49 protein-coding genes (1 of these 49 running past the window's edge) are annotated in these 57,671 nt (G+C 63.7%); 23 read left to right on the top strand and 26 right to left on the bottom strand.

All coding sequences use genetic code 11. The features are described 5' to 3' along the window. Window positions 1-1,777 carry the 5' portion of a PAS domain S-box protein gene (locus tag HYR72_26200; protein MBI1818491.1) on the bottom strand. The gene continues 821 nt to the left of window position 1, outside the view, so 1,777 of the gene's 2,598 nt are visible here — the first part of the coding sequence; the start codon lies at window positions 1,775-1,777; the stop codon falls past the left edge of the window. Window positions 1,778-2,102: 325 nt separating this feature from the next. Here HYR72_26200 and HYR72_26195 point away from each other — a divergent pair, with 325 nt between their 5' ends. The 8 genes from HYR72_26195 to HYR72_26160 all read left to right on the top strand — a co-directional run bounded on the left by HYR72_26195 (window position 2,103) and on the right by HYR72_26160 (window position 13,615). Next, a complete protein-coding gene (locus tag HYR72_26195; protein MBI1818490.1) occupies window positions 2,103-3,221 on the top strand; it encodes an efflux RND transporter periplasmic adaptor subunit in 1,119 nt (372 codons plus the stop codon). Between the two features lie 13 nt (window positions 3,222-3,234). Continuing rightward, a complete protein-coding gene (locus HYR72_26190) occupies window positions 3,235-6,414 on the top strand; it encodes a multidrug efflux RND transporter permease subunit (GenBank protein ID MBI1818489.1) in 3,180 nt (1,059 codons plus the stop codon). A gap of 76 nt (window positions 6,415-6,490) precedes the next feature. Then, window positions 6,491-8,044 carry an efflux transporter outer membrane subunit gene (locus HYR72_26185; protein ID MBI1818488.1) on the top strand — a complete coding sequence of 518 codons (1,554 nt, stop codon included), beginning with the start codon at window positions 6,491-6,493 and terminating at the stop codon, window positions 8,042-8,044. A 25-nt stretch (window positions 8,045-8,069) separates the two neighbouring features. Further along, a complete protein-coding gene (locus HYR72_26180; protein MBI1818487.1) occupies window positions 8,070-8,759 on the top strand; it encodes a two pore domain potassium channel family protein in 690 nt (229 codons plus the stop codon). Then, a complete protein-coding gene (locus HYR72_26175) occupies window positions 8,756-10,087 on the top strand; it encodes a DUF4056 domain-containing protein (protein MBI1818486.1) in 1,332 nt (443 codons plus the stop codon). The genes HYR72_26180 and HYR72_26175 overlap by 4 nt, the downstream gene beginning before the upstream one ends. 271 nt (window positions 10,088-10,358) lie before the next feature. Then, a complete protein-coding gene (locus HYR72_26170) occupies window positions 10,359-11,408 on the top strand; it encodes a hypothetical protein (GenBank protein ID MBI1818485.1) in 1,050 nt (349 codons plus the stop codon). Between the two features lie 6 nt (window positions 11,409-11,414). Then, window positions 11,415-12,515 carry an AI-2E family transporter YdiK gene (gene ydiK / locus HYR72_26165; GenBank protein ID MBI1818484.1) on the top strand — a complete coding sequence of 367 codons (1,101 nt, stop codon included), beginning with the start codon at window positions 11,415-11,417 and terminating at the stop codon, window positions 12,513-12,515. Between the two features lie 194 nt (window positions 12,516-12,709). Further along, window positions 12,710-13,615: a polyphosphate kinase 2 family protein gene (locus HYR72_26160; GenBank protein MBI1818483.1), complete on the top strand. Its 906-nt coding sequence runs from the start codon at window positions 12,710-12,712 to the stop codon at window positions 13,613-13,615. A gap of 166 nt (window positions 13,616-13,781) precedes the next feature. Here HYR72_26160 and HYR72_26155 read toward each other — a convergent pair whose 3' ends face one another. From HYR72_26155 to HYR72_26140, 4 genes are all read right to left on the bottom strand, one after another. Beyond that, entirely contained in the window at window positions 13,782-15,311 is a 1,530-nt protein-coding gene (locus HYR72_26155; protein ID MBI1818482.1) for a DegQ family serine endoprotease, read from the bottom strand. Window positions 15,312-15,405: 94 nt separating this feature from the next. Then, window positions 15,406-16,803, bottom strand: coding sequence for a HAMP domain-containing protein (locus HYR72_26150; protein ID MBI1818481.1), 1,398 nt, complete (start codon window positions 16,801-16,803; stop codon window positions 15,406-15,408). A 2-nt stretch (window positions 16,804-16,805) separates the two neighbouring features. After that, on the bottom strand, window positions 16,806-17,483 hold the full coding sequence (locus HYR72_26145) for a response regulator transcription factor (GenBank protein ID MBI1818480.1): 678 nt from the start codon (window positions 17,481-17,483) through the stop codon (window positions 16,806-16,808). A gap of 104 nt (window positions 17,484-17,587) precedes the next feature. After that, window positions 17,588-18,598, bottom strand: coding sequence for a methyltransferase domain-containing protein (locus HYR72_26140; protein MBI1818479.1), 1,011 nt, complete (start codon window positions 18,596-18,598; stop codon window positions 17,588-17,590). Window positions 18,599-18,706: 108 nt separating this feature from the next. Here HYR72_26140 and HYR72_26135 point away from each other — a divergent pair, with 108 nt between their 5' ends. After that, the gene (locus tag HYR72_26135; protein MBI1818478.1) at window positions 18,707-20,080 is read left to right on the top strand and encodes an alpha-L-fucosidase; all 1,374 of its coding nucleotides are present in this window, start codon (window positions 18,707-18,709) and stop codon (window positions 20,078-20,080) included. Window positions 20,081-20,112: 32 nt separating this feature from the next. On the opposite strand, the gene HYR72_26130 is transcribed toward HYR72_26135, so the two are convergent. After that, a complete protein-coding gene (locus tag HYR72_26130) occupies window positions 20,113-20,547 on the bottom strand; it encodes a cytochrome c (protein MBI1818477.1) in 435 nt (144 codons plus the stop codon). A 178-nt stretch (window positions 20,548-20,725) separates the two neighbouring features. Here HYR72_26130 and HYR72_26125 point away from each other — a divergent pair, with 178 nt between their 5' ends. The 6 genes from HYR72_26125 (at window position 20,726) to HYR72_26100 (ending at window position 28,461) form a co-directional block, all read left to right on the top strand. Beyond that, a complete protein-coding gene (locus HYR72_26125) occupies window positions 20,726-21,820 on the top strand; it encodes a DUF481 domain-containing protein (GenBank protein MBI1818476.1) in 1,095 nt (364 codons plus the stop codon). An 8-nt stretch (window positions 21,821-21,828) separates the two neighbouring features. Continuing rightward, window positions 21,829-22,602 carry a DUF4239 domain-containing protein gene (locus tag HYR72_26120; GenBank protein ID MBI1818475.1) on the top strand — a complete coding sequence of 258 codons (774 nt, stop codon included), beginning with the start codon at window positions 21,829-21,831 and terminating at the stop codon, window positions 22,600-22,602. Between the two features lie 24 nt (window positions 22,603-22,626). Further along, window positions 22,627-25,023 (top strand): arylsulfatase, encoded by a 2,397-nt coding sequence (locus HYR72_26115; GenBank protein MBI1818474.1) that lies wholly within the window; start codon window positions 22,627-22,629, stop codon window positions 25,021-25,023. A 164-nt stretch (window positions 25,024-25,187) separates the two neighbouring features. Beyond that, on the top strand, window positions 25,188-25,583 hold the full coding sequence (locus HYR72_26110) for a hypothetical protein (protein ID MBI1818473.1): 396 nt from the start codon (window positions 25,188-25,190) through the stop codon (window positions 25,581-25,583). 159 nt (window positions 25,584-25,742) lie between these two features. Further along, window positions 25,743-26,441, top strand: a complete 699-nt coding sequence (locus tag HYR72_26105; GenBank protein MBI1818472.1) for a carbonic anhydrase — start codon at window positions 25,743-25,745, stop codon at window positions 26,439-26,441. Window positions 26,442-26,703: 262 nt separating this feature from the next. Then, a complete protein-coding gene (locus HYR72_26100; protein MBI1818471.1) occupies window positions 26,704-28,461 on the top strand; it encodes an alpha/beta fold hydrolase in 1,758 nt (585 codons plus the stop codon). Between the two features lie 45 nt (window positions 28,462-28,506). Here the strand turns inward: HYR72_26100 and HYR72_26095 are convergent, their stop codons facing one another. From HYR72_26095 to HYR72_26075, 5 genes are all read right to left on the bottom strand, one after another. Further along, window positions 28,507-29,472 carry an OmpA family protein gene (locus HYR72_26095; GenBank protein ID MBI1818470.1) on the bottom strand — a complete coding sequence of 322 codons (966 nt, stop codon included), beginning with the start codon at window positions 29,470-29,472 and terminating at the stop codon, window positions 28,507-28,509. A 113-nt stretch (window positions 29,473-29,585) separates the two neighbouring features. After that, a complete protein-coding gene (gene aceE, locus HYR72_26090; protein ID MBI1818469.1) occupies window positions 29,586-32,255 on the bottom strand; it encodes a pyruvate dehydrogenase (acetyl-transferring), homodimeric type in 2,670 nt (889 codons plus the stop codon). Window positions 32,256-32,510: 255 nt separating this feature from the next. Beyond that, on the bottom strand, window positions 32,511-34,397 hold the full coding sequence (ilvB, locus tag HYR72_26085; GenBank protein MBI1818468.1) for a biosynthetic-type acetolactate synthase large subunit: 1,887 nt from the start codon (window positions 34,395-34,397) through the stop codon (window positions 32,511-32,513). A 244-nt stretch (window positions 34,398-34,641) separates the two neighbouring features. Next, a complete protein-coding gene (locus HYR72_26080; GenBank protein MBI1818467.1) occupies window positions 34,642-35,070 on the bottom strand; it encodes a DUF4326 domain-containing protein in 429 nt (142 codons plus the stop codon). Window positions 35,071-35,478: 408 nt separating this feature from the next. Then, window positions 35,479-36,501, bottom strand: a complete 1,023-nt coding sequence (locus HYR72_26075; GenBank protein MBI1818466.1) for a ferritin-like domain-containing protein — start codon at window positions 36,499-36,501, stop codon at window positions 35,479-35,481. A 145-nt stretch (window positions 36,502-36,646) separates the two neighbouring features. Here HYR72_26075 and HYR72_26070 point away from each other — a divergent pair, with 145 nt between their 5' ends. After that, the gene (locus HYR72_26070) at window positions 36,647-37,285 is read left to right on the top strand and encodes a TetR/AcrR family transcriptional regulator (protein ID MBI1818465.1); all 639 of its coding nucleotides are present in this window, start codon (window positions 36,647-36,649) and stop codon (window positions 37,283-37,285) included. 57 nt (window positions 37,286-37,342) lie between these two features. Beyond that, complete coding sequence (locus HYR72_26065) at window positions 37,343-37,927, top strand: class I SAM-dependent methyltransferase (GenBank protein ID MBI1818464.1); 585 nt, start codon at window positions 37,343-37,345, stop codon at window positions 37,925-37,927. A 4-nt stretch (window positions 37,928-37,931) separates the two neighbouring features. Here HYR72_26065 and HYR72_26060 read toward each other — a convergent pair whose 3' ends face one another. From HYR72_26060 to lpdA, 3 genes are read right to left on the bottom strand one after another with little or no spacing between them, the layout of a single operon-like run. After that, window positions 37,932-38,699, bottom strand: a complete 768-nt coding sequence (locus tag HYR72_26060) for an ABC transporter permease (protein MBI1818463.1) — start codon at window positions 38,697-38,699, stop codon at window positions 37,932-37,934. Further along, the gene (locus HYR72_26055) at window positions 38,696-39,619 is read right to left on the bottom strand and encodes an ABC transporter ATP-binding protein (protein MBI1818462.1); all 924 of its coding nucleotides are present in this window, start codon (window positions 39,617-39,619) and stop codon (window positions 38,696-38,698) included. Before HYR72_26055 ends, HYR72_26060 begins: the two co-directional genes overlap by 4 nt. 24 nt (window positions 39,620-39,643) lie before the next feature. Next, the gene (gene lpdA / locus HYR72_26050; protein ID MBI1818461.1) at window positions 39,644-41,059 is read right to left on the bottom strand and encodes a dihydrolipoyl dehydrogenase; all 1,416 of its coding nucleotides are present in this window, start codon (window positions 41,057-41,059) and stop codon (window positions 39,644-39,646) included. Between the two features lie 118 nt (window positions 41,060-41,177). Between lpdA and HYR72_26045 the strand changes: the two genes are divergently transcribed. The 6 genes from HYR72_26045 to HYR72_26020 all read left to right on the top strand — a co-directional run bounded on the left by HYR72_26045 (window position 41,178) and on the right by HYR72_26020 (window position 46,887). Then, complete coding sequence (locus tag HYR72_26045) at window positions 41,178-42,059, top strand: MoxR family ATPase (GenBank protein MBI1818460.1); 882 nt, start codon at window positions 41,178-41,180, stop codon at window positions 42,057-42,059. Window positions 42,060-42,315: 256 nt separating this feature from the next. Further along, window positions 42,316-43,044, top strand: coding sequence for a DUF3313 domain-containing protein (locus HYR72_26040; protein ID MBI1818459.1), 729 nt, complete (start codon window positions 42,316-42,318; stop codon window positions 43,042-43,044). A gap of 104 nt (window positions 43,045-43,148) precedes the next feature. Next, on the top strand, window positions 43,149-43,637 hold the full coding sequence (locus HYR72_26035; protein ID MBI1818458.1) for a hypothetical protein: 489 nt from the start codon (window positions 43,149-43,151) through the stop codon (window positions 43,635-43,637). A gap of 27 nt (window positions 43,638-43,664) precedes the next feature. Next, window positions 43,665-44,069: a hypothetical protein gene (locus HYR72_26030; GenBank protein MBI1818457.1), complete on the top strand. Its 405-nt coding sequence runs from the start codon at window positions 43,665-43,667 to the stop codon at window positions 44,067-44,069. Window positions 44,070-44,107: 38 nt separating this feature from the next. Then, the gene (locus HYR72_26025) at window positions 44,108-44,560 is read left to right on the top strand and encodes an OmpA family protein (GenBank protein MBI1818456.1); all 453 of its coding nucleotides are present in this window, start codon (window positions 44,108-44,110) and stop codon (window positions 44,558-44,560) included. Window positions 44,561-44,586: 26 nt separating this feature from the next. Next, window positions 44,587-46,887, top strand: a complete 2,301-nt coding sequence (locus HYR72_26020) for a tetratricopeptide repeat protein (protein MBI1818455.1) — start codon at window positions 44,587-44,589, stop codon at window positions 46,885-46,887. 22 nt (window positions 46,888-46,909) lie between these two features. On the opposite strand, the gene HYR72_26015 is transcribed toward HYR72_26020, so the two are convergent. The 12 genes from HYR72_26015 to HYR72_25960 form a co-directional block, all read right to left on the bottom strand. Further along, entirely contained in the window at window positions 46,910-47,941 is a 1,032-nt protein-coding gene (locus tag HYR72_26015) for a YncE family protein (protein ID MBI1818454.1), read from the bottom strand. Window positions 47,942-48,109: 168 nt separating this feature from the next. Next, window positions 48,110-48,457: a hypothetical protein gene (locus tag HYR72_26010; GenBank protein MBI1818453.1), complete on the bottom strand. Its 348-nt coding sequence runs from the start codon at window positions 48,455-48,457 to the stop codon at window positions 48,110-48,112. 34 nt (window positions 48,458-48,491) lie between these two features. After that, window positions 48,492-49,217: a two pore domain potassium channel family protein gene (locus HYR72_26005; protein MBI1818452.1), complete on the bottom strand. Its 726-nt coding sequence runs from the start codon at window positions 49,215-49,217 to the stop codon at window positions 48,492-48,494. A gap of 40 nt (window positions 49,218-49,257) precedes the next feature. Further along, complete coding sequence (locus HYR72_26000) at window positions 49,258-50,043, bottom strand: hypothetical protein (protein MBI1818451.1); 786 nt, start codon at window positions 50,041-50,043, stop codon at window positions 49,258-49,260. Between the two features lie 128 nt (window positions 50,044-50,171). Continuing rightward, complete coding sequence (locus HYR72_25995) at window positions 50,172-51,641, bottom strand: efflux transporter outer membrane subunit (GenBank protein ID MBI1818450.1); 1,470 nt, start codon at window positions 51,639-51,641, stop codon at window positions 50,172-50,174. 29 nt (window positions 51,642-51,670) lie between these two features. Further along, entirely contained in the window at window positions 51,671-52,822 is a 1,152-nt protein-coding gene (locus HYR72_25990) for an HlyD family secretion protein (protein MBI1818449.1), read from the bottom strand. Window positions 52,823-53,165: 343 nt separating this feature from the next. After that, window positions 53,166-53,549 carry a DUF3302 domain-containing protein gene (locus HYR72_25985; GenBank protein MBI1818448.1) on the bottom strand — a complete coding sequence of 128 codons (384 nt, stop codon included), beginning with the start codon at window positions 53,547-53,549 and terminating at the stop codon, window positions 53,166-53,168. A 129-nt stretch (window positions 53,550-53,678) separates the two neighbouring features. Then, entirely contained in the window at window positions 53,679-53,984 is a 306-nt protein-coding gene (locus tag HYR72_25980; GenBank protein MBI1818447.1) for a hypothetical protein, read from the bottom strand. Window positions 53,985-54,235: 251 nt separating this feature from the next. Further along, the gene (locus HYR72_25975; GenBank protein MBI1818446.1) at window positions 54,236-54,643 is read right to left on the bottom strand and encodes a hypothetical protein; all 408 of its coding nucleotides are present in this window, start codon (window positions 54,641-54,643) and stop codon (window positions 54,236-54,238) included. 324 nt (window positions 54,644-54,967) lie between these two features. After that, window positions 54,968-55,699: a hypothetical protein gene (locus HYR72_25970; protein MBI1818445.1), complete on the bottom strand. Its 732-nt coding sequence runs from the start codon at window positions 55,697-55,699 to the stop codon at window positions 54,968-54,970. 42 nt (window positions 55,700-55,741) lie between these two features. Then, window positions 55,742-56,761, bottom strand: coding sequence for a haloacid dehalogenase-like hydrolase (locus HYR72_25965; GenBank protein ID MBI1818444.1), 1,020 nt, complete (start codon window positions 56,759-56,761; stop codon window positions 55,742-55,744). A 66-nt stretch (window positions 56,762-56,827) separates the two neighbouring features. Next, on the bottom strand, window positions 56,828-57,671 hold an 844-nt coding region (locus HYR72_25960; protein ID MBI1818443.1), incomplete at its 5' end, for a DUF1254 domain-containing protein.

Here is a 57,671-nt window from a genome sequence, read left to right as displayed (position 1 = left end):
CGAGCAGATTGACGAGCACCTGTCGCAAGCGTCCGCAATCGCCCACCAGAGAGTCGGGGATCTCGGGCGCCACCGTGGCAGTGAGCGCCAATCCCTTTTGGCGCACGCCGAAGGTCTTGATCACTTCGGCGAGCATCGCACGCAGCGAGAAGTCGATCGGATCGAGGACGAGTTTACCGGCTTCGATCTTGGAGAAGTCGAGAATGTCGTTGATCACGGTCAGGAGCGACTCGGCGGAGGACCGCGCCAGTTCCAGGTCCTCACGCACCTCGTGGTTGATCGGGAGATCGAGGGCGAGCCCGATCATCCCAAGGATGCCGTTCATCGGCGTCCGGATCTCGTGACTCATGTTGGCGAGGAACTCACCCTTCGCCCGGTTCGCTGCTTCCGCCACCTGCCGGGCGTGCTCGAGTTCAAGTTCCACGCGCTTGCGATCGGTGATGTCGCGTGAGTTGAAGATCCCGAGCGCATGCTCGGCATCGAGCATCTGGCCGACCGACTCCAGATAGCGCCACGAGCCATCTTTGTGTCGTATGCGAAACTCGGCCCCGCTGCTCGTGCCGGGGTGCGTCGTGCCTCGCGCAAACGCCACCAGCACCGTTGGACGGTCGTCTGGATGCACAAGCGTGAACACATTCCTCCCGATCAATTCTTCCGGACGATAGCCGAGGATGCGTTCATGGGACGGACTCGCATAGTGGTAGCGTCCATCGGTATCCAGGACCGAAATCAAATCGAGGCCGTTCTGGATCAGGGAGCGAAAGTGCTCCTCGCTCCGTTGCAAGGCGTCCTCGGCTTGCTTGCGCCGACTCACATCCTGCTTGATGGCGATGAAGTTCACGATCTCGCCGTCGGCGTGGCGCACCGGCGTAATCGTCATCTCTTCATTGTAGAAGCTGCCGTCCTTGCGCCGGTTGATGATCTCACCACGCCAGACCCGGCCGGACGTGATCGTCTGCCACAAGTCTCGATAGAATCCAGGTTCCTGCTTTCCTGATTTCAAAATGCGCGGGTTGTGCCCGATCACCTCGGCGGAAGTGTACCCGGTGAGATCGCTGAAGGCGGGGTTGGTCCACACAATGTCTCCGGCCAGATCGGTGATGACGATGCCGTTGGCCGCCGACTCCAACGCCGCCGAACGCCAACGCAGCGCAGCGTTCTGACGCTCGACAGTGATGTGAAAGCCTTCGAGCTGCGCCGCGACGTAGATCGACGCACCCAAGGCGACCGCCAGCACCGCGGCCGGATAGCCCACCATCGGAGCGAGTGACCCGCTCACGGCGTGGACGTTCCAGAGAATCGCCGCGGTCGCGCTGACGACCGCACCGAATTGCCAGTAGGCACCCCACGGAAACGTGATCGCGTGGACCACGAGAAACACGGCCGCCAGCATTGGCAGCACGACGACCTCGTGTCGCAGGATGCCCGATTCCGCCATCGTGACAAACAGAATGGCGCTGCCGATCGCGGCCAACAGTCGCACGTGCCGAGCCCAATTCGCGCGTTCGAGGGCCAGCAGCAGAACCACGACCGCGGCAATCTGCCCAAGTTTGATCAGCAGCAGTTCGCGCATCGCGGGAACCTGGCGCCACACGTCGCCGATCGCGAACAACATCAGGCCGTACAGGATGATCCATGATCCGGAACGGAAGCGATCGATCAGCAAGGACTCGTGACGACCTCGCCACTCATCGCGCCCGCCATCCTCACCCAGAGTGCTGATCGATTTCGACAGCGTCGCGGTCTCATGCGGTCTGGACGACAAAACAGCGGACATTCGAGTGCTCCCCATTATCCTATGAGGCAAACGGCATGCCACTCGGTGCACGAGGGTGAACCATGTCGACGCCGCGCGTTGAGTATCTCGCGGATGACGCCACCGTGGCGGAAGCGGCAAGCGCGTCCCGCTGCGTCGGACCGGCGTTGTGCGTTCATCGCGCGACGATCCGCGCTGAGGCCCAGCCGTGAGGCGCCAGGCGCGGCAAAAGGTTGTGCTCGATTGCACCGCCGTGCTACGGGCTTGCCGACGTTGCGTGCCCCCAACTTACTTTCATCTTGCGTCCAGTGTGACAGAAGGAGAATCACGCGGGTGATTGTGACCTATGAAACGCGCTGAGGTCGGCTTATCGCTCTTCCTGGCCATTGCGTGGTGTCAGCTCTGCGCCTGCGAACAAAAGTCCGAGCCGCCCGCCGCACCCCCGCCCGAAGTAGTGGTGACCGACGTCATCCAGAAGGACGTCCCGATATACCAAGAATGGGTCGGTTCCGCGGACGGCAACATCAACGCGCAGATCCGGGCCCGCGTCCGCGGCTATCTGCAATCTCGTGACTATGCCGAGGGCTCGCTCGTACGCACTGGTGACCTGCTCTTCGCAATCGATCCGCGGCCGTACCAGGCGGCGCTCGATCAGGCGAAGGGAGAACTCGGCCGCGCCGATGCCGCCCTCACGAAGACGCAGCAAGACGTGGCGCGCTATACGCCGCTCGCCGCCGAGGGGGCGATCAGTCGGCAAGAGCTCGACAACGCGGTGCAAGCCAACCGGGCTAACAAGGCCACGGTTGACGCGGCCCGTGCGAATGTCGAGAAGGCCCAACTCGACGTCGATTGGACGCAGCTGAAGTCGCCGATCGACGGGATCGCCGGAATTAGTGTTGCCTCAGTCGGCGATCTGATCAGTGAAAGCTCGGTGCTCACGACAGTCTCGCAGGTCGACCCGATCAAGGTTTCGTTCAATATCAGCGAGCAAGAGTACCTCCGCCTCGCCGACCGCATCCAACTCGACAAGCCGAACCACCAGGAAGCGACCCTCGAGTTGATACTGGCTGATGGCAACGTTCACGCGCACGGGGGCACGGCATCGGCCGCCAATCGCCAAGTCGACGTCAAGACCGGCACCATGACGATCGTGAGTGTCTTCCCTAATCCCGGCAACCGGTTGCGACCGGGCCAGTATGCGAAGGTGCGCGCGGTGATCGAGAGCCGGCCGGGCGCCCTACTCGTGCCGCAGCGTGCGGTGCAAGAGATCCAGGGCACCTATCAGGTCGCCGTAGTCGGTGCCGACAACAAGGTAGCCATGCGCACGGTTAAGCCGGGCCCGCGCGTCGGCAACCTGTGGGTCATCGACGACGGCCTCAAGTCCGGCGAGCGTATTGTCTCCGAAGGTCTCCAGAAAGTGCGCGACGGCGTCACCGTAAGTCCGAAGCCGGCGGCCAGCAAGTAGCGCGGTCGCGGCCATGGCAGAGTTCTTCATCCGGCGGCCGATCGTCGCCATCGTCATTTCGATCCTCATCGTCCTGCTAGGGCTGTTCGCACTGAGCGGTCTCAGCATCGAGCAGTATCCGTTTCTCGCCCCGCCGACGATTCGCGTCACCGCAAACTACCCCGGCGCGTCGGCCATCGCGGTGGAGCAGTCGGTGGCCACGCCCATCGAGCAGGAAGTCAACGGCGTCGAGAACATGATCTACATGAAGTCGTCGAACACCAGCGACGGCCGCATGCAGCTCGACGTCAACTTCACGGTTGGAGTCGACCAGGACATGGCGAACGTCCTGACGCAGAACCGTGTCTCCTCCGCACAGGCGCGCTTGCCGCAGGAAGTCACCGCCCAAGGCGTGACGGTCAAGAAGATGAGCCCGAGCATCCTGATGCTCATCTCGCTGTACTCGCCCAACGGCACCTACGACGCGCCGTTTCTCACCAACTACTGCGGCATCAACCTGCGCGATCAATTGCTGCGCATTCCGGGCATCGCCCAGGTCGATCTGTTCGGCGGCACTGACTACAGCATGCGCATCTGGCTCAGACCCGACAAGCTGGCCAAGCTGAGCCTGACGCCGGCCGACGTGATCGCTGCCATCCGCGAGCAAAACCTGCAGGCGCCGGCGGGTCGGGTCGGCATGGCGCCGTCGCCGAAGGACCAGGAGTTCACCTACACCGTGAGCGCCCCGGGCCGCCTGGTCACCACCGAGGAGTTCGAGAACATCATCATCCGCGAGATTGAAACCGGCGCGCAGATCCGCGTGCGCGATGTCGGGCGGGCGGAGCTGGGCTCGCAGGATTACAACTCCTTCGGTCGCCTGAACGGCAAAGAGGCCGGCGCTATGGCTGTCTACCTGCTGCCAGGTGCCAACCAGCTGAAGGCCTCCGAAGCGATTTACGACACCATGAAGCGGGCGAAGGAACTGTTCCCGCAGGACATGGACTACAAGATCGTCTACGACACGACGCCGGCCGTCGAGGCGTCGATCGAATCGATCGTCCACACCTTTGTCGAAGCGCTCGTCCTGGTCACCCTCGTTGTCTTCATCTTCCTGCAAAACGTGCGGGCAACGATCATCCCGCTCATCACCGTACCGGTGTCGCTGCTCGGCACCTTCATGTTTTTTCCGTTGCTCGGCTTTTCGCTCAACACGCTCTCGATGTTCGGGCTCGTCTTGGCCATCGGCATCGTCGTCGACGACGCCATCGTCGTGGTCGAGGCGGTCATGCATCACATCGAACACGGAATGAACCCGAAGGACGCAACGGTACAGGCGATGAAGGAAGTGTCCGGTCCCGTCGTCGGCATTGCGCTCATTCTATCGGCTGTGTTCGTGCCCGTGGCTTTCCTTGGCGGACTGACCGGACGGATGTATCAGCAGTTCGCGCTAACCATCGCCATCTCAGTGCTGCTGTCGGCGTTCAGTGCGCTGTCGCTGTCACCGGCGTTAGCAGCCATGTTCCTCAAGCCGCACCAGGCGCCGACGCGCGGCCCGCTCGGAAAATTTTTCGCGCTGTTCAATCGCGCCTTCGATCGCGCCACCGGCGCCTACGTCGGTTGGACGCGGCTGTTGGTGCGCCGGTCGGTGCTGAGTATCGCGGTCGTGGGGGTCGTAGTCGTCGGTGCCGGTCTGCTCGGCGGCGCGCTGCCCGCCGGATTCGTGCCCGAGGAGGATCAGGGAATCTTCGGCGTCGCCGTCCAGCTCCCGCCGGCGGCCTCCCTCGAACGCACCAGCACCGTGCTCGCCCGCATCGAGGAGATCCTCGGCAAGACCGAGGGCGTCGATTCGTATCAAACGATCGGCGGCTACGGCGCCGTCACCAGCACCTACCAGCCGAACTTCGGCACCCTCTTCGTGCGTTTGAAACCGTGGGACGAGCGGCACGGCAAAGCACTGCATGTGAAGGGCATCATGGCCGGCCTGCTGCCGCAGTTCGCGCGTATTCCGGAGGCGCTCGTTTTCCCGTTCAATCTGCCGACCATCTCGGGCTTCGGAGCGTCTTCGGGTTTCAACTTCCTGCTGCAAGACCGCAGCGGTGCGCTCAGCGTTCCGCAACTCGGTGAGCTGTCGCGGACGTTCATCGATGCGGCCCGCAAGCGGCCCGAGCTGGCCAACGTGTTTACCTCGTTCGACCCGCGCTATCCGCAGGTCAACGTGCAGCTCGATCGTGAGAAGGCGCGCATGCTCGGAGTCCCGGTGAACGAGGTCTTTCAAGCGATGTCGACCGTGCTGGGCGGCAGCTACATCAACGACTTCAACCGCTTCGGCCGCTTGTTCCGCGTCTACACCCAGGCCGAGGCGGACTATCGGCGCAAACCGCAAGACATCGCCGACATCTTCGTGCGCAGTAAGACGACGAATGAAATGATCCCGCTCTCGACTCTGGTCACGATCACCTCGGAGTCGGGCACCGAAGTCACCAACCGCTTCAACCTCTTCCGCTCGGTGGAGATCACCGGCGTGCCCGGACCGGGTTACACTTCCGGCCAAGCCTTGGCCACGCTCGAGGAGATTTTCCATCAGACCATGCCGAAGGAGTTGGGCTTCGCCTATTCCTCGATGTCCTACCAAGAGAAAGTCGCACCGCCGGCCGGGCCGACTTTGGCGATGGCGATCACGTTTGTGTTCTTGCTGCTCGCTGCCATGTACGAGAGCTGGCGCTTGCCGTGGGCGGTGTTGCTCGGGTCTCCGCTGGTCGCTCTCGGTGCGTTCTTCGGTATCTGGCTCATGGGCTTCGACAACAACGTCTACGTGCAGATTGGCAACATCATGCTCATCGGTCTAGCCGCCAAGAACGCGATCCTGATCGTCGAGTTCGCCAAGGCCAAGCACGACGAGGGCATGGGCGTGGAAGCCGCCGCGCTCGAGTCGGCACGCTTGCGCTTCCGGCCGATTCTCATGACCGCATTCGCATTCATTCTCGGCGTGGTTCCGCTGATGATCGCCAGCGGCGCGGGAGCCGCGTCGCAGAACGTGATGGGCACGGCGGTCTTCTGGGGGATGTTGGTGGCCACGGCGCTCGGAGTTTTCTTGATCCCGGGCAATTTCGCCTTCGTCCAAGGCCTCGGCGCAAAACGCAAAGCCACCGCCGCAAGCGCACCGGCCACGCCTGCGAGTTCTTCCCCTCTCCCGGATGGGAGAGGGCTAGGGTGAGGGTGATGAGATGAAGTCTCTTCTCCTCCGTTCCTTCGTCACGAACGCCCCGCCGCAGAAAACTTGGATCGATGTGGTGAGACGAGGTCGTCAAACCGCCCTCACCCTGACCCTCTCCCATCCGGGAGAGGGAACTTTCGTGCGCGCGGTGATCGGCGGACTGCAGTTCCTTGCGATTGTGCTCTCCTTCTGTTTCCTCTCCGCGTGCGCCGTTGGCCCGAACTACAAACCGCAACCAGTCGACTTGCCGCCGGCCTATCGCGCAGACGAGGCGCCGCAACCCGCTCAAGTCGAGGCGACTTCGCTCGCCGATCTGCCGTGGTGGGATCTGTTTCAAGATCCCGCGCTCAAGCGCTTGATCGAGGATGCCCTGCACAACAACTACGATCTCCGCATCACCGCGCTCCGCGTTGAACAGGCGCGCTACGCGGTCGGCGTCACGCGGGCCGACTTGCTGCCGCAAGCTGGATACGAAGGGGCGGCGCAACGCGGCAAGCAATTCAACCCGATCGGGTCGAATGGCACCGGCGACGCGTTTCTCGGCGCCTTCCAACTCGCCTGGGAGATCGATGTCTGGGGGCGCATTCGCCGCGCCACCGAGGCGTCGCTGGCGAATTTGTTCGCCGGCGAGGACGTGCAGCGCGGCGTCATCCTCACCTTGGTCACCGAGGTGGCGCAAGCCTACTTCGAGCTACGCGAGTTGGATCTCGAACTGGAGATCGCCGAGCGCACGCGCGATTCATTTCAACAGACGCTCGACCTCTTCACTCGCCAGCTGCGCGGCGGCGTCGGCAACAAGCTGGCGACCTCGCGTGCCGCCGCCGCACTCGCGAGTACCGCGGCGACGATTCCCGAACTCGAACGACAGATCGTCTCCAAGGAAAATCAGCTCAGCATTCTGCTCGGCCGCAACCCGGGACCGATTGCCCGAGGCATGGTCCTCATCGAGCAAGCCAACGCGCCGGACGTGCCGGCGGGAATGCCGGCGGCACTACTCGAACGGCGTCCGGACATTCTCCAGGCCGAGCAGAACATCGTCGCCGCGAATGCACTCGTAGGGGTCTCGATCGCGAACTTTCTGCCGCGCATCGGGCTCACGACGTTGTACGGTGGGCAGAGCACGGAGCTGGAAAATATCGTCAAAGGCCCGGGCAATGTCTGGTCGGTTGGCGGTTCGCTGATGGGACCGATCTTTCAGGGTGGGCGTCTCTACTATTCCTACAAGGGCACTGTGGCAGTGTGGGAGGAGGCTAAGTTGGCGTACGAGCAGACCGTGCTGAACGCGCTCGGCGAGGTATCGAACACGCTAGTGGCGCGGCAGAAGTTCGCGCAGTCGCGGCTGGAGTTGGAACGGGAAGTGGCCGCGCTGCAGGAATCCGTGCGGCTCTCGAATTTGCGATACACTGGCGGGCTGGCCACATACTATGAAGTGCTCGAAGCCCAGCAGCAGCTCTTTCCAGCGGAGAACTCGCTGGCGCGCACGCAGCTCGCGCAATTGGTGGCAGTCGTGCAATTGTATCGCGCCCTCGGCGGCGGCTGGCGCGCGGAAGAGCAGCGTCATCCCGCGCAGTACCCCATGCGCCGCGAGACGCTCGACAAGATCGTGCCGGGCGGCGGGCGCCCGGAGTAACTCTCAACCTGTGGAGATGCGTCCGATGCTCCGGCGCTTCTGGTCGACCGATCGCAGCCTCACGGTACTGCTGGTGTTGCTCGGCATCTTTGTCTTCACAATTGATCCGCTCGGCGATCTCGGAGTCACCGGGCAATCGCTGATGAGCGTGTTCTTCTCGCTCGTCCTGATCTCGGGTGTTCGGGCGGTTGCGAAGAGTCCGCTCCCAACCGTCCTGGTGGGCAGCTTAGTGCTCACCAACCTCGTCGCGCGGTGGCTGCGGTTGTGGCTCGGGGGCGGGTCGCTGGCCGCCGCGGATGCGTTCTTCTCGTCGCTGTTCTGCGGCATCATGGCGGCCGTCGTGCTGGCGCAAGTGTTCCGCGCTGGACCGATTACATCCAACCGGATTCAGGGAGCCGTGGCGGTGTATCTCTTGCTCGGCCTGGCTTGGGCCTTCGCCTACGAACTCATCGCGCTGCGCTGGCCAGACGCGTTCGTTCCGCCGCCGGTGGCGAGCACCACCTCAAACGGTGACCTCACATCGCATTTCGTGTACTTCAGCTTCGTCACCCTGACCACGGTCGGCTATGGCGACATTGTCGCGGCGCATCCGGTGGCGCGATCACTGGTCATGCTCGAAGCGCTCTTCGGCCAACTCTTCCCGGCCATTTTGCTTGCACGATTGGTGTCGATGGAGCTGTACGATCGACGAACGAAGGAGCAGGTGCAGCGATGAAGAGTTTCCCTCGCCAACCACAGAACCGGTTGATGGGTACGATCCCAGCAGAGCGCAATCAACGGCAGCGGCGCTTGCTCGGAATTCTCGTGCTCGTGTTCTGCTCGTTTGGCTGCGAGGAGAAATGGGACACGACGCAACACCCGGCGCGTGACGAGGAACTGGACGCTGCGTTTTTCTCGGGGCTCGACTCCGAGGCGATCGCCGACGTCCCCGAGCCCCAGAGCCTGCGTCCATGCTGCATCTTCGGCAACGACGTTGGCGTGCAAGTCGGCTCCATCCCTGTGCCCGGCTACGAGGTCGAGAACGTCCTCGACATCAACGATCTGGGGACGCACCAGTACAACAAGGGCACGGTGTCGCTGCAACCACGCGGCGGTGAGCGCCTCCTCTCCGACGAGGCATCGGGTATTCTGTACACCTGTCGTGGCGGCTTCGTCGACATCGCCCACGTACGCGACAACGCCGATCGCACGCTCTACCTCGCCGCACAGATCGCGCGCCTCGCGGCGACCGGGGGAACGATTCCGCTCACCGGTGAGGGCGCCGAGCGCCACATCGTCGTGAAACCGCTCGACGCCGGTCTTGTCCGCGCTTACGGTCTACGCGAAGTGGCCACCAGTCTCGCCGAGTGGCTCTCATTCCAGGCCTCCATTTGGCACGAGATCACCACCTGGTATGGCTGGTCGTCGACGAAGTTCTCCGAGCGGCCGTCAGCGTTCTCGCTGGAAGACCTCTACTCGAACCTGGCGGGCATCAAGATCACCGGTGCGATCGTCCGTCGTCACGCTGCGCCCAGTGAAGTGGAATACAATCGCGCGGCCACCGCGCTCCTCAAGGACGCACTAACGAAGCTCGGGCCGCTCCCTCGGGACGCGAGCCGCCGCGCCTTCGAATATGTTGATGGCATCTGGTGGGACTCCACCAAGCGTGTACCGGACGTCCAGCTCGTGCGTCACCGCTACTTCAACATCGGGCCAAAACTGTATCCGTGGAAACTGGTGGACGCGCTGCCCTCCGCGACGCTGGTCGCCGGCAGGAAGGAGTTTGACGAAGCCTGCCACAATGACTGGACGCCCCTCGGGCTGAGCGTTTCCGACCGCATCGGCGATGTCGCGTTCCGGCAGATGGCGACGCTCGATATTCATCCGGGTGAGTTGCTCGTCAAGAACGGATTCCCGTTCCCCAAGCCAGGCAGCACGATGGTGACGCAGGATGATTTTCCCGCGATCGTCGCGGTGATCGCCCGTGCGGCAGACGTCGAGCTGGGCGTCGGTGCGGGCCTTCCCGCTGCTCGCGCCAACGAAACCTCGCGCAAGCGCGAGTGAGCACAGAAGGAAACCCTAACGGTGAAGTCACGCGAACTTGTTGTGCCGCCGTCTCGGCTGCGGCGCTGGGCAACGCGCAGCAATGATGACGGCGCCGAAAACACGCAGGCGAGACGCCTGCGCCACAATACACGGCCGCAGCCCAGTTGAATCTGTATCCGCGAGCTTGTGCTGCAGCCGTCGCGGCTGCACAGTGCTGCGGAGAGTATGAGAGATCGCAGGCGAGACGCCTGCGCCACGATGCACGGCGAGGACTCGACCAGGAGGAGATATGCAACATTCATTGACATGGAAGAGCACGGCTCGCGGTGGACGGGTCGCAACGATCGTGCTGTGCGCCTTCGCCGCGCTGTGCGGCGCGAGTACGCCGGCGCTCGCGGCGCCGACGCTGGACGAGGTGGCGGCCGATTTCGGCTTCAGCACCGACCACGTGCAACGGGTGCGCAAGGGCGAGTTGGTCAACACGACCACGAAGGAAACATCCGAGCGGGAGCTCGCGGTGGTGATGGTGTTCCTCGTCAAGACGCCGGTGCAGAAACTCGTCGCCGCCTTCAAAGCGGGGCCGAGCTCCCGCAACGATCCGCAGGTCCAGTCGGCCACCGAGATCAGCGGCGAAGGCACGCTCGATGATTTCAAGGCGGTTGTGCTGCAACCGGGCGGAGACAAAGAGACGCAGCGCTATCTCAGCGCGGCGCCCGGCGACACGTTGAATCTTTCCATGCCCGAGATTTCCAGCTTCGCGACGCTCAAGACCGCGGGCGGCGCTGGACAGCCGCAGGTCGAAGACGCCGTGCGAAAGATGTTGCTGGGTCGCTACCACGCCTATCGTTCGCAAGGGTTGGCGGGCATCGCGCCGTACGACCGTGGCAAAGGCAAGCAGTCCCAGCCGGCGGACGATCTGCGCCGCGCCACCGAAGCCGCCACAGGAATCAAGAAATACGCGGCGGCGTTTTACGATGTCCTGATGAACTATCCGCAGAATATTCCGGCGGGGCTCACGCAGCACTTCTTCTGCATCCGCTACGGGATGAGCGGGCGGCCTAACTTCGCTCTGCGGCATCGCCTCGCGATGCCGCTCGACGATGCCTACGTAATCGCCGATCGCGACTTTTACGTGAGCGCCGGCTACAACGACACGCAAGCCGTCGCCGGCCTCCTTCCGGTCGAAGACGGGACCGTGGTGGTGTACGTGAACCGCACGACCACCGATCAGCTGGGCGGCTTCGGCGCGTCGGCGAAGCAGGCGATCGGGCGCGGCATGATGGCGAAGCAGATCAGTGAGATCTTCGAGAAGGCCCGCGCCGGCTTCAAGGACAAGTGAGAGCGAATGCAAACCGATCGCTCGCCAGACCTCGCTCGTGCCACGCTTCAGTTGCTCGCCCTCGGCGTCCTGATCGCGGCGAGCTTCTGGATTGTGCGGCCGTTCCTGGTCGCGATGACGTGGGCGGCCATGATCGTCATTGCCACCTGGCCGCTACTACTGCGCGCACAGGCGTGGCTCGGCGGCCGGCGTACTCTGGCTGTCGCCGTGATGACCATTGCGCTGCTGCTGATTCTAGTCGTGCCGCTCTACTTCGGCATCGAGACCATCGTGCAAGGCGCCCGGCAGATCGCCGACTGGTCGAAGACGCAAACTACGCTCACCATCCCACAACCTCCCGCCTGGGTCGCAACACTTCCACTGGTTGGTGCGAAGCTCGCGGACCGCTGGCAGCAGCTCGCCGCCACGGCTCCCGAGGAACTGTCCGCACGCCTCGCCCCCTATGCGCGGATCGTGGCAGTCTGGTTCGTGGCGGAGGTGGGCAGCATCGGACTGCTGCTTGTCCAGTTCCTGCTGACGGTGGTCATCGCTGCGATTCTATATTCGAACGGTGAGACGGCGGCGCGCGGCGCGGAACGTTTCGCGCGGCGCCTCGCGGGGCCGCAAGGTGAGAACGCGGTGCATCTCGCGGCCCAGGCGATTCGCGGCGTCGCGCTCGGTGTCGTCGTCACAGCGATTCTCCAGTCCGGTCTCGGCGGAATTGGGCTCGCGATTGTTGGTGTGCCGTTCGCAACGATTCTGATTGCCGTGATGTTCATGCTCTGCATCGCGCAGGTGGGACCCGGACTCGTGCTGATCCCGGCAGTGATCTGGGTGTACTCGACGAGCGGCGCGGTGTGGGGTAGCGGCTTGCTGGTGTGGGCGATCTTCTGCGGCACCTTCGACAGCTTCGTGCGTCCGATGCTGATCAAGCGGGGTGCCGATCTGCCACTGCTGTTGATTTTCGCGGGCGTGCTTGGTGGACTCTTCGCCTTCGGCATCATCGGGCTCTTCATCGGGCCGGTGGTTCTTGCCGTGGCGTACACGCTGCTCGTCGACTGGGTGTCCGAGAGCACGCCCTCTGATGAGCAAGGGCCGTCGCCGTCGCCAAGCCTCCCGTCCGTGTAGGGGCGACGCATACGTCGCCCGCGAATTGACGTGGCCCATTGCGGACAAGACGGCGGGCGATGCATGCATCGCCCCTACGCTTCAGAGAAGATCGCATGCTACAGACATTTGCGAGACACAACAGTGGCGGGCACAGCAAGTGGGCCATAGACGTGGACTACGTTTCGAACCGAGCGTGACGCGGTAGGCGCCGAATGAAACGCGACCGAATCGTCAAGATCGCGCGCAAGCTCGCACGACCGTATTGCATCACCGACGGCAAGAGATTTCGCCTCAAGGACATGGACCCCGGCGACACCGCGTGGCTCGGGGCGGAGGACAAGCCGCGCGCCAAGGAGGCGCTGCAGATCGGTGTGCAGGCGCTCGCCGAGCTGCAGGACATGCTCTACGCCCAGGATCGCTGGAGCGTGCTGCTGATCTTTCAAGCGATGGACGCGGCCGGCAAAGACGGCGCCATCAAACACGTGATGTCCGGCGTCAATCCGCAGGGCTGCCAGGTCTATTCCTTCAAGGCGCCGTCGGCCGAGGATCTCGACCACGATTTTCTCTGGCGTACGATGAAGTGTCTACCCGAGCGCGGCCGCATAGGCGTTTTCGATCGCTCCTACTACGAAGAGGTCCTCGTGGTCCGCGTGCATCAGGAATTGCTTCAGCATCAGAAGCTCCCACCGGCGCTCGCCACCAAGGACATCTGGGACACCCGGTGTCGCGACATCCGCGCCTTCGAGCGCTATCTCAACAACAACGGCGTCGTCGTCCGCAAGTTCTTTCTCAATGTCTCGCGCCACGAGCAGAAGCAGCGTTTTCTCGAACGGATCGAGACGGCCGAGAAGAACTGGAAGTTCTCCGCCGCCGACGTGCGCGAGCGCGGACACTGGAAAGAGTACATGACGGCCTACGAGGACATGATTCGCGCGACCGCCACCAAGAATTCGCCGTGGTATGTCGTGCCGGCGGACAACAAGTGGTTTACGCGCGCGGTCGTAGCCGCGGCCATCATCGATGCGCTGGCCTCGCTCGGCCTACGTTACCCGAAGGTCGGCAAGCAGCAGCGGCGGGAGTTGGCCGCCGTGAAGAAGACGCTGCTCGCCGAGAAATAAGCCCACGCAACCTCGGCTGCGCTAGACGCCCCGTCGCAACCGTTCGTCGTGGCGACTTCCATCGTGGCGATGTCGGCAGCATCGTCCGGAGGGCCCACCCGAAAGCAGAAGGGGCAGTCCGCGATCGGACTGCCCCCCGTTCATCCGAGTACAATCACTCGGATGCTCACCGCGCCGCGAGCGCGGCAAAGTGATCGCTGCCGTCGGCGGGATGGACCAGCAGGAGGAGAGGCTTACCCGCCGCCAGCTTGCCGACCTCCTTCTTGAGTGCGTCGGGTGATCCGACCGGTTGGCGGTTCACTTCGAGGACGACGTCGCCGGCGTGGATGTCGGCTTCCGCAGCAGGGCTTCCCGGCGCGACACCGGTGACCATGACGCCCTGGTTCGCCTCGAGGTGCAGGCGATCGCGTTCCGCCGCGGTGAGTTCGCGCAGCATCAATCCCCATTTGCCGTGAGCCGGCGGCGCATCGTTGTCGGCGACGTCATCGACGAGTTTGGCGACCGTCACATCGAACGTCTTCGTCTTGCCGTTGCGGCGGACTTCCACCGAAACCGTCTTGCCCACCGTTGTCGCGGCCACCAGCATCGGCAGCGACGCATGCGTGTCGAGCGCGGTGCCGTCGTAGGAAGTAATGACGTCGCCGGCTTTGATCCCAGCCGTCGCGGCCGGGCTGTCGGCGGCGACTTGCGCGACGAGCGCGCCATTACCCGATTCCACATCCAACGACTCGGCGAGTTCCGGTGTGATCTGTTGGATCGTCACCCCGAGCCACGCCCGCGTCACGCGTCCCGTGCTTTCGAGTTCCGGCACGAGTTGCTTTGCCAGGTTGATCGGGATCGCGAAGCCGATGCCGATGTTGCCCCCGCCTTGGCTGAAGATCGCGGTGTTGATGCCGACCACGTTGCCGCGCTCGTCGAACAGCGGCCCACCGGAGTTGCCTGGATTGATGGAGGCATCGGTCTGGATGAAATGATCGTACGGTCCGCCGATCGCGCGGCCTTTGGCGCTGACGATGCCGGCGGTGACGGTGTGACTCAGTCCGAACGGATTGCCGATGGCGACCACCCATTCGCCGACTCTGAGCGCATCGGAGTCACCGAGTCGGACCACGGAGAGATCACCTTTGGGTTCGATCTTCAGCACCGCGAGATCCGTCTTGGGATCGTGACCCAGAACCGTCGCACTGAAGTCGTGGCCGTCGTTCAGCGTGACGGTGATCTCCTTGGCCTTCTCGATCACGTGATTGTTGGTGAGGATGATCCCGTCCTTGCGAATGATGAAGCCCGACCCCTGGCCGCGTTGGCGGCCAGTCGGCGGCGGGCCCGGAAACTGAAATCCACCGGATGGCCCGTCATCGCCAAACGGGTTGCCTTCGCCGCGCCACCCTGGCGGGATGCCGAATCCCGGTTCCCGCTCGGCGGCGTTCATGAGTGCCATCACCTTGATGTGCACCACCGCGGGTGAGACCTGTTCAACCAACGAAGCAAACGCCGGCAGGCCTTCGCGTCGCGGCGAGGAACCAACTGCGTCGTCGTCCTTCGCCGATATCGGTTCGGTGCTGCCGACGGCTTCAGTGCGTGGTTGCGGCATCACCGATGCGGCCTCGGCTCGGGTCAGGCGGCCGGTGGCGAAACCGCCGACCGCCATCGCCAGGGCAGCGAGCCCCCCACCCAACCTGATCAATCTCGCGTCCATATCGTTCTCCTCTCTGCTGGAAGTATCCTGTCGCTTCGACGGCAACAGTAAGCTTCCGAAGTGAGAGGATGATAAGGCGCGGATTAGAATTTTCTCATCGATCGGCGAGCGGCAACGACACGCGAAAGCACGTGCCTGCGCTGGGCGTGCTGTCGACCGTAAGCTCGCCGCCGTGCGCCAGCACGATCGAGCGAGCGAGTGCGAGACCAAGTCCGCTGCCACCGCGCTCGCGCGCCGGATCGCCGCGATAGAACCGATCGAAGATGTGTGCCTGCGCTTCCGGCGCGATGCCGGGACCGTTGTCACGTACTTCGATCATGCCGCGGTTGCCGGCCGCCCGCGTCTCGATCTGTACCCGACCGCCGGCTCCCGCGTACTTCACCGCGTTGTCGCCGAGGTTGAAGATCACGCGAAACAACATCGGCGCACTGCCCAGCACCCGCACGGCTGACGACGCGCTCACGTTCAAAGCCATACCGGCGCGCTCGGCGAGAACTTCGAGGCCGAGCGCGACATCCGCCACCAGCGCCGCCAGATCGACTGGCTCGCGTGGCAAGGCGACCGCTCCCGCGTCGGCGCGCGCGAGGAACAGCAGATCCTCGACCAATGCGATCAGTCGATCCACTTCTTCGAGGCAGCTCTCCAGCACCGGCGCGTGCTCAGCGGCCGCCGGCGCGGAGCGTTGCGCCACTTCGATTTCGCCCTTCAAGATCGTCAGCGGCGTGCGCAGCTCGTGCGCGGCATCGGCGCTGAACTGGCGCGCGGTCGAGAACGAGCGCTCCAAACGCGCGAGCATGTCGTTGAGCACGTGCGCCAGACGGCCTAGCTCATCGTCGGCGCCGTCGTGCTGAATCCGCAACGACAGGTCCTCGGCGCCAATCCGGCGCGCCGCGACGACCATCGCGTCAACCGGCGCCAACGTACGCCCGGCGAGAAACCAGCCGCCCGCCGCGGCGCCGCCGAGCGCCAGCGGTGCCAGCGCGGCCAGGATCAGCAGGAAGCGCGAGCGGGCGGCGTTCACCGTGTCGAGTGACATCGCCACCTGCACGAGGTTGACGATCTGCCCACGCTCGATGATCGGGAACACCAGCAACCGCAGCGGCGCCGCGAGACCGGGCACGGCTAAGGTTTCGAACGTTTCGCGCCCCTGCTCGGCATTGCGCAGGGCTTCGACGCTGAGCGGCAGATGGGACCGGCTCGGCGGCGCGAGACGCGGATCGGGACGACCGAGTGGATCGAGAAGATCAAAGAAGCGCTCGGCGAGCGCCGGACCCAGGAGCGCATCCAGCGCACCGGCGACATCCGCCCCGCGTTGGTCGCGGCTCGATTCGGCGACCGTGCGCGCCACGGTGACGAGCGAGGCATCGACCGCGTCATGCAGGCCGCGATCGAGCAACACCAACGCCGTCGCACCGAAAAGCGCCAGCAGCACAGCGAGTGCCGCCGTGTACCACAACGTGAGGCGAAAGCGGAGACTGCGGACGCGCGACACGATCACCCCTCGCGCGTCTTCAGCACATAGCCGGCACCGCGCACTGTGTGCAGAAGTTTGGGCGTGAAATCCGCATCGATCTTGCGCCGCAGGTAGTTCACATAGACGTCGATGACGTTAGTGAAGGTGTCGAAGCTGACTCCCCACACGTGCTCGGCGATGAGGGAGCGGCTCAGCACGCGACCGCGATTGCGGAGAAAGAACTCCAGCAGCGCGTACTCCTTGGCGGTGAGCTCGATCAGCCGGTCGGCCCGCGTCACCCGGCGAGTCGCCGGATCGAGCGACAAATCGGCAACAGACAAGATCGGCGGCGCGGCCGGCGCTCCGCGGCGCAGGATGGCGCGCACCCGCGCCAGCAGTTCATCAATGGCGAACGGCTTCGCAAGGTAGTCGTCAGCGCCGAGATCGAGGCCGGAGACTTTGTCCGACAGTGCCGCGCGCGCGGTGAGGAGCATCACCGGTATCGTGCTGCCGCGCGCTCGCAGCTCGCGCAGAACCGCGAGTCCGTCGCGCTTGGGCAACATTATGTCGAGAATCACGAGATCGTAATCGCCGGCGAGGGCGCGCGCGAGGCCCGCCTCGCCGTCGCCTTCGGCGTCGACGCGGTAGTGTTCGGCGGTGAGTGCGCGCTGGATGAAACTGGCGACCTTCTTCTCGTCCTCGACGACTAGGATGCGCATACGCAAGGCGCCCCCGCTGCTTGGCAACGGAGCGGCGCATGTAAGATAGCCGAGTTCCCGCCCCTCGCGCCACGGCTGAGAGGCACCTCGTGAGTGCGCGCGGCTCAGCGCTCGGCGATCACCACACGAGCCGGAGACGGGAGCAGCTCGTGCAGCGTTACCCGGGCGAAGCCGGCGTGCTGCAGCATCGTCTGGTACTCGGCGAAGGTGTACGCATCGCCACTCGGCGTGCTTGCCAACATGATGAGCGAGAAGCGCACGGCATCGGGCGGACCCGAGCGGTCGTCGTTGGGAACGAATTCGACGATGACCACACGGCCACCCGGAGCCAGGGCGGCGCGTGCCTTGATGAGGAGCCGCTCGCACGTCGGCGGATCGAAGTGGTGGAGGAAGTTTGGCAACAGCACGAGATCGTAGCCGTCGCCGAAGGGAACATCGAAGGCGCTACCGGCGAGCGTGTGAAAGCGAGCGCTCACGTCGGCAGCGCGGGCGTGTTCGTTGGCCACCGCGAGCACTTTCTTCCAGTCGAGCGCGGTCACCGTGACGTTAGGATTGAGACGGGCGAGCGTGATGCCGAACATGCCATGACCCGCGGCGATGTCGAGCACCTTCCAGCCTGGCGCCTGCTCGACGTCGAGTAGGTTGGCGAGGAGTCCCGCGGTCATGCCCGCAAGCGGCGCCATAGCGCGCGCAAACTCGACCCACACGGGATGTTCCGGTGCGAGCGTGCCTTCGTCCGGAATCGCCGTGCCGCCGCGGCGCACAGCGTCGGTCAGATGGCTGAGGCTTTCGATGATCATGGGTGAGGCGATGAAGCCGATCGCCGAGCCGAGGTAGGCCGGCGAGTTGCGATCGAGGAAGGCGGCTGCCGTCGCGCGTAGACCGTAGCGCTCTCCATCGCGAGTGAGAAACCCGTCCATGGCCAAGTGATTCAGCAGTGCGCGCAACCCGCGCGGTGCCGCACGACAGAGCGCTGCCAGCGCGTCGATAGTCACCGCCCCGCCGGCGATCTGCGCAAAGATGTCGAGTTCGACGGCGGCCTTGAGGACGGCGGTGCGCTGATAGCCCGAGAACGTTTCCCACAGCAAAGAGAAAGATGGTTCGTCATGGTCCATGCGCCTCTTCTAGCGAATGCGGATGGCTGCGACAATCAACCGTGCGCAGTTGCGCGCAACCGCGCCGAGCCGCTTGCATCCAGACGGTCCCGAACAGTAGACAAGCCCATGGCCTACCAACCCACCATCGAGTCACTCGCCACTCATTCGGTGCCCGCGTGGTTCCACGACGCCAAGTTCGGCATCTTCGTTCATTGGAGCGTGTCGTCGATTCCGGCGTTCGCGCCGCCGAACAAGCAGGGCATCGGCGATGTGGATCTCGGCAACGCGGAATCGGTGGCGCGGATGTTCAAGCACACGCCCTACGCCGAGTGGTACTGGAACTCGATCAACATCGACGGCAGTCCGGCGCAGGCGCATCACCGCGCGACCTACGGCGCGGACTATCCGTATGAGCACTTCGTGCCGCAGTTCATGGAGCTGGCGCGCGGTTGCGACGTCGAAGCGTGGGCCGAACTATTCGCCCGCGCCGGCGCACGCTACGTGGTCTTCGTCACCAAACACCACGACGGTGTGACGTTGTGGCCGACCCGGCACCTCAACCCGCATCGCCAACACTGGCATGCCGAGCGTGACTTCGTCGGCGAACTCACGCGCGCCGTCCGCGCGCGCGGCATGCGCATGGGCCTCTACTATTCGGGCGGCATCGACTGGACCTTTCACGGCCTGCCGATCGACAGCATGGCAAGCTTCCTCGGGTCCATCCCACAAAGCGAACAGTACGCGCGCTACGCCGACGCGCACTGGCGCGAGTTGATCGAGCGCTACGAACCGGCGGTGCTGTGGAACGACATCGGCTACCCCGAGAAGGCCGAGCCCGCCCGCCTCTTCGCCGACTATTACAACCGCATCCCCGATGGCGTGATCAACAACCGCTTCATGCTGGGCGCCGGTGAAGGCGGGCAGCATCACGACTTCGTGACGCCGGAGTACGCGGTGCTCGATCGCATCCTGAAGAACAAGTGGGAGTCGACCCGCGGCATCGGCGGCTCGTTCGGATTCAATCGCGCCGAGTCCGACGATTACTTGCTGACGGCGGAAGAGATCGTGCACATGATCGCCGACGTGACCAGCAAGAACGGCAACCTGCTCCTCAACGTCGGCCCGACGGCAAACGGGTTGGTGCCGTGGGCGCAGGCATCACGACTCCTAGCGGTCGGCGATTGGTTGCGGCGCAATGGCGAGGCGATCTACGGCACGCGCCCCTGGCGCAAGGCCGATGGCCGCACCACTGACGGGACCGCGATTCGCTTCACACGCAGTGACAGCTATGTCTACGCCATCGTGTTCGGGAAACCTGCCGGCGGCGAGATCACAATCGAGGATCTCGGGCTCGCCGACACAACCGAAGTTCGCTTGCTCGGCTACGGCGCGCCGCTGCGCTGGCAGTCGCGCGGCGCCGATCTCGGTGTCGCACTCCCCGGCGACATGCCGACGGGGCCGGCCTTCGCGCTGCGGTTCTCTTTGGATGCAGCGCCATGAGCCGGGCAAAGCTCGGCACTGCAGCGCGGCGCCTACTGCGCCTGAATCGAGCGCAAGTAGTCGGTGAGCTGCATCAGCCGGCCGCGCACCATCGCTTGATCCATGGCGTTGCCACCGCTCGACGTGTCCGACTGAAACGTCTCGCCCCACACCGGCATCTCGGCGCCGCCATGAGAGGGAGACGACGACGCGCCGTCGATGAGGTCGACCACGTCCATGTACGGGAACTGACCGCCATGTTTCTTCGCCAACAAGGTGAGATCAGCGGGCTTGGTCTTGAGGGTCGAGGCGAGTGGGCCATCACCCTTGGCGTCGCGCCCGTGGCAGGAGCCGCAGTTCTTCGTGTATAGCCGCTTGCCGCCTTCCAGGGATTGAGAACTCGCCGCCCACGCCGGCGCGGTACAAAGCAGCACACCGATAAGCACTACACAGCCGTTGCGCAACGCGAATAGGGATTCTTTCATCATCGTCAACCTCCCTCTTTCTTGCAGCCGGTATTGGCAGCTCTGACTCGGGCGCTCTTTACCGTAGTCGCTGGCGCGAGTGCAACTGAAAAGATTGCTCGGCACACGATTGCCGCGCACTGCCGATTTTCCCGGTCGGACAAATCCGCTATTACCGCCGCGACGATCAGAAGGAGGAGAGATGGTGATACGTCAGAAGCGTTCGGCCGCACACGGCCGATGGTGCAACGCACTGGCGATTGGCTTGGCCGTCGTGCTCGGGCACGCGACCGCGACGATCGCCGACGAAGTCACGTCGAAAGGAACCGTGCTGCGCGGCAAGGTTACCGCCGTGACCGGTGCTGGGATTACGATCGAGCCCGAGTACGGCTCCGGTGCGCTCACGATCAAGTGGGAGAACATCCAGGACCTCAAGACCGATGCGCCCTTTCAGATGCTGCACGGCGAGGACCGAGAGAGCGATGGCCGGCTGCAGGGATTCAGCGCCGGCAAACTCACCGTCGGTGACACGTCGATAGACGTCGCGACGATTCACTCCGGCATCCCGATCGGCGGCGGCGGTCCATCGTTCACCGATCGCATGCGCAGCGCCTGGCGCTATTGGGACGGCAACTTCGACGTCGGTGTCAACGTCCAGCAGAGCACCACCGACACCACCGGGTTCTTGCTCGGCTTCAGCACGGTGCGGACCAAGGACCCAACCAAGTTCACCTTGGGCACCAGCTATCGCTACGGCACCGAGAAGGCGCAGGGGAAATCGAAGAGCACCACGCAGGATCAACTGCTCGGTTTGATCCGTGAGGACTACAGCTTCACACCGCGCGTGTACGGGTTTGCATCCGGCGATGCGACGTATGACGGCATTCAGCACTTGAGCATCCGCGGCGTCCCCAAGGCCGGTGTCGGCTATGTGTTCTGGCAGGAACAGCTCGACCCGGATCGGCGCAACTTCCTCCAAGGCGAAGTCGGCCCTTCGTGGGTGTACGAGAAATACTTCGGCGGCGCGGATCGTGACTACTACGCCATCGCCTTCGGCGCGCTTGCCGGCTACTACCTCCCCTACCGCGCCCACTTCGACTGGCGATTGGACTACCTGCCTGCCGTCGACAATTTCACCACGGCGTACTTGTTGCGCACCGAGGGCGGGCTGACCGCTCCGCTCATCGATCCGATCAGCGCGAAATTCGTGCTGCGCGACGAGTACAACAATCAGCCGTCCGCCGGGTCGAAGCGCAACAGTCTGTTTCTGACCTTGGGGCTGTCGGTGGGTTGGTGAGATAGCCGATGGATGACCCCGCTGTTTCAATTGTAGTGCTGGCCCTCGGTCTGTTTGCCGCAATCGTTCTGTCGCTGGAAATCGGCCGGCGCATCGGCCGGCGGCGGGCGAAACTGTCGGCGGAAGCCGCGACCGGCCTCGGCGCCATCGACGGCGCCGTCTTCGGCTTGATGGGTCTGGTGATTGCCTTTACCTTCTCCGGCGCAGCATCGCGATTTGACAGTCGGCGACACTTGATCGCCGACGAGGCGAACGCGATCGGCACAGCCTATCTCCGGCTCGACTTGCTCCCGGCCAACCTCCAGCCCGCGCTGCGGGAGACTTTCCGGCGCTATGTGCATTCACGACTCGCGGTGTATCAGAAGCTGCCGGACCTCCAAGCGGCGAAGGAGGAGCTGGCGACCGCCTCAAATTTGCAGGGTGAGATCTGGACCCAGTCGGTCGCTGCTTGCCAAGCCGCCGGGCCTCCCGCAGCCATGTTGGTGCTGCCCGCGCTGAACCAAATGATCGACATCACCACCACCCGAACCATGGCGGCGCAGATTCATCCACCGGTGATCATCTTCGTGATGCTGGTGGTACTCATTCTGGCCAGTGCGCTGCTGGCCGGCAACAGCATGGCCGGCAGCCCGACGCGGAGTTGGACGCATATGCTCGCGTTCGCGGCCGCGATGGCCGTCGCGGTGTACGTCATCCTCGATATCGAATACCCGCGCCTGGGCTTGATCCGCATCGACGCTTTCGATCAAGTGCTAGTCGATCTGCGGGAGAGCATGAAGTAGCACGACGCGCGAGGAGAACATCAAATGAACGGAATCGTGACCAGAATCGCCCTCAGCCTGATGCTGAGCATGATCTTCACACGGCAGCTGTCTGCGCAAGACGTGCTGCCGCGGCCCGAACCTCCATTCGGCGGCAAGATCGGCCGCACGGTCAAGGAGTCCGTCAAGGACTTCCCGAAGCCGGTCGAGGCGCCGAAGGGCGCGCCGAATATCCTGCTCATCCTCACCGATGACGTGGGCTTCGGTGCGTCGTCGACGTTCGGCGGGCCGATTCCGACGATGACGATGGACCGGCTGGCGAACGCCGGCCTGCGCTACACGCAGTTCCATACCACCGCGCTGTGCTCGCCAACGCGCGCCGCGCTACTCACCGGGCGCAATCACCACAGCGCCGCCACCGGCATCATCATGGAATTAGCCACAGGTTTTCCCGGCTACAACAGCCTGCAACCGAAGAGCGCCGGGACCTTCGCCGAGATCCTGAAGCAGAACGGCTACAACACGTCCTGGTACGGCAAGAACCACAACGTGCCCGACTGGCAAAACAGCCAGGCCGGACCGTTCGATCTGTGGCCGACGGGGCTCGGCTTTGAATACTTCTACGGCTTCATCGGCGGCGACACCAGCCAGTGGAATCCGGCACTCTTCGAAGGCACCAAACCGATCGAGCCGCCGCACGACGACAAGAATTATTTCTTCGACAAGGACATGGCCGACCACACCATCGCGTGGATTCGAATGCAACACGCGGTAGCCCCCGGCAAACCATTTCTCGCCTACTACGCGCCCGGCACCGCGCACGCGCCGCATCATGCGCCCAAGGAGTGGATCGCCAAGTTCAAGGGCAAGTTCGATCAGGGCTGGGATAAGCAACGCGAAGAAACCTTCGCACGGCAAAAGCAGATGGGCATCATCCCGCCGAACGCGAAGCTCACTGCACGTTCGGAGGGGATTCCCCCGTGGGACTCACTCGACGCCGACCACAAGAAGGTCGCGGCGCACATGATGGAGGTCTATGCCGCCGCGCTCGCGCACGCGGATTACCAGATGGGTCGCATCCTCGACGCCATCGAGGCGCAAGGCGAGTTGGACAATACGCTGGTCATTTACATCCAGGGTGACAACGGCGCCAGCGCCGAAGGTGGCATGAACGGGCTGCTCAACGAGATGACGGTGTTCAACGCCATTCCGGAGGACTTCAAAGAAGTCCTCCGCCGCATGAACGAGCTCGGCGGTCCGAACACCTTCAACCACTATCCGGTCGGGTGGGCGCACGCGATGGACACACCGTTCCAATGGGCCAAGCAGATCGCCTCGCACTGGGGCGGCACACGCAACGGGATGGTGATCTCGTGGCCGGCGCGCATCAAAGACAAGGGCGGCATTCGTCCGCAGTTCCACCACGTCATCGACATCATGCCGACCATCCTCGAAGCCGCCGGTGTGCCGGCGCCGACGAGTATCAATGGGGTGGCGCAGAAACCGATCGAAGGCGTGAGCATGGTCTATTCGTTCGACGACGCGAAGGCACCGTCGAAGCACACGACACAATATTTCGAGATGTTCGCCAACCGCGGCATCTACCACGACGGCTGGGTGGCCTGCACCACGCCACCGATTGCTCCGTGGGTCTCGATCGCCAAGCCGATCGATATCAACGATTACAAGTGGGAACTGTACAACTGCAACGACGACTTCTCCGAAGCCGACAACCTCGCCGACACGCAGCCGGCGAAACTCAAGGAGTTGCAGGATCTCTTTTGGACGGAGGCGGCCAAGTACAACGTGCTGCCGATTGACAACAGTCGAGTCGAACGTTTCGACGTGACCAACCGCCCGAGCCTCACGCGTGGGCGCGACGAGTTCACCTACTATCCCGGCCTGGTACGCATTCCCGAAGGCGCCGCGCCGGATACAAAGAACAAATCTTTCCGGATCAAAGCCGAGGTCGCAATTCCGAAAGGGGGCGCCGAAGGCATGTTGCTCACTCACGGCGGACGTTTCAGCGGTTGGGGGTTCTACCTGCTCAAGGGCAAGCCGGTGTTCCACTACAACCTCGCCAGCGTCGCTCACTACAACATCACCGGCAAGGACACGCTGCCTCCGGGCACGCACACCATCGTGTTCGACTTCAAGTATGACGGCGGCCTCGGCAAGGGCGGCGCCGGCACCATGTTGGTGGACGGCAAACCAGTCGGCGCAGGCCGCATCGAACGCACGCTACCGTTCCGCCTCTCGCTCGACGAGACACTCGATTGCGGCGAAGACACCGGCACGCCGGTCAGCGACGACTACCACGTACCGTTCAAGTTCACCGGCGATTTGAAGCAGGTGACGATCGACCTAACCCCGGAGCCGTTGAGCGCCGACGACGAGGAGACACTAAAGGCCGGCGAAGCCGCGGCCGGCCTGTCCGAGTGAGTGCCGGGTTTCCGCGCGTTCGAACCTTCGCTTGGCGGCGTTGGCCCCAACAAGATCGAGCAGCGCACGTCACGCCTCGTGCTTCCAATACAAATCTGTGGCATGCACGCGCAACGGGAGGAAAGTTAATGAAAGTCACAACAGCCTGGTTGTCGGTAACGGCGATGGTGTTGGTCGGCACGGCGTCCGCGCAGCAGGTCTTCGTCTACCCGCAAAAAGGGCAGAGCCAGCAGCAACAGGACATCGACACTGCCGAGTGCGGGCGCTGGGCGAAGGGCCAGACCGGCATCGATCCAAACGCCCCGAAACAGCAAGAGGGGCTGGGCAGCAACGCGCGCGGTACGGTGGGAGGTGCCGCCAAGGGTGCGGCCGTCGGTGCCGCGGTCGGTGCGATCGCCGGCAACGCCGGCAAGGGCGCCGGCGCCGGCGCGGTGGTCGGCGGCGTTGCCGGACGCCGGGGGTCGAAGAAGCAGAAGCAGGCGGCCGCGGCGGAGACCACCAACACCTATCAACGCGCCTTCGCCGCGTGCATGGATGGGCGGGGCTATTCGGTGAAGTAAGCCATCTCAAAGCGACAAGGAGTTCACCACGAAGAGCACGAAGACCACGAAGGATGGGCGTGTGGGACTCATGAGCCTTGAGTTTTCTCCGTGCCCTTCGTGCCTTCGTGAAGCTTTCTCCCCGTTCAAGGTTGATCGAGAAAAGGTATGACCCAAAGCATGAAGCGCCGCGCACTCGCGGTCAGTCTTTGCGTTTTCGCCCTCGCGAGCCAACTTGCCGCACAGGGAGGGCCGGCGTCCGCGAAACCCGAGATCCAGACGCAGGAGTCGCAAGCCGCGATGACGCCGGCGATGGCGCTCGACCGGCTGAAGGCGGGCAACATCCGTTTCGTCACCAACGCGACGAAGCGACGCGACTGGTCGGCCAAGGTCGTGGCGACCGCGTCCGGACAGTTTCCGTACGCAGCGATCCTCGCCTGCATGGACTCCCGCGCGCCGATTGAGATCGTCTTCGATCAGGGTCTCGGCGATGTCTTCGGCGTCCGTGTGGCCGGGAACGTCGTCAACGACGATGAACTCGGCAGCCTCGAATACGCAGTCAAGGTGGGCACCAAGCTCATCGTCGTGCTCGGGCACACCAACTGCGGCGCCGTCAAGGGCGCAATCGACGATGTGAAACTGGGCAACCTTACCGGTCTGCTCGCAAAAATCCGCCCCGCCGTCGCCGCTGCGAGCTGCAGCAGCTCGAGGGACGATGCCTGCGTCACCAGAGCCGCGGAGTTGAACGTGCGTCATTCGATGCAGGAACTCCGCGAGCGCAGCCCGTACCTCAAGCAACATCTCGATGACGGGACGGTCGCGCTGGTCGGCGGAATCTACGACGTGGCGACGGGCAAGGTCACGTTTTTGGAGAACTGACCGCGACCGCCCGCGAGACCGCGCGGCCGGGTCCGTCGGGCCGCTACCGTCGCGCGCAAGCCGCTTTGAACCCATTAGAGGATGAGATAGAGACGGCGGCTCCCGCGGGCGAGACGTACCCACTATGGAACTGGTTTCTGGCACTACGGGAGAGAGAGAGGCACAGGTGCACAAGCCTCGGACAACACGGAGTGCAAGGTGGCTCGGTCGGATCGGACTCACCGCGATCCTACTGGTCACCGGTTGCGCAACGCCGATCGGGGTGAAGCGGATACGTCCCGAGGAGGCGAATCGTGCGCTCACCGCGAATGTCCTCACCACCGGAGAGCCCGGCGCACCGGCGCAGCAGTTTCTCTACCGTCTCAATCTCTCCGAACGATTTGCGAAAGACCCCGTCGCAACGATCGGCGTGCTGCACTCGGGTTTGGGGCAAGCGGACGAAGCCGACCGCCTGTTTGCACTCGCAGAATTGTCTTTTGACTGCGCCGAGCGCAGCGGCGATCGTTCGTACTATCTCGCGTCAGCGGCGTACGCGTGGGCGTTCTTAGTTCCAGTGAATCCCGAGTCGCGGCCGAGCTGCTTCGACCCGCGGCTGCGCACCGCGATGGACTTGTACAACCGCGGCATCACCTCCGGCTTGGCAACCGGCAAGGGCGACGAGGTGGATCTGAACGCGCGCACCGTGTCGTTGCCGTTTGGAACCCTGTATCTCGATGATGATCGCTCTGGATTCACCTACGGCGGCTACCGGCTCGATCACTTCACCTCGCTCGCCGATTTCGAAGTGCGCGGCCTGCGCAACCGCTATCGCCGGCGCGGCATCGGCGCGCCGCTGGCGGCGCAGGTATCAAAGTCCGGGCAGGAGCGCGTGGACAGATGGATCGGTCCACGCGCCAAGGTGCCGGTGACCGCGCTGGTGCGATTCGACAACCCGCGACTGGCGATGAGTACCGGCGAGTTGCACGGCACGATTCAGTTGTTCGATGCCGAGACCAGCGCCACCGTGCAGATTGGCGACGTGACGATTCCGCTCGAGTCCGAAACCACGTCGACGCTCGCCTATGCGCTCGAAGGAGCGCCACTCTGGGACTTCGAGATCGCCGGATTTCGCAGTGGAGATTTCAGTCTCGAGGCGGCGGACAATCTGCTCATGCTGCACCCGTTTCATCCGGGGCGCATTCCCGTCGTCTTTGTTCACGGGACAGCATCGAGCCCGGCGCGGTGGGCCGAGATGGCCAACGAGTTGCTCGGCGATCCGGTACTCGGCAAGCGCTATCAGTTGTGGTTCTTCCTCTACAACACCGGCAATCCGGTCGCGTACTCCGCGATGCGCTTACGCGAGGCGCTCCAGCGCGCCGTGAACGATCTGGACCCCGAGGGGAAGGATCCGGCGCTACATCAGATGGTCATCATCGGACACAGCCAGGGCGGGCTGCTCACTAAGATGACCGCCGTGAGTAGCGGGACCCGTTTCTGGGACAACATCAGCACCGTGCCGTTCGAGCAAGCCGATCTCGATCCCGAAGCCCGCGATCTGATCCGCCGATCATTGTTTGTGGAACCGCTGCCCTTCGTCAAAGAGGTGATCTTCATCGCCACGCCACATCGCGGCAGCTTCCTGGCCGACAATTTCCTCGGCAACATCGCTCGCAAGTTGGTGAGTCTGCCCGGCAACATCACCAAAGTCGGCGTCAGCATGGTCAAGTTGCAGGCTGCCGGGGCATTGAAGACGGCATTCACGATGCCGACGAGCATCGACAACATGAAGGGTTCCAACCCGTTTCTGAAGACACTGGTTGCGCTGCCGATCGCCCCCGGCGTGGACGCGCATTCGATCATCGCGGTGCAGGGCGATGGGCCACCGGAGAAGGGCGACGACGGGGTGGTCAAGTACACTAGCGCCCACATCGACGGCGTCGCCTCGGAGCTGATCGTCCGTTCCAGTCACTCGACGCAAGCAGTCCCCGAAACCATCGAGGAAGTCCGGCGCCTGCTGTACCAACATTTGAATCAGCCGTAGCGCGGATGCGCGCCACGGCTGATTCCGAAGGTTAACGGCCGGCGCTCACTCGCCGCGGATGCGCAGCTCGACGCGGCGATTCTGCGCGCGCCCATCATCGGTGTCGTTGCTCGCCACTGGGTGCGTCTCGCCAAAGCCCTCGACGCGAATCCGGTCGGCCGCGATCCCACCCTTCACCAAGTAGTCTCGCACCGCTTGCGCGCGGCGTTCGGAGAGCTTCTGGTTGTACTCGTCGGTTCCCTTGCTGTCGGTGTATCCCTCAGAGATGACGGCGACGCCGCCTTCCTTCTTCAAGGTCGCGATCGCTTCGTCGAGCACCGGCTTGCCGTCGGCGCGAATCACCGACTTGTCGAAATCGAAGTTCACGCCGCGCAGGACGATCTTCTTCTTTGCCGGCGCCGGGCGCGGTGGCGGCGCTTGCGCCACCACCCGCGGCGCGGGCGGCGGTGCCGATGGTGCCTCAACGTTGTAGGTCACGCTGACGCCGCCGGTCACATATTTCACGTTGTGGCTGCCGACATGCTGATCGAGCCAATTGTAGCGGCCGACCAAGCCCAGCAGAATTTGATCGGTCATGCGAAAATTCACACCGCCACCGGTCGAGTAGCCCCACGACGTGCGGCTGATCGGCGTGTGCGCGGTTAGGCCGGTGAACACACCGCCCTGCCATGTCCCGTAGAGTTCGACGTCCTTGAGCGGCAATGCCAAGCGCGGACCGGCGTGCGCGCCCAGCGCCCAGGTTTGGTCGCTCGACGGCACCCCTGCGGGGCGCGAGTCGTTGGGCATACCCGCCACCTGCACCTGAGCCATCATCCCGGCGTAGTCGTTCACCATGTACCCCGCAAACGGGCTGAGCATACCGCCGACGCTCGCCTTGTTGTTGAAACTGCTGACCGGGGCGGCGAATCCCAAATCGACACCCGCCACCACGCCATCACCTGCGACCGCCCAATTGGAAGCAGCCGCCAGCACCAAGGCAGCCATCGAAAGCCGCGAAAAGCTGTTCTTCATGCTTGTCCTCCTGCGTCCGGTTTCGTCCGCGTTACCCCCACGGCAGCGCGAGCGCACTCTTACCAGCATGCGGAGCCGGGGTGCAATACCAGGCAGCGGAGCGCCGTCGCGCTTTAACTGCGCATCGGGTCGGGCTTGTCGGGATCCACGCCGAGCGACTCGATCGCCGCCTGGACGGCGTCGCGTTCCACCTGCCCGCGCTGCGCGAGTTCGTGCAGGGCCGCGACGCAAATCGACTCGGCATCAACCTCGAAGAACCGGCGCAGCGCTTCGCGGGTCTCGCTGCGGCCGAAGCCGTCAGTGCCGAGCGCCCGCATGCCCCCGGGCACGAACGGTGCGATTTGGTCGGCCACGATCTTCATGTAGTCCGACGCGGCGATCACCGGCCACGGTTCGTTGCCAAGCACCTGCGTGATGTACGGCACGCGCGCCGCGTCGAGCGGATGCAGCATGTTGTGACGCACGGCCGCAAGCGCGTCACGGCGCAGCTCGGTGTAGCTCGTCACGCTCCACACCTCGGCCGCCACCGCGCGCTCTGCGAGCAGCGCCTGCGCCCGCAACGCTTCGCGCAAGATTGCCCCGCTACCGAAAAGATGGACGCGCGGACCGATGCTCGGATCGGGCGCGGCACTCACTTTGTAAAGACCACGAATGATCCCGTCGGCGACACCTTCGGCCATCGGCGGCTGCTCGTAGGCCTCGTTCATGACCGTGACGTAGTAGAAGCAGTCCTCGCGGTCGACGTACATGCGGCGGATGCCGTCCTCGACGATCACCGCGATCTCGTAGGCGTAGGCTGGATCGTACGCACGCACGGTCGGCACGACGCTGAAGAGCAGATGCGAGTGCCCGTCTTGATGCTGCAAGCCCTCGCCCGCCAGCGTAGTGCGGCCAGCGGTCGCGCCGATGAGGAACCCCTTGCCGCGCACGTCGGCGTGCTGCCAGATCAGATCGCCGATGCGCTGGAAGCCGAACATCGAGTAGAAGAGAAAGAAGGGAATCGTATTGACGCCGTGCGCGCCATACGCCGTACCGGCGGCGGTGAACGATGCCATCGCACCGGCTTCGGTGATGCCTTCCATCAGTAGTTGGCCGTCGGTCGCTTCGCGGTAGTAGGCAACGATGTCTGAATCAACCGGTTCGTAGCGTTGACCTTGCTGGGCGTAGATGCCGAACTTGCGGAACAGCGAGTCCATGCCGAACGTGCGCGCTTCGTCGGGCACGATCGGCACGATGAGCCGCCCCAGGACCGGATCGTTCATCAGATGGCGCAACAGCGTCACCAACACTTGCGTGGTGGCGACCTCGCGTCCTTTGCTGCCGGCGCGAAACTCTTCAAACAATTGCGGCGACACCGGAGCCAACGGCTGCGAGCGGATCACCCGTCGCGGCACGGCGCCACCAAGCGCACTGCGGCGCTCGCGCAGATACGCGATCTCCTCGCTATCGTCGGGCGGCCGGTAGAATGGCATCCCCAGCAAATCGCGATCGCTGATCGGCACGCCGAGACGATCACGAAACTCGCGCAGCTCCTGATCGCTCAGCTTTTTCGCCTGATGCGAGATGTTGCGCCCCTCGCCGGCGGCGCCCAGCATGTAGCCCTTGATGGTCTTGGCGAGGATGACGGTCGGCGCACCGACGTATTCCACCGCTTGCTGATAGGCGGCGTAGATCTTCTCGGGATCGTGGCCGCCGCGGCGCAAGCGGCGCAGCTTCGCGTCGGTAAGGTTCTCCACCAGTGACAGCAGTTTCGGATCGGTGCCGAAGAAATGCTGGCGAATGTACGCACCCGACTCGACCACATACTTCTGATACTCACCGTCGACCACCTCGCCCATGCGCTGCACCAAGGCGCCGTCGTTGTCGCGCGCCAGCAGCGGGTCCCAGTCGTCTCCCCAGATCACTTTGATCACGTGCCAGCCCGCGCCGCGGAAGGCCGCCTCGAGTTCTTGTATGATCTTGCCGTTGCCGCGCACGGGACCGTCGAGGCGTTGGAGGTTGCAGTTAATCACCCAGTTCAGATTGTCGAGATGCTCGCGCGACGCGAGCGTGATCGCGCCCATGCTCTCGGGCTCGTCCATTTCGCCGTCGCCGAGGAACGCCCACACCTGACTCCGACTGGTGTCGGCGAGGCCGCGCGCAGCGAGATAGCGATTGAAGCGCGCCTGGTAGATCGAGAGGATCGGACTGAGTCCCATCGACACGGTAGGCCACTCCCAAAAATCCGGCATCAGCCACGGATGCGGATACGACGAGAGCCCACCCCCGGGGGCCAGCTCGCGGCGAAAGTTGCCGAGCTGTTCCTCCGACAACCGTCCTTCGAGAAATGCGCGCGCATAAATTCCCGGCGCCGAGTGGCCTTGGAAGTAGATGAAGTCGCCACTCTCGCTGTCGGTGTGCGCGCGGAAGAAGTGATGGAAGCCGACTTCGAGCAACGTCGCCAGTGACGCGTAGGTTGAGATATGGCCGCCGATGCCGCCGGAGTGTTTGTTCGCTTGCACCACCATCGCGGCGGCGTTCCAGCGCAGTAGATTCTTGATGCGGCGCTCGATGTCGCGGTCGCCCGGATATAGCGGCTGATCCTCGACCGGGATGGTGTTGATGTACGGCGTATTGGCGGCGAACGGCGCGATGACGCCGCGGCGGTAGCCGTGCGTGATCAGGCGGGCGAGCAACGCCCGCGCGCGCTTCGCGCCGTCAGCCTGGATCAATTCGTCGAGCGATTCGATCCACTTCGATGCGATCTGCGCCGCCACCTCGTCGCGTTCCGGCATGATGTCCATGCGGTGAGGATATCATGCGTGGCAGTGACGCCAAGGTGCGTCGCGGATGAAGAGATCCAACGCAAAGGCGCAAGGCGAGCGGTCGTGCGAACCACGAGCGCGGAGTAGGGCGGAAGGAGAACTCAACGCAGAGGCGCGGTGGCGCAGAGTCTCAGGGCGAGAGCAATCTTCGCCCTTCACAACTCACGAGCACGAGTCTGACCTTTAGCGTAACAAAACCCTCGCCACACTCGGATCTCGCGAATGCGCGCCCGCTCAGAAATACCCTTCCGGCTCTTCCGTCTTGGTGGGTCCCGCCGTGCGGCCGGCGATGTACTTACCGGTGATCATGTCCTTGTAGCCCATGCCGGGCCCGATCATCGGATACACGTGCGCGTTCTGATCGACCAGCACTTCGAGGAACGCGGGGCCGGCAAAGCTGATGAAGTCTTCCAAGTTCTGGCGCACATCGGCGATCTCGCTGACGCGGCGTGCGAACTGGAAGCCGTCGGCCTCGACCGCCTTGACGAAGTCTTTCTTGTGCAGCGTCTTGTCGGTGCCGGAGTAGCGGTTGGCGTAAAACAGATCTTGCCACTGGCGCACCATGCCGTCGCCTAAATTGTTGAGCAGCAGCACCTTGACCGGAATGTCGTAGGTGGTGAGCGTCTCCAATTCGCCGAGATTCATGCGGATGCTGCCGTCGCCATCGACATCGATGACGAGCTTGCCGGGATTGGCGAGTTGCGCGCCGATGGCCGCGGGCAAGCCGAACCCCATGGTCCCCATGCTACCTGAAGTGAGGAAGGTGCGTGGGTGAATGAAGTCGAGGTATTGCGCCGCCCACATCTGATGCTGGCCGACGCCGGTGCTGACGATGGCGTTGCCGCGGGTGATCTCATTGAGCTGCGACAGCACGTACTCCGACTGAATGCGATCAGTGTCGCGGTTGTAGTTGAGCGGGTGCGCTTGGCGTAGCTGGTTGACGTGTGTGCGCCAGCGGCCGAAATCCTTCTTGAAGTCGGCGCCGAACTGCATCAATTGCGTCAGCCCGCGCTTGGCATCGGCGACGTGCGCCCAGTCGACGTTTTTGACCTTGCGGATCTCGGAGTCGTCGATGTCGAGGTGGGCGATCGTCGCGTTGGGCGCGAACTCCTTCACCTTGCCGGCGACGCGATCGTCGAACCGCGAGCCGATGGCGAACAGGAAGTCGCAGTCCTCGACCGCGTAGTTGGCGTAGGCGGTGCCGTGCATGCCGAGCATGTGGAGCGAGAGATCGCTGGTGGTGTCGGCCGCGCCGATGCCCATCAACGTGGTGACCACGGGAATGCCGAAGCGTGCAGCGAAGGCGCGCAATTCGGCCGCCGCGTTGCTGTTGTTCACACCGCCGCCGACGTACAGCAGCGGCCGCTCGGCGGCCGCCAGCATCACGAAGAATGCTTCGGCATCGGCGGCCGACAAACTGGCGCGGCTGAGCGCGTCCATCCGTTCGTCGTAGCCGCGCAACGGCAGCAGCCCGGAACCGCGAAATGGTCCTTCGGCCAGTTGGACATCGCGCGGAATATCGACCACGACCGGACCAGGCCGGCCGCTGCGAGCGATGGCGAAGGCGCTGCGCATCGCCGCTTCGAGCTTGGTTTCGTCGGTGACCAGAAAGACGTGCTTGGCGCACGCGGCCATGATGTTGAACACGGGAGCTTCTTGGAACGCATCGGTGCCCATCGCCGCGCGCGGCACCTGGCCGCAAATCAACACCACCGGCACCGAGTCGGCTTGGCAATCGCGCACCGGGGTGACGGCGTTGGTTGCACCGGGACCGGAGGTGACGAGAAACACGCCGACCTTGCCGCTCGACCGTGCGTATCCCGCCGCCATGAAGCCGGCGCCCTGTTCGGTGGCGGGCACGATCAAGCGAATCTCGTCGTCCTTCGCGTGCGATTGGTTGTAGCGAAAGATCGCGTCGTAGGTCGGTAAAATCGCCCCGCCGCTGTAGCCGAAGATGGTATCGACGCCCTCGTCCGCGAGCGCCTGAACGATCATGTCCGAGCCCTTCATCGTCGTCCCGGCGAGTGGGTGGGACACGGCGGGCGGCTCGTGCGCGGGCACAACCTGCGCGGATTCGTTGGCGGAACGTTTCGAGGCCCGAACGGGCTTGAGGGGTGTCATCACCATTGCTCCTTACGGCGCGTTAGCCAGGCGCGCAATGTAGCGCGGATCATCAGCCGTTGCCAATCAGAACGGGCTGACCCGCGATACGATCGCTATGCGATCTACTCGGGCAAACGGGTATTGGGAGACGAAAAATATCCGTTTCCCCGAGTAGCAGGACCGAGTAGAAGCCGAAGGCTGCGTATCGAGGGCTGCGTATCGAGGGGCTCCCGAGCGCCTTGCGACCACTCAGGGAGCACTATCACTCGGGTAAATCACCCGATCCGTCGCGGGCATGTTCGGTGCCGGCGTCAGCCAACTCGGCAAGCACGTCACCGTGACACGGTTCGGGCGCACAATCACAGCCGAGCGCCAACCCGCGCAATCGGAAGACTTCGCGCAGCAGCAGCGGTTGGCGGATCAACCACTGGTGATACTTGGCGAGCACATCGGCACGGCTGCCATCGCGCCCGAAATGATATGGCCCGCTCCATTTCGAAGGCCGGCCGATGAAGACGTCGGAGGCTTCACGCCGGCAATTCACCACCCGCGTTGGCGCGCACGGTTCACGCGCCACGCGCCGGCTGGCATCGAGCCAAGCGGCGTCGAACGCGGTCTCATACTCCAACGTGCGACGCACCTTGGCGATCGGCAGGGTCCGCTCGTGCGCTGCGGATTCGGCCGCGAGCATGTCGAAGCGCATACCCGGATGGTAGGCCAGCGGCGGCTCCAGCGTGCTGACGTACGGCGTGTAGGTCGGGTCGATGATGCGCTCGTCGACTTCGCACCAGCCGTGTTCGATGACGAGCGGATCGGCCCGGTGCACCACCACCCAGCCCTCGACGTAGCAGGCGCCCTCGCCGAGGTGGCGAACCGCGCGCGCGGCGTTACGCCAGCAGCGCCGATACTGTGCCCGCACCCGGCGGGCCATCATCAGCGAGGTCTCGTGGTCAAGCGCCTCGGCGCCGCCGTCCATACCCGCTACCCTTGTTGGTGACGCAGTCGTGCTTCATGACCCCGTCCATCCTTAGTGGGTCTGCCGACACGAGGCAAGGAAAAGCCCCGAATGGGGCGAAAGGCACGAACGAAGGGCGACCAGCTACAAACCGATGGCGCGGTCTTGCGCTTCCGGATCGAATTCCTCGAACTGAATGATCTCGAGCGCTTCGAACGCCGCGCGAACGCGCGGGGTCAGCAGTCCCAGCCGTTTGATGTTGGGCACCACGCGGGCGAACAGCGCTTGGCGGAACATCTTCATCACCGGCGAGTTGAGCACGATCTGGCGCACCTCGCTGAGGGGGAAGCCCATGTACTGCGCCACCTCATCCGCGAGCAACCGATCGCGCATGAGCTGACAGGCTTCGATGACGAAGTCCTCGCGGTCGCGCAACTCAACTTCCGGCATGTCGACGTAGTAGTCCTTGAGCGAGATCACTCCGAAAGCGACGTGGCGCGACTCGTCCTTCATGACGTAGTGGACGAGTTCTTTGGCGAGCGGCTCCTGCGCCAGTTGATACATGTTGGCAAACGCCGCCATGGCGAGACCCTCGACCAGAATCTGCATGCCGAGGTACTTGAAGTCCCACCGGCGATCGCAAATGATCAGATCGAGCAGCTTCTTGAGATTGGGATTGATCGGCCACTCCCACTCGAGCTTCTCGCGCAGATAGCGGCTGAACACTTCGACGTGACGCGCCTCGTCCATCGTCTGGGTCGCGGCGTAGTACTTGGCGTCCATCCATGGCACCGCGCCGGTCAGCTGCGAGGCGACGATCAGCGCGCCCTGCTCGCCGTGCATGAACTGCGACAGTTGCCAGCCGATCTGGGCATGACGGAAGTGACCTACTTGCTTGGCGCTGAGCTTCTTGTACGGCGCGTAGTCTTCGAGCGGATTGAACGACTGCGGAATGATCTCGCCTTCGGGATCGACCGGGGTGTCCCACGCCAGCTGTTGCGTGCCGTTCCACTGTTCGCGCTTCGCCTTCTCGTAGAGGTCACGCAGGCCGGCTTTCACACTGCCGTAGTTCCACGCGTAGTTAGTGTCGAACGAGGTCAGGATGGTTTCCAACTCGGCATCGAAGTTGTCGATGCCTTGGATGGTAGCGGCGGCGGCAGTAGCCATGGGCGAACTCCTTTTTCAACCCGGCGGGAGGCCCGACCGGAGGGTGATGACGGCAACGGTACGGCACCGCCAGCTTCTAGTCAACGGGAATATGACCTCGAATTCACTTTTTGCCCACGCACCGAAGCGTGGTAGGGTCGCGCGCGTGAAAGCCGTCGCCCGCCTCAAAGTCGCCGCGCTGCGCACGCCGCAACAGGCGCGCAGCCGCCGTACGCGTGAACGCATCTTGACGGCGGCCATCGCGTGCTTCGAAGCGCGCGGCTACGAGGAAACTACCACCGCCCAGATCGCCCGCCGCGCTCGCATTGCGGTCGGCACCGTCTACACGTACTTCAAGGACAAGCGCGCTATCTTGCTCGAACTCCTCGACGGCACCGCCAACGAGATCGCCGACTACGTCGTGCGCAGCCTCGACCCGGCGCTATGGCGGAACGCCGATCCGCGCACCAGCGTGCGCAATCTCATCGACGCGTTGTTCCATGCGCAGACCTTCAACCCCGGCATGCAACGGATCGTGTGGGAGCGCTACTTCAAGGATCCGCAGTTCCGCCGCGCGGTCGAAGCCATTGAAGCGCGCGTACGGACCGCCATGCTCGAATTGTTCGTGGCGCTCAAGTCGACGCAAAAGCTGCGCGTGCGCGACTTCGAGGCCGCCGCATTCGTGATTCACTCCGCGATCCAATGGATCGCGTCGCGGCTCGTTCTCGGCGCCCCGGGGGCGAATACGGACGCGGCGGTGGCCGCCGTCTCCGACATGGTATCGCGCTTCCTGTTTCGCGATTAGCCCGACGAAGACGCGCGCGTGCCGGAGACACCCTACCCGCCTGAGTTCTTCCGGCGCATGGACGAATCGCCGGACGGCGAGTTTTATCGCGAACCGCGCTTCGTCACCCACATCGATGACGCCACCATCGCCGCGCTCACGCAGGTGTACCGCGAGTTGATTCCCGCCGGCGCCAGCGTGCTCGACCTGATGTCGTCGTGGATCTCGCATCTACCTCCCGAGATCACGTACGCGCGCGTGGCCGGCCTCGGGATGAATCACGCCGAACTAGCGCGCAACCGACAGCTCAGCGACTTCGTCGTTCACGACCTCAACATCGCACCCGAACTCCCCTGCCCCGACACGACATTTGATGCCGTGATCAACGCGGTGTCGGTGCAGTACCTCACCCGTCCCATCGAAGTGTTCGCCTCGGTGTACCGCGCGCTGAAGCCGGGCGGATTCTGCGCGGTGGCGATGTCGCACCGCCTGTTTCCCACCAAAGCGATCGCGGCCTGGCATACGCTCGACGCGACCGATCGCGCGCGACTCGTCGCGTCCTACTTCCAACTCGCCGGCGGCTATGACGCACCGCAGTTCCTCGATCGCTCGCCAGTGGACGCCGATCCGTTGTGGATCGTCATCGCTCGACGAGCCCGGTAGACCTTTAGCTCGTCAGCCGCTTCCGGATGCTGCGGCGCGCATCGGTAAGCAGTAGCGCAGAGAGCGCCAGGATGTACGCAACGTCCCACAGTACGACGAGTGAGAACTCGCCCCGAAACGCAGTGCGCGCCAGCCGGACGGGGTGCAGCAACGGCAAGACTTCCGCCACCCACAACCAGATTCCGGAGAGGCGCTCCTTGAGCGGGAAGAACACATCGGAGAACAGAAACAACGGCGTCAGAAACAGCGTGAAGTAGAAGCTGAAGAAATCGATCACTTGGATGCGCAGCGAGAAGGTGACGCCGACCGCGGCGAACAGCAAGCCAGCGAGCGGGATGATCGGCAGAATGAACAGTGCCGACGGCAGCGGGGCCAGGCCCCACAAGGCGACGACGATGAAGAAGCAGCCGCCGTACACGCACGCCCGACTGATGGCCCACAGCACTTCGCCGGCGAGCACGTCGTCGGGTTCGAGCGGCGTCGTCAGCATCGCGTCGTACGCCTTCTCGAACATCAGTCGCACATAGATGTTGTACGTCACTTCGAAGCTCGCGCCGTTCATCGCCGCCACACACACCAACCCCGGAGCGAGGAACGCGGCGTACGACATGCCACCGATCTGGTTGATGTACGCCCCCACGCCAATGCCGATCGCCATCAGATAGAAGACCGGTTCGAAGAAATTGGGCAGGATGTTCCACTTCCAAGTGCGGCGATACATTGTCGCGTTGCGCTGCCATACCGCCAACGCATGGGGGACCGACAGGCTCATGCGCCGCCCTCCAGGCTGGTGCCGGTGAGCTTGAGAAACACATCCTCCAAATTTGCCGGCCGGACGACCAGCGCGCGCTGATCGCCGCCGTCGCGGCGCCGGATGTGCTCGGCCAGACCGGTCGCGTCGTCGAGATACAGCATCAGTCGATTGCCCGCGCGCACACGGCGCGACGGCGTGCGTATGCCGTCAAACAGCGCGGCCTCTTCGCTCGGCGCGCAATCGACCTCGACCGCTTCGCGCGCCAGGTGCGTGGTGATGAGCGCCGCCGGCGCGCCTTCGCCGATGGCCTTGCCATTGGCCATGATCGCGACGCGATCGCACAAGCGCTGCGCCTCGTCCATGTAGTGCGTGGTCAGCAACACCGTGGTGCCGTGCGCGCGCAACTCGCGCACGCGCGACCACAAGGCCAAGCGCACGGCGGGATCAAGGCCGGTGGTCGGCTCATCGAGGATTAACAGCTCGGGCCGATTCATCAACGACAAGGCAATTGCCAACCGCCGCTGAAACCCGCCGGAGAGAAAGCGTACCGGCACCGTGGCGTGCGAGCGCAGTTCGAGGAAATCAATCAGCTCGTCACTACGCCGCGACAGCTCAGGTTCGCGCAGCAGATGAAAACGGCCGAACACGCGCAAGTTCTCCAGCGGCGTCAGCGACTCGATGAAGACGTTCTGTTGCAACGTCACGCCCAGCCGTGCCCGCACCGCGCGCGGTTCGCGCGCGATGTCGAGGTCGAAGATGCGAATCGTTCCGCCGGTCGGCTGCGTCACGCCGTAGAGCATCCGCAGCGTCGTGGTCTTCCCTGCCCCATTCGGCCCCAGTAACCCGAAACACGCGCCCGCCGGCACCGTGAGGTCGAGTCGGTCGACAGCGATCCGCTCGCCGAAGTGTTTGGAAACTGCGCGCGCTTCGATGATCATCGGATTCGAGCTTGGTCCGGTGCGTTACACATGAATCGCCCGCCCGTACGCCGCCAGCACGGACTCGTGCATCGTCTCCGACAGGGTTGGATGCGGGAAGATGGTCTGCATCAGCTCGGCTTCGGTAGTCTCCAAGTTCATCGCGATGGCGAAGCCGTGGATCAGTTCGGTAACCTCGGCGCCGATCAAGTGCGCGCCGAGCAATTCGCCGGTGGCGGCGTCGAAGATCGTTTTGACCAGCCCTTCCGGTTCGCCCAGCGCAATCGCCTTGCCGTTCCCCAGATATGGAAAGCGGCCCACGCGCACGTCGCGGCCCAACTCGCGCGCGCGCTGCTCGGTGAGTCCAACGCTGGCAATCTGCGGGCGACAGTAGGTGCAGCCGGGGATGCGGGACACGTCCAGTGAGTGGACGTCGGCCACACCGGCGATCTTCTCGACGCAGAGCACGCCCTCATGACTCGCCTTGTGCGCCAACCACGGCGGGCCGACCACATCGCCGATGGCGTAGACGCCCGCCTCGCCGGTTGCACACCACTCGTCAACGACGACGTGCCCCTTCTCAACGACGACGCCGGTGTGCTCGATACCGATGCCTTCCACGTTACCGGTGATGCCAACCGCGAGAATCACACGGTCCACCGTGATCGTCGTGCTCTTGCCGTCCGCCAATTCGATTGTCACCGCAACCTGATCGCGACCCGGCGCCAGCGTGCGCACCGTAGCGCCGGTGTGAATCGTCATGCCCTGTTTTTCGAACGTCTTGCGCGCAACGCCGGAGATCTCGTCGTCTTCGACCGGCAGAATGCGCGGCAGCACTTCGACCACGGTCAAATCGGCGCCCATGTCTCGATAGAAACTGGCGAACTCGATGCCGATGGCGCCCGAGCCGACGACCAGCAGCGAGCGCGGCATCGCCGCGGGCACCATCGCTTCCTTGTATGTCCAAATCAGTGCACCGTCCGGCTCCAGACCCGGCAGCGTACGGGCGCGCGCACCGGTGGCGAGAATGATGTGCGGGGCACGCAGCGTGGCCACCGCCCGGCCCTCTTTCTCCACCGCCACCACGCCGCGGCCATCGAGCCGACCCTGACCGTCGAACACGATCACCTTGTTCTTCTTCAGCAGATGGCTGACGCCACGCGACAACTGCGCCGCGACGGCGCGCGAACGCGCGACAATCTTCTGCGTATCGAAGTGCACGTTGCTGGCGCTCAAGCCGAAGTCGTCGAGGTGTTGGAGCAGATGATGGATCTCCGCCGTGCGCAGCAGCGCCTTGGTCGGGATGCAGCCCCAGTTGAGGCAAATGCCGCCGAGGTGCTCGCGCTCGATCACCGCCGTCTTCAACCCGAGCTGACTCGCACGAATCGCCGCCACATAGCCGCCCGGCCCGCCGCCGATCACGATGACATCGAAGGCACCACCATCAGATTGATCCGCCATGGCGCCGCACTATAGCAGGTCGATCGGTTTGGGTAGTGTCGCCGCCGTTCCCTCAGGACAGCGGTACCACCGCGCGCAGGGATTGATCAACGGGCGGCGGAACGGTAGTGGTTGGCGGATGGAAAAATCGAACGGCTTCGATCGCTTTCAAGGCACGTCCGGATACATCGCCTCGGGTCCACTCGTCGACGCGGTCAACTGCGCGATCGCGCTGGAACGCCCGCTGCTGCTCAAAGGGGAACCGGGCACCGGCAAGACGGTGCTCTCCAAGCATGTCGCCGACGGACTCGGGATGCCGATGCTGTCGTGGCACATCAAGTCGACTTCCAAGGCCGCCGATGGGCTCTACGTGTACGACACGGTGCAGCGCCTCAACGACAGCCGCTTCGGCACCGGCGATGTCGCCGACATTCGCCGCTACATCAAGCTCGGCCCGCTGGGCAGCGTCTTCAACGCGGCCGAACGCCACGTGCTCCTCATCGATGAGATCGACAAAGCGGACTTGGAGTTCCCCAACGACTTGCTGCGCGAGCTCGATGAGATGCGCTTCAGCATCCTGGAGACCAACGAGGAGATTCTCGCCAAACACCGTCCGGTGGTCATCATCACCTCCAACAACGAGAAGGAACTGCCCGACGCGTTTCTCCGCCGCTGCATCTTCTACTACATCGAGTTCCCCGACGTGCCCTTGATGCGCAAGATCATCGACGTCCACCATCCGCATCTCGATGCCAAGCTGCTCGATCAGGTGCTGATCAAGTTCTACTGGCTGCGCGAGCAGAACGAGCTGCGCAAGAAGCCGTCGACCTCGGAACTCATCGACTGGATCAGCGCGCTGATCCGTTCGGGCATCAGCCGCGACAAGATCGAGACCCACATCCCGTTCCTCGGTGCCCTGCTCAAGAAGGAGCAGGATGTCGACGCGCTGCAACAGCACGATGCCAAGGGCGGCCGCTACCCGAAGAAGTGGGAAGATCTCGGACCGCGCTATAATCAGTGACGAGTACTGACGGGAGTCAAGCTCGGCGCTTCCGGTGAGCGTGCTTAGGGATGCGGGGCATCGAATCCATATTTCCGGTAACTTCCTCGCCGCCTTCTGGACTTCGGCGCCAATGATTGGCTGGGGCATTCGTGACTACCGGAAGGATTTCCGGAAAGTTTCCGCATATCTTCCAGACTTCGGCGTGAATTGCTAAGAGGATCTCACCACGCGCCACCATTGGACGGCGCCCAACTACTTTGAGGAGGGATGAACGATGAGCATGGATACGAATGAACCGAGTCGGCGCACGCGGGTGCGGTTTGCAGTGGCGGGCCTAGCGCTGGTCGCAGTCCTATCGGGTTGCTCGGCCACCACACAGGTGAAGCCTGAGGCCACAGGCACGTGCCCGTTCTTGGGCCCCAGCATCTGCGCCATGCTCACCCCGGGAGCGAAGGGTGAGGCCAACATGCGCTACATCAACACGTCGGTGGTGTGGAAGCAGTACAGCAAGGTCCTCATCGATCCCGTGACCTTCTGGGGCGGCGACACCACCAAGGTGTCGACCGCCGATCAGCAAGCGCTCACGAACTACCTCTACCAGTCGCTGCAGAAGCAGTTGGCAACGAAGTTTCAAATCGTCGATCAACCTGGTCCGGGGGTAATGCGGATCCAGGTGGCGCTCATCGATGCGGAGACTGCGACGCCGGTCTTACGCACCGTCTCGATGCTCATACCGCAGGCGCGTGTGCTGGCCACGCTCAAGTACATCGCCACCGACACCTACCCGTTCGTTGGTGGAGCGCGGGCTGAAGCGAAGGTGACCGACGCCGTGAACGGCACCTTGCTCTCGGCGGGGGACGACCAGCGCGTCGGCGGCGGGTCGATGGCAACCGCGGCGACGTGGCAGTGGGGCGATGCCGAACGAGTCGCGGACAAGTGGACAGAGATGATCACCACGCGCCTCTCCAGCCTCACCTCCGGAACGGCACCGGCCAGCAATTGAAGAGTACTCCCTCCCGAAACGGCGAGCGGCGCTCGATCTCAGGTGGTCACGAGATCGAGCGTTCCGCCGTCGGGATACTGGAGCGAGATTGATTGGAGAAGCCCATGCCCCGTAGTGCGATTCGCAAAGTGGCGCCGATTATTCTGCTGGCGTTCGTCGTGAGTTCCTGCGCGACGATGAAGCAGACCTATGGGGACAACCCGAAGGCCATGTTGGGCGGGTTGCTCGGCGCCGGCCTCGGCGCCGGGATCGCGGCGGCCGCCGGCGCTAGTCCGGCCATGATCGTCGGCGCCGCGTTGATGGGCGGTGCGCTCGGCGGAGTCGTCGGGCACAAGCTCGACGACCGCGACAAGCAGATGGCCGCGCAAGCGGCCACGCAGGCGTTTGAGCAGAATGCTGCCGGTCAAGCATCGGTGTGGAAGAATGCGCAGACGGGGAACTCCGGTTCGATCACGCCGACCCGCACCTATCAGCAGAACGGACAGTATTGTCGCCAATACCAGCAGACGATCAATATCGGCGGCGAGCCGCAGTCGTCGTATGGCACCGCCTGCCGTCAGGCCGACGGCACCTGGGCAATTCAGCCGGCGTAGTCGGCAGTGACCGCGAAGGAGACCGTCATGCGCTCGACCTGCATCCTTGTTCTCGCCGCCGGATTCCTCAGCGCCGCCGGCGCAGCCCGCGCCGAGGAGACTCCGCAGAAGTACGACCCGCGTGCCGCGTTCGCTGAAACCGACACGAACCATGACGCCGTCGTCGATCGCCAGGAGTTCGATGTCCGCATCATCGAAGTCTTCTACCGCGCCGATGTGAACAAGGACGGGTTCCTCAGCGCCGAGGAGATCGCTCGGCTCACCTTTCCCGACGACATGAAGAATGCGGACAGCAACGGCGATGGGCGGATCAGCCTGCACGAGTTCGAGCGCGTCCGTGAGTTGGATTTCGAGACCGCGGATCGCAACAAGGACGGAGTGTTGTCCGTCGAAGAGGTGATCGCGGTGTACGAAGTGAAGGCCAACAAATGACGACGATCTCGAGAGCCATTGCAGTTGCGGCCTGCGCGATGCTGATCCTCGCCGGCTGTCCCTCCGCGTATCAACGCTCCTACGAACAGAAGACAGAGCAGCTCGAAGCGCAACAGCGCTTCAACCAACAGCAAGAGACTTTGGCGCATGCGCAGGCGCAGAAATACGCGGCAGTGGTGTACTTCGCAGTTAGCAGCGATGCCATCGACGACGATGGGCAGCGCCAACTGCGCTGGTTCGTGCAGCAGATGCAACCCTATCCGCAGGCCAGCTTCAACGTGCAGGGTTTCACCGATTCGACCGGCAGCGAAGCAAACAATCAGAACCTCGCCGGCCAGCGGGCCGCAAATGTGGCCGCCTCCCTGAACTCTCAAGGCATCGCGATGTCGCGCATCGTCACCACCGGTTTCGGCGAAGCCTACGCCGCCGAGACGAATGCGACGACGCAAGGACGCCGTAACAACCGACGCGTGGAAGTCACAGTCCGGTGACAGCCGGCCGCGCAGCGGCGACGTGGCTGCGCCTAGTCGCAGCGCTCACTCTCATCGCGGGCACTACGGCCACCGCGGCACCACCGTCGACCGCCACAGACGCGGCCGCGGGTTACGTCGGCAGCACGGCCTGCACGCCATGCCACGCCGCGCAGGCTCAGGCGTGGCGTGGCTCCAATCACAAACGCGCGATGCAAGTCGCCGACGCCAAGACGGTCCGCGGCAATTTCCACGATGCGTCGCTGTCGCACTCTGGAATCACGTCGAAGTTCTTCCAACGCGATGGAAAGTTCTTCGTCCGCACCGAGGGCCCCGACGGCAAACCGGCGACCTTCGAGATCAAGTACACCTTTGGCGTCGAGCCGCTGCAGCAATACCTCGTCGAGTTCCCCGGCGGCCGGTTGCAGAGTTTGACCCTCGCCGCGGACACCCGTCCGAGCGCGTCGGGCGGTCCGCGTTGGTTCGCGTTGTATCCCAACGAACGCATCGTACCCGGCGACCCGCTGCATTGGACCGGTGCGGACCAAACATGGAACTACCAATGCGCCGCCTGTCACTCGACCAACCTGCGCAAACACTACGATGCCGCCGCCAACCGTTACGCGACTACGTGGTCCGAAATCGACGTCGCCTGCGAAGCCTGCCACGGCCCCGGCGCTCGGCATCTGGCGTGGGCGACAGCGGGGAAAGATCCCTCGGTATCCGACTATGGCCTAAGCGTCCGACTCGCTCGCTCAAGCGACACACGGTGGACCATCGATGCGCAGACCGGCAACGCGCGACCGGCATCTCCAGCTCATGCGCAGGCGACGATCACGGTCTGCGCCCCATGCCACTCGCGGCGCAGCGTCATCAGCAACGAATACCGGCCTGGCCAACCGCTGCTCGACGCATACCTTCCCGCGCTGCTCACGCCGGGTCTCTACTACGCCGACGGTCAGATCGATGGTGAGGTCTACGAGTACGGCTCGTTCGTGCAGAGCCGCATGTATCGCAGTGGTGTCGGCTGCACGGACTGCCATGAGCCGCACAGCCTGAAGCTGCGCGCCGAAGGCAACGCAGTGTGCGCGCAATGCCATCTGGCGGCGAAATACGATGGCCCGGCGCATCACTTCCATCCCGCCAACTCGAGCGCAGCGAAGTGCACGAGCTGCCACATGCCGACCCGCACCTACATGATTGTCGATCCGCGCCACGACCACAGTCTGCGCGTGCCGCGCCCCGATCTGTCGGTCGAGATTGGGACGCCCAATGCCTGCACGCAGTGCCACACCGAGCGCAGCGCCGAATGGGCGCGTGATCGCGTGCGCGAGTGGTACGGGCACGACCCCGTTGGCTATCAGACCTACGCGCGCGCGTTGCACGCCGGGCGGACCGGGAACCCCGACGCCGCCGCGCTGCTCAGCCGACTGGTGACCGACACCGTGCAGCCGGGAATCGCCCGCGCCACCGCGCTGGGGCTGCTGCGCGTGAGCCCGGCCACTGCGGGCGCCGTCGAGACCGCGCTGCGCGATGACGATGCGCTCGTTCGTCGCGCCGCGCTGGCGTCGCTGGAGGCGATCCCGCCGCCCCAGCGCGTGAAGCTGGCCACGCCGCTGTTGGACGATCCGCTGCGCGCCGTGCGCATCGAGGCAGCGCGCCAGCTTGCGACGGTGCCAGCGGGCGATCTGGATGAGTCGCTGCGCGCACGCATTGATCGCGGCGCGGCCGAGTATGTCGCCGCGCAACGCGTCGATGCCGACCGTCCGGAAGCGCGCACCAATCTCGGTACGCTTTTCGCGGAACAAGGCCAGGGGCCGCAGGCCGAGGCGGAGTTTCGCGCCGCGATCGCGTTGCAGCGGAGTTACACGCCGGCCTATGTGAACTTGGCTGATCTCTATCGCATCGAGCAGCGAGACCCGGACGGCGAGCGGCTGCTGCGCGCCGGGATCGCGGCCGCGCCCGACGACGCGGCGCTGCAGCTCGCGCTCGGTCTGCTGTTGGCCCGTCAGAAGCGGCTGCCTGAAGCAATCGACGCACTCCAGCGCGCAGCAACGCTGCGTCCGGACGATCCGCATTTCGGCTACGTGCTCGGCGTGGCGCTGCACTCGAGCGGACAGACCGAACGCGCACTGGTGGCGCTATCCACCGCAGCAGCGCGGCATCCAACGGATCGCGAGTTGCTGTTGGCGTTGGCGACGATCAACCGCGACGCGGGCAAGCGCGACGCCGCGTTGGAGTATGCGCGCCGACTAGCGGCGGTCGCCCCCGACGACCCGAGCGCGAAGCACCTCGTGAATCAGCTCAGCGCGAATGCAGACGCACCCGTGAATTCGCAACCCCGTTGAACGCGAACGCCAACCGGTTTCATCAGTTCGTACTTGCCGCACCTAACGACTGAGCGTCGACCACGATCACGGAGTGCAACGTGGACACGTACACTCGCCGCCCGTCCGCGGCGACGACGACTTCGCGGGCGTTGTCGGCCACCTTCGCTGTCGCTTGCACGCTGTTGGTCGAGGCATCGATCACCGTGATCGTTCCCGCCATTTGGCTCGCCACGTAGATCCGTGCCCCGTCGCGCGATAGCGCCAGCCCGGTCGGTTCGATCGGCACGGGCACGGTGGCGGTGACCTGATTGGTGGCGAGATCGATTACCGACACGCTGGGGCCGCCGAGGTTGGTGGTGTATGCGCGTTTGCCGTCCGGCGAAAGGACGATGCGATAGGGCTTCGGTCCCACGGCGAACGAGGTGGTAACCAGCCGAGAAGTGGTGTCCAACACCTCGACGGTACCGGTGGCGCAAAAGTTCTTGCACCCGGCGACGTAGGCGGTGCGTCCGTCGGGTGCGACCGCGACATCGACCGGTTGCATATCCATCATCAGACTCGCGGTGTCGGGTGTGACAGTGTCGACGACCGCCATCGCTTGGTTCGCCCCGTTCACGACGTAGGCGGCCGTGCCGTCCGGCGACACGCTGACGCGACCGAATCCGCCGCGAGTAAGGCTGGCGAACAGTTGGATAGGTGAGTCGACCGCATTGATCGCCAAGTCTACCGTCGTCAGCTTCACGGCAAAGAGGTTGGTGACGAAGGCTCGGGCACTATCCGGTGTCAGCGCCAGCCCGGCCGGATACGGATCGATCGAGATCGTTGCGATCACGGCGTTGCCCGCGGTGTTGATCACCGAAAACTGCGAATTGGAAGCGGCGTAGAGCCGAGAGCCGTCGGCAGAGAGCGCGAGCAAGGTAGGGCCTTCTCCCACCGGGATCGATGCAATCACCGCGCTGGACACCACACCGCCACCACCCGATAGCTGCGACATGGCGGAGCAGCCGGTCAGCAGCAGCATCGCTGCGCCGACGAGTGGCGTCGCGCTCATCAACGAATCTGCAAATTTCACAGTCCCTCCATTTGTCATCGCTTGCGAAGGGTTTGCACAAAATCCCGGCGGTCTGTCCGTCATACCGGCGAAAGCCGGTATCCAGGCGGGGACGTGTGGTTCGATCCTGGATTCCGGCTTTCGCCGGAATGACGAGCGCGGAGATTGCTCCATTTTGAGCGAAGCCCCTTACGGAGCGAGATTCTTTAGCTCGCTGGTGCGACCGGTTTGCGACAGGGCGTTGCAGTCGCTTTGGTCGCGGCAATAGGTGACGTACACGGCTTGTCGTCCACAGCCGCGCACGCCGATGGTGTACTCCGTCCCTTCGAAGCGAAACCCTTGGACGAGTTTCTGCGACAGCACCGTGGCCTCCACGGTCGGGCAGTTGAGTTCGAAGCGGGCGCGACTCTCTGTGGTCTGCATGGCTGAGGGCGCATTCTGCACCAACGTGTTGGCGCAGGCGCTCGCCAGCAGGGCCACCAGCATCGCCGCCGTGCCCCTCGACAAATCGCCGGTACGATCACCTGTGTTGTTCATCCGCGTGTCCTCCCTGATTTCGTTCGTTTGCGCTTCATTGCTTGTGTAGTCCCGCCGCGTGCCCGCTCACCAAGCGGGCGATCAGCACCGCCAGATACAGTTGGCCCGACAAGCCCTCCGCCACCGAGAGCGATCGCGCCGCAGCGCTCAACGGCGACATATCTCCATACCCCAAGGTCGAGAGCGTCACGAAGCTATAGTATTGCATAAGGGGCGACTTCGGCGCTGTCGACGTTTCCCAATGGGCCGCCGCCGCAAGGGCGGGAGAAATTGTGAACGCATCCGGCGACACCGATACCAGCAGCGTGTAGGCAAAGCCCCACGTCACTCCCAGCAAGAGGTAGGCGCACACGCCGCCGACTATCGTGTCAGCGCTAATGGTTTGCTCAGAGAGGACGGTGATCAAGACGATCACGGTCAGGAACGCGAGGAATGCCATTGTGAAGGCGAAGGTGACGGAATGAGGGATCGGAGAATGGGGGAGATGCAAGGTCCATTGGCAGATGAAGGTCGGCAGAGCGAGCGCCGCCGTGGCTACGCGCACGCGGCGCCCGACGCTGCGTATCGCGAACAGCATCAGCACGGAAAGAGTTAGGTCGATGAGTAGCGCGCGGAGTTCGACATCACTGACGGTGATCAGGAGGAAGAAGAGGACCACCAAGACGATCGTCAGCCCGGTGAAGCGCCCGCGGAGCACTCGGGCGGTGGCGGCTGCCGGCTGTCCTCCCTTCGCCGATTGTCCGTCCGCGGGCCTGGGCATCGCCACCTCACCTCACTTGCGTTGGCGGACTGCCTCGGCTTCAGTTGGTGGAGGCCAGCACCTTTCCCATTTTCGAATCAATGTGGATGATCCAGAAGGCCTCGACGTCTTCTTGGGTGACCATCGCCACCACACCGACCTGCGGAGCGAAGAGATAGTACGCGGTGTCCTGCGTGTGGGCAGGCCCGACCTTGCCCTCATACTTGAGGCGCATCAGGACCGCCTGGTAGGTTCCCGCTGGTACGGTCACCTGGTAGGTGCCGACGTACGTATACGAGCCGTTCAGGTTTCCTGAGTAGTCCTGCCTCGTCGGATCGTCGAGGTAGTTCACCGCAACCGTCTGCGAGAACGTTCGGGTCTCGCCCGGCTTGATGCCGTTGATGACGAACGGGTTCGGCGGCGTCGTGATCACCAAGACATCGTGGTCGGAGTCGGCCACCGAGGGCATCATGAAATCGCCCGCGGCGTTCTGGCTGATGAAGCCGTTGAGTGTGGGCGAGATGCCAAAGCGCCACGCCGGCGTTCCGTTGGGCCGGTTGCGCTTCGCGACCTTGAGCGTCTGCGTGTTGCCGGCGTTCGGTCCGGCCGTGACCAGGTAAGTCAGCGACCGTTCCTGCAGCGGGAAGTAGACGGCGGGGTTGGTGATGGGATTGCTCGGCAGCGCCTGACCCACCACGCCAGCCCCGAGTCGAGCGGTAATCTCCTGCTGATCCTCAGCCGGTAGTGGCAGCACCGGCCCATCCGCGGCCCACAGACGGCCGACAGAGACAGCGGCAACAGTGAAACAGCAGAGCATCGCGACTACGAACGAACGCATAGGCTTCATACAATGGCTCCTCGTTGGTTGTCTTGAGTTCTAGGTAGCAAGCGCCTGGGCTGCGGGTCAACCATGACGGCCACAGCCTCGCTTCCCGGTGCGCATAACATACGGCGCTCCTTCGCGCTCGGCGAACGCTACTCCGTGGTTGTGAGGCCGAGTGTAGACTCTGGTGCCGGGCTCGGCTGCTGCGCGGCGGGCTGAGCGTCGAAGCTGCCGCCGAGCACGAGGTGCAGTTGGATGCGATTGGCGAGTTGCGCACTGCGCAGCTTGATGACCTCGCCTTGGCTGGCGATCTGTTCGGCTTGCAGGTGCAACACTGACAGCAGGTCGATGGCTCCGGCTTGATAGCGCAGCTTGGCGATTCGCACGGCCTCGCTGCGATCGCCGAGCGCCCGCTGTTCGTACTGCAGGCGCTGCGCCAACAATTCTTGGTTGGTCAACGCGGCCTCCACTTCGCGGAATGCCGTCAACACCGCCGCGCCGTAGCGCGCCACCGCTTGTTCCTGCTGCGCGGTGGCGATCTTGATCTGCGCGCGCAACGATCCCGCCTGATAGATTGGGAGATCCATGCCGATCGCCCCGTGAGCCAGCCATGGGTTGAGCCGCAGTAACGAGAGCACTCCGCTGCTCAGTTGCCCGCCGTCCACCACGAGCCCGATCGACGGCAACAGCGCCAGCCGCGCGGCTTCCTGGGTACGGAATGCCGCCAACACTTGGCGCTCCGCCGCCACGAGGTCGGGCCGTCGTTCGAGCAGTGAGGAAGGCATCCCGGCGGCAACCGGCGGCGGCAGCAGCGCGAAGGTCTCGGCGATTTCGAGTTCGGCCGCCGGGTAGCGTCCGATGAGCACTTCCAGATTGCGCCGCGCGTCGGCGTAGAGACCTTCGACGGTGCGGACCTGGCTCTCGGCGACATTGAGGTTCGCGCTCGCCTCCGCGACGTCGAGATCGCCGACCTTGCCGGCGGTGCGGCGCAGTTTCACCAGCTCGAGCAGCTCGCTGAACAACGCGACGCTCTCGCGGGCGAGCGCCACGAGCTGACGCGTGGCGACGGCGAGGTACCAACTCTGCGCCGCGGTCGCCGCCAGCGATTGCCGCGCGAAGGCGTAGTCGAGGGCGCTCCCTTCATAGCTTGCCCGAGCGCCGGCACGCTGCGCGCGCAGTCGGCCCCACACGTCGATCTCCCAGGCCGCGGCCAGATACTCGTCGTTGCTCTTGAACGTCCCGGCCTGACCCTCGGCTTTGGTGATGGCGCCGCCGACGCGCGCGCCGATCTGCGGCAGCAGCCGGGCGCCGGCGATCACGATGTTCTGCCGCGCGATCTCGACCTGCGCCGCGGCTTGGCGCAAGTCGAGGTTGTTGGCGATCGCTTCAGCGACCACGGCGTCCAGACGCGGATCGTCGAACGACTTCAGCCAGTCGCCGCTCACCTCGTCGCCGCCGGCAGTGGCACTCCAAGCCGGCGGAACGCTCGTGTCTTTCGGCAAGGCATGCTCCAACACGTCGGTGTGCTGCGGCGGTGGAGCAAGAGGGCAGCCGGATAGCACGGCTGCCACGACGACGGACGCCACATGTCCTCGCCAAGCGCGCGCACGCCATCGCGTCATCACGCGTCGCATCAGAACGGCGCGTCGCATCAGAATGGAATGGGATAGAGCCAGTTGAGCCACGAGTAACTGCGGATGCCGATGCGGCGCAGCGCCGCGAAGCCGCCGCCGCCGGTATAGATCGCGGCGGCGCCTTGCGCGCCGATCGGGAACTTCGACGGGTCTTCACCGGCGAGCGCGATGCGCACCGCGAAGCGCCCCTGCGGGATGTCCGGCGGCAGTGGGTTGAAGGTGGGCAGCGTGCCGCTCGGCAAGAGCTGTCCGATGCCGCTGGCCTTCCAGACGCTGTCGACCTTCCCCTTGAAAATCTGCCCCGGGTACAGATTCAGCGCGACCTCCACCGCTTGCCCGGCCTGCACGTACTTGAGAACTTCTTGATCGTAGGCCGCCAACAGGTAGCGATCGGCGTCGCAGATGAACGACGCGATCGCGCCGATGCGGTAGTCGCCGGCCACCATGCCGGGGCGGACTTGCAGGTTGATGATGTAGCCGTCCTCGGGCGCCACCAACGTCGTATTGTCGAGATAGTATTGCGCTTGAGCGAGTTCGGCTTGCGCGCTGGCCACCGCGGTGTTGACGCCACCGACTTGCGATTCGTACTTCAGCCGCGCCCGCGCCGCCTCGGCAACCGCTTCGCTCACGCCGGCGTCAGCGATGCGCAACTGCGCGATCCATTTCTGCGCGTCCTCCTCCGAGCCGGCGCCCTTCTTGGCGAGGGCTTGCGTGCGCTGTTGCTGCTCCTTCGCGTACTCCAGCTCGCCCTTGGTCTTGGCCACCTTTTGCGTGGCGACTTCGAGATCGGCCTTGAGCACGAGGACGTTCTGCGTGGCTTGCGCGAGTTGCGCGGCGAGTTGGCTGACCTTGTACTCGTAGGGGCGGCGGTCGAACTGGAACAGCGGCTGCCCTTTCTTGACCGGCACATTGGGCTCGACCAACACCGCGGTGACCAGCGTTGGTTCCGACAGCCGCGGGACCAGTTGGATGGTGTGTTGAATCACCTTCGCGTCGGTCGAGTAGGGGGCAACGAAACGGAGGCCGACGAGAAACACCAGCAAGAGATGCAGCGCGAAATATACCGAGACGACGCCCCACGCGATGCTGAATTGGAGCCACTTGAGTTTGAAGAAGATCAGCCAGAAGAGAAAGGCGATGAAGACGGAAATCAGCAGCGCGGGAACCATGCAACGCCCGGCTAACCGCGACCCGAGGACAGGGATCTCACCACAGAGGCCACCGAGAACACAGAGGACAAGGATCTCAGAGGTTGTTGCATAACAGCCCGTTGAAGAAGGGCGCCGCCCTTCGAGACGGCGCGTCGCGCCTCCTCAGGGCGAGCGGGAAAGTGTTGTGGCAGAAGGGGAGAACCGCTCATGCTGAGGAGCGCCGACAGGCGCGTCTCGAAGCATGCAGGGTTTTTCAACGGGCTGATAGAGGTGAAGAACTTCATTCCCGTGAGGTTGCCGACGGACGAGGCTCCACGCGATTCTCTGGGGCAGATCTCGGTGTCCTCGGTGCCTCTGTGGTTCATGATTCTCCGCCTGGCGGTTGGCGATGGCTGCCGCTGGACGTCACATCGCTCGATGCCTTCCCTTGCGCCGGTGCGGTCGCACCCTGGAGGCGGGCGATCTCTTCGTCGACGGCGATGCGCTCCGCGCGCGGAAAGCGGCGGATGTCGACGATGTCGGTCGGCTTGAACGCCCAGATGAAGGCCTGGATCCACGGCACGGCGAAAAGCAGCCCGGCCCAGCCCATGATCTTGACCGCCTCGGCGTCGGGGTGTTTGCGAGCGATCGCGATCCGCCCGGGCAGACCGGCGATGAGCACCGCCACCGTACCGAACGCGCCGATAAGCACGGCCAGCGCGGCGAACGTCGCGTAGTCCCAGAAGTCGAGGTCAAACCCGAGCATGGCAAGACAGCCGATTCACCACCGAGGCACCGAGACACAGAGAAGAATTTTCCGGAGATTTCTCGCCTCTCCGTTCGCCCCCTGCGTCTCGGCGCTCTCTGCGGTGAGAATTCTTTCGAGTCACGAGCGTCAGTTGTGCTCCATTTGCATTTCGTGCACCGACTCCTTCGACGGCACGATCACGCAGGTTGCGAGCTTCTTGCGGCACGCCGCCACCTGCTTCTTGCAGTCCGCGTCGATGCACTGCTCGTCGGCCTTCTTGAGCAGCGCCTTAGTCGCCTTCGTCTCCAGGTTGATGTTCAAGGCCTGGGTGACGTTGACCGGTGGTACCCACACGTACTTCTTGCTCTTCGCCTCTCCGGCGTAAGCTGAGGCCACCAGCACGACTGTGGCAAGAGCGCCGACCGCCGAGAGGGTTACAAGTTTGCGAGACATCGATCACCTCCTGTTGTTGAGTTGCAATGGTCGCCGTTAACCCTGATCCGAAAAAAGATCTCACCACCGACGGCACCGAGAGCACTGAGAGGCAAGGATGTCAGAGCTGTCATGTCGTCGGCGAATAGCATCATTCGGATCAGGTTCCTGTGAAAGCCGTCCAGGTCTGATTCTCCGTATCACACCTCTGTGTTCTCGGTGCCTCTGTGGTTCATTATTTTCGATTTGAAGGTAACCACAGGCGGCGGTGGTTACGGATTCGCGCCATTCCTCATCTTGCTCCGCCACTGATCCGTGCAGTTGCGCACGGTCTCGACATCGGTGCTGGCCCTCCGAGCGATCTCATCGGCGCTCAGGCCGCCACCGCCCTGATCCAGAATCGCGACGATCTTGGCGCAGCCTGCGGCGATGGGTTGCGCGGCGCCCCCACCACCCTTCGGAGCGTTCGCATCCTTCATCGTGGCCCGCCACTGGTCAGTACAGTTGCGCACCGTCTCCACGTCCGTGCTGGTCTTCTTCGCGACCTCCTCAGCGCTGAGGCTGCCGCCACCTTGCTCCAGCACGGCGACGATCTGGGCGCAGCCGGGTGGAATTTGTTGCTGCTGTCCCGGCGCTGCGCTCGCCGCTACAACGGTGAGGCCGATCAGTACCGCCGTCATCACGCAGATTCCTTTCATCGTCATGCCCTCCCGCTATCGCTTTGCTGCGCCACTTCTAACCGTGTGTCATCTCGGAAGTTCGCATCACATCTTCAAACAACAGCGACCCATCTCTAAAGCCTGGAGAATCACGAAACCCCGAAAGCTCGAAACCGCGAGACCGAAATCTCCTTCGTGCTTCCGCTATTTCGAGATTTCGTGATCTCGGTATTGTTCATCGACCTTGAGCATCGCGACACCTAGAGAACCTTCTTGAGCTTACGATCCGTTCCGTACGGACCCTCACTGCTCGAACGCGAAGATGCGCTTCCATTCTTCATGCTCTCAAGGCTTCAACTCGAACTGCTTGAGTTTCTCCGCCGCCGTGCCGAAGTGGCCAAGATGGTAAACCGCCGCGCCGGCTGGCGAGAAGGTGAACGCCGCAAACGGTTCCTTGAGCATTTTGTCGAGGTAAGTCCGTGGGGCAAGGCCGGTGGTGACGTGTGGACGGTAATGCTTGCCGGAAGACTTCGGCACGAACTCCGAAACATATTTGATCAGCAACGGGTTGATCTCGGGAGTGTCGCCGGTGACGAACGCGGCCGAGGTTCCGGCTTTTGCCGCGAACGGGGTCACGGCGTCGATCACCTTTTGCTCCAGCGCGAGCAATTCCGGGGTTGGCTTGATGACAATGCCCGAGAGACCCAGGTCCTTGTCCGGGATGTAATAGTATTTGAAGGCTTCCAGCTTCAGGCCGGTCACATTGGCGCTGGCGAAGACTTTGCCGACAGCGGCATAGATTTTATCGAGATCCTCGGTGCGGACGAATCTCTGCACCAAGGTGATGTGGGGACGGTGGGAGGCATCGAGCGCGAAGCCCTTCGGAAATACCTTGAGCAGACGGTCGTTGGTGTCGGTCGCGTGCTGGATCATCACGGCATCCGGCTCCAGCAGGATGTCGATGGCCGTGATCGCGTTTGGCTCGACGGCGAGGGCATTTCCTCCGGCCAGGGCGACGGCACAGACCATCGCTCCTTTGAGCAGGAAGTGAGTAAGGTTTTGGGTGGTTGGTTTCATGGTTGGTTCCCTTCTGCGGTTTGTTGGTGGGTTGACGGATGACTATTTTTCGAAGGCGAAGATCTTCTTCCAGTCGTTCTTCATGCTGACCACGATCCAACCTTTGCTCTTCGCTTCGGCCATGAGGGCGTCGGGGAACGTGCCTACTTTGGACTTCGGGCCGTAGGCGTACTCGCGCTCGGCGTCGTCGTGGTGCACCAGCAGCATGAGGCGCGCGCCGTCGCCCGCCCCGGTGTACTCGAGCATTTGCTTGTCACCGATCGAGTTACCGAACGCCACGACCGGGCGTCGGCCGATCATCATGTGGATACCCTCGGGCTTGCCGGCCTTGTCGTCGTTCAGCAGCAGCTTCGGCACTTTGGTCAGGATCGGCTTGCCGCTCTTGTCGTACCCGAACTGCGTCGCACCCACGGTGCCGACCACCTGCTCAGGTGGGACGCCGTACACCTGCTCGGCGTAGACGCGTACGAAGTCCTGGCCGCCGCCGGTGACGAAGTAGGTCTTGTAGCCGTGGTTGCGGAACAGCCTCATCACTTCCAGCATCGGCTGATACGTCAGCTCGGTGTACAGGTGCTTGTAGCGGTGGTCCTTGGCGGAGGCGAGCCACCGTTTCACTTCCTCATTGAACTCCTCCACGGTCATGCCGGTAAGCGTAGCGCCGAGGATTTTCTCCAGATCCTTCATTGTGAACTTCGCCATCGCCTCGCGGTCGCCGGACAGCACGGCCTTGAATGGTTCGACGGTTTTCAACTCGGGCTTCTTCTGCGCCAGCGCGTGGACCCGCTCGAGGCAATAGACCACCTGCGTATACATCGGCTGCTCGACCCAAGTGGTGCCGTCCTGATCGAATGCGGCGATGCGCGCCTCCGGCGCCACGAACTTCGGATTGGACTGGTCCGTGGTCGCTTGCACGAAATCGATGATTGCCTTCTTGACCGGACCGTCGTTCCACGATGGAAGCGGGTCCGTCTGGGCGTGCGCACGCACGCCGCCGAGTAGTAGCGCACACAGCAATAGTGCCAGTGCATGCCTTGGTCGATCGCGAGTAACGGCCGATTTCATCTGAGCCTCCTTCGTCGTCGAACGCTGGGCAATCCTCCTCGCCGTCTGAGCGATTTCTTGGATTGCTCACTGCACAATCTTGATCGTGGGCGGCGTCCAGGTGCCGTCCAGCATCGCCTTGTCGGCCCAATAGCCGCGCAGGTAGAGCGAGAACGTGCCGTTAGGTGCCGGCAACCAATTGGCTTCCTTGTCCTTGCCGGGAGACGTTGCACCGGCATAGAGCGTGAGCGAGCCGTCCGCGTTGTATTGCAGCGTCTTGTTCTTCGTGCCGAGCGAGTAGCGCTGCAGCGGGTTGGCGTTGAAGAGGTGGTGATCGTTGTAGAGCGTCACCGACCAGAAGCCTTTGACCGGCGGCAACTGACCCTTGGCAAAAGTAACCGCATACAGGTTCTGGCCGTTCATCTGTGTGCCGCTGCTGTCATTGTCGTTGTAGAAGTACACGGCTTCGGGCGGCACATTGACATAGATGTTCGTATAGGCGGTGGCGGTCCGCGTGAAGTAGTCCGCGCCAAACTCCGCGCCGTTCTTCAAGGTGGTCCAACCGTTGCCGGCGGCTACGCCGTTGTAACGCCACTGCCAAAGCGGTTCGACGAGTTCCTTTTCGGCGGCGACAAAGGACTCAACCAGTGCCTGCTTGATTGCCGGGTCTTTTGCAGCGGCCTCGAACACCGCGCTGATTTGACCGTAAAGAGCTTCTTCGCCCGGCAACACCGGCACCTGCTTCAGCACCGCGGGCAGCTCGTCGAAGTAGGTCTCCGGGTTCACCCACTTGATCCTCATCAAGGCCTCCGCCTCCGTGGCCCTTCGGGGTACGGTGGCTGTGGCAAACAACTCACCCCACGAAGGAGGAGACCTCGATGAGATTCTACACCACGCAACATCAGTACTACTGTGGAATCGATCTGCATGC

Source organism: Deltaproteobacteria bacterium (genome assembly GCA_016178705.1).
Taxonomy (GTDB): Bacteria; Desulfobacterota; Binatia; order HRBIN30; family JACQVA1; genus JACOST01.
Note: the sequence above shows the minus strand (reverse complement) of the source record. Positions and strands in the feature narration are given on the sequence as shown.

Bases quoted from the DNA above. Each gene is read 5' to 3' on its own strand.
- HYR72_25975 (MBI1818446.1), bottom strand. From the start codon at position 54,643: ATGACGGCGGTACTGATCGGCCTCACCGTTGTAGCGGCGAGCGCAGCG.
- HYR72_26120 (MBI1818475.1), top strand. From the start codon at position 21,829: ATGGATGACCCCGCTGTTTCAATTGTAGTGCTGGCCCTCGGTCTGTTT.
- lpdA (MBI1818461.1), bottom strand. From the start codon at position 41,059: ATGGCGGATCAATCTGATGGTGGTGCCTTCGATGTCATCGTGATCGGC.
- HYR72_26000 (MBI1818451.1), bottom strand. From the start codon at position 50,043: ATGAAGCCTATGCGTTCGTTCGTAGTCGCGATGCTCTGCTGTTTCACT.
- HYR72_26010 (MBI1818453.1), bottom strand. From the start codon at position 48,457: ATGAACAACACAGGTGATCGTACCGGCGATTTGTCGAGGGGCACGGCG.
- HYR72_26060 (MBI1818463.1), bottom strand. From the start codon at position 38,699: ATGAGCCTGTCGGTCCCCCATGCGTTGGCGGTATGGCAGCGCAACGCG.
- HYR72_26145 (MBI1818480.1), bottom strand. From the start codon at position 17,483: ATGCGCATCCTAGTCGTCGAGGACGAGAAGAAGGTCGCCAGTTTCATC.
- HYR72_26055 (MBI1818462.1), bottom strand. From the start codon at position 39,619: ATGATCATCGAAGCGCGCGCAGTTTCCAAACACTTCGGCGAGCGGATC.
- HYR72_26045 (MBI1818460.1), top strand. From the start codon at position 41,178: ATGGAAAAATCGAACGGCTTCGATCGCTTTCAAGGCACGTCCGGATAC.
- ilvB (MBI1818468.1), bottom strand. From the start codon at position 34,397: ATGACACCCCTCAAGCCCGTTCGGGCCTCGAAACGTTCCGCCAACGAA.
- HYR72_26130 (MBI1818477.1), bottom strand. From the start codon at position 20,547: ATGATGAAAGAATCCCTATTCGCGTTGCGCAACGGCTGTGTAGTGCTT.
- HYR72_26095 (MBI1818470.1), bottom strand. From the start codon at position 29,472: ATGAAGAACAGCTTTTCGCGGCTTTCGATGGCTGCCTTGGTGCTGGCG.
- HYR72_26035 (MBI1818458.1), top strand. From the start codon at position 43,149: ATGCCCCGTAGTGCGATTCGCAAAGTGGCGCCGATTATTCTGCTGGCG.
- HYR72_26025 (MBI1818456.1), top strand. From the start codon at position 44,108: ATGCTGATCCTCGCCGGCTGTCCCTCCGCGTATCAACGCTCCTACGAA.
- HYR72_26140 (MBI1818479.1), bottom strand. From the start codon at position 18,598: ATGGACCATGACGAACCATCTTTCTCTTTGCTGTGGGAAACGTTCTCG.
- HYR72_25995 (MBI1818450.1), bottom strand. From the start codon at position 51,641: ATGACGCGATGGCGTGCGCGCGCTTGGCGAGGACATGTGGCGTCCGTC.
- HYR72_26155 (MBI1818482.1), bottom strand. From the start codon at position 15,311: ATGGACGCGAGATTGATCAGGTTGGGTGGGGGGCTCGCTGCCCTGGCG.
- HYR72_26115 (MBI1818474.1), top strand. From the start codon at position 22,627: ATGAACGGAATCGTGACCAGAATCGCCCTCAGCCTGATGCTGAGCATG.
- HYR72_26190 (MBI1818489.1), top strand. From the start codon at position 3,235: ATGGCAGAGTTCTTCATCCGGCGGCCGATCGTCGCCATCGTCATTTCG.
- HYR72_26030 (MBI1818457.1), top strand. From the start codon at position 43,665: ATGCGCTCGACCTGCATCCTTGTTCTCGCCGCCGGATTCCTCAGCGCC.
- HYR72_26160 (MBI1818483.1), top strand. From the start codon at position 12,710: ATGAAACGCGACCGAATCGTCAAGATCGCGCGCAAGCTCGCACGACCG.
- HYR72_26065 (MBI1818464.1), top strand. From the start codon at position 37,343: ATGGACGAATCGCCGGACGGCGAGTTTTATCGCGAACCGCGCTTCGTC.
- aceE (MBI1818469.1), bottom strand. From the start codon at position 32,255: ATGGACATCATGCCGGAACGCGACGAGGTGGCGGCGCAGATCGCATCG.
- HYR72_26170 (MBI1818485.1), top strand. From the start codon at position 10,359: ATGCAACATTCATTGACATGGAAGAGCACGGCTCGCGGTGGACGGGTC.
- HYR72_25970 (MBI1818445.1), bottom strand. From the start codon at position 55,699: ATGAAACCAACCACCCAAAACCTTACTCACTTCCTGCTCAAAGGAGCG.
- HYR72_26180 (MBI1818487.1), top strand. From the start codon at position 8,070: ATGCTCCGGCGCTTCTGGTCGACCGATCGCAGCCTCACGGTACTGCTG.
- HYR72_26125 (MBI1818476.1), top strand. From the start codon at position 20,726: ATGGTGATACGTCAGAAGCGTTCGGCCGCACACGGCCGATGGTGCAAC.
- HYR72_26040 (MBI1818459.1), top strand. From the start codon at position 42,316: ATGAGCATGGATACGAATGAACCGAGTCGGCGCACGCGGGTGCGGTTT.
- HYR72_25990 (MBI1818449.1), bottom strand. From the start codon at position 52,822: ATGGTTCCCGCGCTGCTGATTTCCGTCTTCATCGCCTTTCTCTTCTGG.
- HYR72_26075 (MBI1818466.1), bottom strand. From the start codon at position 36,501: ATGGCTACTGCCGCCGCCGCTACCATCCAAGGCATCGACAACTTCGAT.
- HYR72_25980 (MBI1818447.1), bottom strand. From the start codon at position 53,984: ATGTCTCGCAAACTTGTAACCCTCTCGGCGGTCGGCGCTCTTGCCACA.
- HYR72_25985 (MBI1818448.1), bottom strand. From the start codon at position 53,549: ATGCTCGGGTTTGACCTCGACTTCTGGGACTACGCGACGTTCGCCGCG.
- HYR72_26080 (MBI1818467.1), bottom strand. From the start codon at position 35,070: ATGCTCGCGGCCGAATCCGCAGCGCACGAGCGGACCCTGCCGATCGCC.
- HYR72_25965 (MBI1818444.1), bottom strand. From the start codon at position 56,761: ATGAAATCGGCCGTTACTCGCGATCGACCAAGGCATGCACTGGCACTA.
- HYR72_26135 (MBI1818478.1), top strand. From the start codon at position 18,707: ATGGCCTACCAACCCACCATCGAGTCACTCGCCACTCATTCGGTGCCC.
- HYR72_26105 (MBI1818472.1), top strand. From the start codon at position 25,743: ATGAAGCGCCGCGCACTCGCGGTCAGTCTTTGCGTTTTCGCCCTCGCG.
- HYR72_26175 (MBI1818486.1), top strand. From the start codon at position 8,756: ATGAAGAGTTTCCCTCGCCAACCACAGAACCGGTTGATGGGTACGATC.
- HYR72_26110 (MBI1818473.1), top strand. From the start codon at position 25,188: ATGGTGTTGGTCGGCACGGCGTCCGCGCAGCAGGTCTTCGTCTACCCG.
- HYR72_26005 (MBI1818452.1), bottom strand. From the start codon at position 49,217: ATGCCCAGGCCCGCGGACGGACAATCGGCGAAGGGAGGACAGCCGGCA.
- HYR72_26195 (MBI1818490.1), top strand. From the start codon at position 2,103: ATGAAACGCGCTGAGGTCGGCTTATCGCTCTTCCTGGCCATTGCGTGG.
- ydiK (MBI1818484.1), top strand. From the start codon at position 11,415: ATGCAAACCGATCGCTCGCCAGACCTCGCTCGTGCCACGCTTCAGTTG.